This window comes from Streptomyces sp. NPDC051578, from assembly GCF_044454045.1.
Taxonomy (GTDB): Bacteria; Actinomycetota; Actinomycetes; order Streptomycetales; family Streptomycetaceae; genus Streptomyces.
Window position 1 is genome coordinate 423,926 of the sequence record NZ_JBITDH010000002.1, and the last position, 56,355, is coordinate 480,280.

General features: G+C 72.8%; 49 protein-coding genes and 1 pseudogene (1 of these 50 running past the window's edge). 25 read left to right on the forward strand and 25 right to left on the reverse strand.

Annotation, left to right across the window (positions count from 1 at the left end):
* Positions 1-96: 96 nt before the first annotated feature.
* The gene (locus ACIA6C_RS12955; RefSeq protein ID WP_399275151.1) at positions 97-558 is read right to left on the reverse strand and encodes a DUF5954 family protein; all 462 of its coding nucleotides are present in this window, start codon (positions 556-558) and stop codon (positions 97-99) included.
* A 209-nt stretch (positions 559-767) separates the two neighbouring features.
* On the opposite strand from ACIA6C_RS12955, the gene ACIA6C_RS12960 reads away from it, so the two are divergent.
* A complete protein-coding gene (locus tag ACIA6C_RS12960; RefSeq protein WP_399275153.1) occupies positions 768-1,529 on the forward strand; it encodes a metallophosphoesterase family protein in 762 nt (253 codons plus the stop codon).
* Positions 1,530-1,716: 187 nt separating this feature from the next.
* On the opposite strand, the gene ACIA6C_RS12965 is transcribed toward ACIA6C_RS12960, so the two are convergent.
* Together ACIA6C_RS12965 and ACIA6C_RS12970 are read right to left on the reverse strand one after the other, a co-directional pair.
* Positions 1,717-2,535 carry a YceI family protein gene (locus ACIA6C_RS12965; protein WP_399275155.1) on the reverse strand — a complete coding sequence of 273 codons (819 nt, stop codon included), beginning with the start codon at positions 2,533-2,535 and terminating at the stop codon, positions 1,717-1,719.
* Between the two features lie 98 nt (positions 2,536-2,633).
* Positions 2,634-5,153, reverse strand: coding sequence for an MFS transporter (locus tag ACIA6C_RS12970; RefSeq protein WP_399275157.1), 2,520 nt, complete (start codon positions 5,151-5,153; stop codon positions 2,634-2,636).
* Positions 5,154-5,466: 313 nt separating this feature from the next.
* Here ACIA6C_RS12970 and ACIA6C_RS12975 point away from each other — a divergent pair, with 313 nt between their 5' ends.
* A complete protein-coding gene (locus tag ACIA6C_RS12975; RefSeq protein WP_399275159.1) occupies positions 5,467-5,670 on the forward strand; it encodes a hypothetical protein in 204 nt (67 codons plus the stop codon).
* Between the two features lie 74 nt (positions 5,671-5,744).
* On the opposite strand, the gene ACIA6C_RS12980 is transcribed toward ACIA6C_RS12975, so the two are convergent.
* Both ACIA6C_RS12980 and ACIA6C_RS12985 read right to left on the reverse strand, forming a co-directional pair.
* Positions 5,745-6,095: a hypothetical protein gene (locus ACIA6C_RS12980; RefSeq protein ID WP_190183837.1), complete on the reverse strand. Its 351-nt coding sequence runs from the start codon at positions 6,093-6,095 to the stop codon at positions 5,745-5,747.
* A 158-nt stretch (positions 6,096-6,253) separates the two neighbouring features.
* Positions 6,254-10,150, reverse strand: a complete 3,897-nt coding sequence (locus ACIA6C_RS12985; RefSeq protein WP_399275161.1) for a helix-turn-helix domain-containing protein — start codon at positions 10,148-10,150, stop codon at positions 6,254-6,256.
* A 327-nt stretch (positions 10,151-10,477) separates the two neighbouring features.
* On the opposite strand from ACIA6C_RS12985, the gene ACIA6C_RS12990 reads away from it, so the two are divergent.
* Together ACIA6C_RS12990 and ACIA6C_RS12995 are read left to right on the forward strand one after the other, a co-directional pair.
* Positions 10,478-11,125, forward strand: coding sequence for a sortase domain-bontaining protein (locus tag ACIA6C_RS12990; RefSeq protein ID WP_399275163.1), 648 nt, complete (start codon positions 10,478-10,480; stop codon positions 11,123-11,125).
* Positions 11,126-11,316: 191 nt separating this feature from the next.
* Positions 11,317-11,874 carry a hypothetical protein gene (locus ACIA6C_RS12995; protein WP_399275165.1) on the forward strand — a complete coding sequence of 186 codons (558 nt, stop codon included), beginning with the start codon at positions 11,317-11,319 and terminating at the stop codon, positions 11,872-11,874.
* Positions 11,875-11,890: 16 nt separating this feature from the next.
* Here ACIA6C_RS12995 and ACIA6C_RS13000 read toward each other — a convergent pair whose 3' ends face one another.
* The 5 genes from ACIA6C_RS13000 to ACIA6C_RS13020 form a co-directional block, all read right to left on the reverse strand.
* Positions 11,891-12,814: a helix-turn-helix domain-containing protein gene (locus ACIA6C_RS13000; RefSeq protein WP_399275167.1), complete on the reverse strand. Its 924-nt coding sequence runs from the start codon at positions 12,812-12,814 to the stop codon at positions 11,891-11,893.
* Positions 12,815-13,023: 209 nt separating this feature from the next.
* Positions 13,024-14,352: a ricin-type beta-trefoil lectin domain protein gene (locus tag ACIA6C_RS13005; protein ID WP_399275169.1), complete on the reverse strand. Its 1,329-nt coding sequence runs from the start codon at positions 14,350-14,352 to the stop codon at positions 13,024-13,026.
* 173 nt (positions 14,353-14,525) lie between these two features.
* Positions 14,526-15,716, reverse strand: a complete 1,191-nt coding sequence (locus ACIA6C_RS13010) for an NAD(P)/FAD-dependent oxidoreductase (RefSeq protein WP_399275171.1) — start codon at positions 15,714-15,716, stop codon at positions 14,526-14,528.
* Positions 15,713-17,110, reverse strand: coding sequence for an FAD-dependent oxidoreductase (locus ACIA6C_RS13015; protein ID WP_399275173.1), 1,398 nt, complete (start codon positions 17,108-17,110; stop codon positions 15,713-15,715). The genes ACIA6C_RS13010 and ACIA6C_RS13015 overlap by 4 nt, the downstream gene beginning before the upstream one ends.
* Positions 17,107-18,543 carry an FGGY family carbohydrate kinase gene (locus tag ACIA6C_RS13020; RefSeq protein ID WP_399275175.1) on the reverse strand — a complete coding sequence of 479 codons (1,437 nt, stop codon included), beginning with the start codon at positions 18,541-18,543 and terminating at the stop codon, positions 17,107-17,109. Before ACIA6C_RS13020 ends, ACIA6C_RS13015 begins: the two co-directional genes overlap by 4 nt.
* Positions 18,544-18,813: 270 nt before the next feature.
* Here ACIA6C_RS13020 and ACIA6C_RS13025 point away from each other — a divergent pair, with 270 nt between their 5' ends.
* The 5 genes from ACIA6C_RS13025 to ACIA6C_RS13045 all read left to right on the forward strand — a co-directional run bounded on the left by ACIA6C_RS13025 (position 18,814) and on the right by ACIA6C_RS13045 (position 25,655).
* The gene (locus tag ACIA6C_RS13025; protein WP_399275177.1) at positions 18,814-19,794 is read left to right on the forward strand and encodes a hypothetical protein; all 981 of its coding nucleotides are present in this window, start codon (positions 18,814-18,816) and stop codon (positions 19,792-19,794) included.
* A 75-nt stretch (positions 19,795-19,869) separates the two neighbouring features.
* Positions 19,870-21,402 (forward strand): amino acid permease, encoded by a 1,533-nt coding sequence (locus ACIA6C_RS13030; protein WP_399275179.1) that lies wholly within the window; start codon positions 19,870-19,872, stop codon positions 21,400-21,402.
* A gap of 132 nt (positions 21,403-21,534) precedes the next feature.
* Positions 21,535-23,058 (forward strand): hypothetical protein, encoded by a 1,524-nt coding sequence (locus ACIA6C_RS13035; protein WP_399275181.1) that lies wholly within the window; start codon positions 21,535-21,537, stop codon positions 23,056-23,058.
* Between the two features lie 194 nt (positions 23,059-23,252).
* A complete protein-coding gene (locus tag ACIA6C_RS13040) occupies positions 23,253-24,893 on the forward strand; it encodes a serine/threonine-protein kinase (protein ID WP_399276209.1) in 1,641 nt (546 codons plus the stop codon).
* Positions 24,894-24,962: 69 nt separating this feature from the next.
* Entirely contained in the window at positions 24,963-25,655 is a 693-nt protein-coding gene (locus ACIA6C_RS13045) for an SDR family NAD(P)-dependent oxidoreductase (protein WP_366079798.1), read from the forward strand.
* 84 nt (positions 25,656-25,739) lie between these two features.
* Here the strand turns inward: ACIA6C_RS13045 and ACIA6C_RS13050 are convergent, their stop codons facing one another.
* The 3 genes and pseudogenes from ACIA6C_RS13050 to ACIA6C_RS13060 form a co-directional block, all read right to left on the reverse strand.
* Entirely contained in the window at positions 25,740-26,858 is a 1,119-nt protein-coding gene (locus ACIA6C_RS13050) for an alpha/beta hydrolase (protein WP_399275183.1), read from the reverse strand.
* Positions 26,859-27,022: 164 nt separating this feature from the next.
* Complete coding sequence (locus ACIA6C_RS13055) at positions 27,023-27,931, reverse strand: carboxylesterase family protein (protein ID WP_399275185.1); 909 nt, start codon at positions 27,929-27,931, stop codon at positions 27,023-27,025.
* A pseudogene (locus ACIA6C_RS13060) lies at positions 27,864-28,397 on the reverse strand (carboxylesterase family protein); the annotation flags it as partial. The pseudogene ACIA6C_RS13060 and the gene ACIA6C_RS13055, both read right to left, overlap by 68 nt.
* Before the next feature lie 37 nt (positions 28,398-28,434).
* Here ACIA6C_RS13060 and ACIA6C_RS13065 point away from each other — a divergent pair.
* The 3 genes from ACIA6C_RS13065 to ACIA6C_RS13075 all read left to right on the forward strand — a co-directional run bounded on the left by ACIA6C_RS13065 (position 28,435) and on the right by ACIA6C_RS13075 (position 31,636).
* On the forward strand, positions 28,435-28,818 hold the full coding sequence (locus tag ACIA6C_RS13065; RefSeq protein WP_399275187.1) for a phosphatase PAP2 family protein: 384 nt from the start codon (positions 28,435-28,437) through the stop codon (positions 28,816-28,818).
* Positions 28,819-28,937: 119 nt separating this feature from the next.
* Entirely contained in the window at positions 28,938-30,491 is a 1,554-nt protein-coding gene (locus ACIA6C_RS13070; RefSeq protein WP_399275189.1) for a carboxylesterase/lipase family protein, read from the forward strand.
* A 137-nt stretch (positions 30,492-30,628) separates the two neighbouring features.
* Positions 30,629-31,636, forward strand: coding sequence for a LacI family DNA-binding transcriptional regulator (locus tag ACIA6C_RS13075; protein WP_399275191.1), 1,008 nt, complete (start codon positions 30,629-30,631; stop codon positions 31,634-31,636).
* Positions 31,637-31,719: 83 nt separating this feature from the next.
* Here the strand turns inward: ACIA6C_RS13075 and ACIA6C_RS13080 are convergent, their stop codons facing one another.
* On the reverse strand, positions 31,720-32,670 hold the full coding sequence (locus ACIA6C_RS13080; protein ID WP_399275193.1) for an alpha/beta hydrolase fold domain-containing protein: 951 nt from the start codon (positions 32,668-32,670) through the stop codon (positions 31,720-31,722).
* A gap of 386 nt (positions 32,671-33,056) precedes the next feature.
* Here ACIA6C_RS13080 and ACIA6C_RS13085 point away from each other — a divergent pair, with 386 nt between their 5' ends.
* The 4 genes from ACIA6C_RS13085 (at position 33,057) to ACIA6C_RS13100 (ending at position 36,369) form a co-directional block, all read left to right on the forward strand.
* Positions 33,057-33,533: a thioesterase family protein gene (locus tag ACIA6C_RS13085; RefSeq protein ID WP_399275195.1), complete on the forward strand. Its 477-nt coding sequence runs from the start codon at positions 33,057-33,059 to the stop codon at positions 33,531-33,533.
* A 169-nt stretch (positions 33,534-33,702) separates the two neighbouring features.
* The gene (locus tag ACIA6C_RS13090; protein ID WP_399275197.1) at positions 33,703-34,662 is read left to right on the forward strand and encodes a fumarylacetoacetate hydrolase family protein; all 960 of its coding nucleotides are present in this window, start codon (positions 33,703-33,705) and stop codon (positions 34,660-34,662) included.
* Positions 34,663-34,760: 98 nt separating this feature from the next.
* Complete coding sequence (locus tag ACIA6C_RS13095; protein ID WP_399276211.1) at positions 34,761-35,507, forward strand: Asp/Glu racemase; 747 nt, start codon at positions 34,761-34,763, stop codon at positions 35,505-35,507.
* Between the two features lie 28 nt (positions 35,508-35,535).
* Positions 35,536-36,369 carry a PaaX family transcriptional regulator C-terminal domain-containing protein gene (locus ACIA6C_RS13100; protein ID WP_399275199.1) on the forward strand — a complete coding sequence of 278 codons (834 nt, stop codon included), beginning with the start codon at positions 35,536-35,538 and terminating at the stop codon, positions 36,367-36,369.
* An 11-nt stretch (positions 36,370-36,380) separates the two neighbouring features.
* Here ACIA6C_RS13100 and ACIA6C_RS13105 read toward each other — a convergent pair whose 3' ends face one another.
* Positions 36,381-36,803, reverse strand: a complete 423-nt coding sequence (locus tag ACIA6C_RS13105; protein WP_399275201.1) for a hypothetical protein — start codon at positions 36,801-36,803, stop codon at positions 36,381-36,383.
* Positions 36,804-36,863: 60 nt separating this feature from the next.
* Complete coding sequence (locus tag ACIA6C_RS13110) at positions 36,864-37,400, reverse strand: DUF2231 domain-containing protein (protein WP_399275203.1); 537 nt, start codon at positions 37,398-37,400, stop codon at positions 36,864-36,866.
* A gap of 114 nt (positions 37,401-37,514) precedes the next feature.
* On the opposite strand from ACIA6C_RS13110, the gene ACIA6C_RS13115 reads away from it, so the two are divergent.
* Entirely contained in the window at positions 37,515-38,303 is a 789-nt protein-coding gene (locus tag ACIA6C_RS13115; RefSeq protein WP_399275205.1) for a helix-turn-helix transcriptional regulator, read from the forward strand.
* Between the two features lie 21 nt (positions 38,304-38,324).
* Here ACIA6C_RS13115 and ACIA6C_RS13120 read toward each other — a convergent pair whose 3' ends face one another.
* Positions 38,325-38,951, reverse strand: a complete 627-nt coding sequence (locus tag ACIA6C_RS13120) for a TetR/AcrR family transcriptional regulator (protein ID WP_399275207.1) — start codon at positions 38,949-38,951, stop codon at positions 38,325-38,327.
* A 104-nt stretch (positions 38,952-39,055) separates the two neighbouring features.
* Here ACIA6C_RS13120 and ACIA6C_RS13125 point away from each other — a divergent pair, with 104 nt between their 5' ends.
* The gene (locus tag ACIA6C_RS13125) at positions 39,056-39,772 is read left to right on the forward strand and encodes a hypothetical protein (protein ID WP_399275209.1); all 717 of its coding nucleotides are present in this window, start codon (positions 39,056-39,058) and stop codon (positions 39,770-39,772) included.
* On the opposite strand, the gene ACIA6C_RS13130 is transcribed toward ACIA6C_RS13125, so the two are convergent.
* Both ACIA6C_RS13130 and ACIA6C_RS13135 read right to left on the reverse strand, forming a co-directional pair.
* Positions 39,723-40,733, reverse strand: coding sequence for a glutathione S-transferase family protein (locus tag ACIA6C_RS13130; RefSeq protein WP_399275211.1), 1,011 nt, complete (start codon positions 40,731-40,733; stop codon positions 39,723-39,725). The two genes, ACIA6C_RS13125 and ACIA6C_RS13130, sit on opposite strands and share 50 nt — an antisense overlap.
* A 134-nt stretch (positions 40,734-40,867) precedes the next feature.
* On the reverse strand, positions 40,868-41,941 hold the full coding sequence (locus tag ACIA6C_RS13135) for an amidase domain-containing protein (protein ID WP_399275213.1): 1,074 nt from the start codon (positions 41,939-41,941) through the stop codon (positions 40,868-40,870).
* Positions 41,942-42,209: 268 nt separating this feature from the next.
* Here ACIA6C_RS13135 and ACIA6C_RS13140 point away from each other — a divergent pair, with 268 nt between their 5' ends.
* Positions 42,210-44,396, forward strand: coding sequence for a transglycosylase domain-containing protein (locus ACIA6C_RS13140; RefSeq protein ID WP_399275215.1), 2,187 nt, complete (start codon positions 42,210-42,212; stop codon positions 44,394-44,396).
* A gap of 35 nt (positions 44,397-44,431) precedes the next feature.
* Here the strand turns inward: ACIA6C_RS13140 and ACIA6C_RS13145 are convergent, their stop codons facing one another.
* The 3 genes from ACIA6C_RS13145 to ACIA6C_RS13155 form a co-directional block, all read right to left on the reverse strand.
* Positions 44,432-45,754: a hypothetical protein gene (locus ACIA6C_RS13145; RefSeq protein WP_399275217.1), complete on the reverse strand. Its 1,323-nt coding sequence runs from the start codon at positions 45,752-45,754 to the stop codon at positions 44,432-44,434.
* Positions 45,755-46,017: 263 nt separating this feature from the next.
* Positions 46,018-46,509 (reverse strand): pyridoxamine 5'-phosphate oxidase family protein, encoded by a 492-nt coding sequence (locus ACIA6C_RS13150; protein ID WP_399275219.1) that lies wholly within the window; start codon positions 46,507-46,509, stop codon positions 46,018-46,020.
* A 105-nt stretch (positions 46,510-46,614) separates the two neighbouring features.
* The gene (locus ACIA6C_RS13155; protein WP_399275221.1) at positions 46,615-47,670 is read right to left on the reverse strand and encodes a hypothetical protein; all 1,056 of its coding nucleotides are present in this window, start codon (positions 47,668-47,670) and stop codon (positions 46,615-46,617) included.
* A gap of 186 nt (positions 47,671-47,856) precedes the next feature.
* Between ACIA6C_RS13155 and ACIA6C_RS13160 the strand changes: the two genes are divergently transcribed.
* On the forward strand, positions 47,857-48,186 hold the full coding sequence (locus ACIA6C_RS13160) for a YrdB family protein (RefSeq protein WP_399275223.1): 330 nt from the start codon (positions 47,857-47,859) through the stop codon (positions 48,184-48,186).
* 7 nt (positions 48,187-48,193) lie between these two features.
* Here the strand turns inward: ACIA6C_RS13160 and ACIA6C_RS13165 are convergent, their stop codons facing one another.
* The 3 genes from ACIA6C_RS13165 to ACIA6C_RS13175 all read right to left on the reverse strand — a co-directional run bounded on the left by ACIA6C_RS13165 (position 48,194) and on the right by ACIA6C_RS13175 (position 49,540).
* Positions 48,194-48,610 (reverse strand): hypothetical protein, encoded by a 417-nt coding sequence (locus ACIA6C_RS13165; RefSeq protein ID WP_399275225.1) that lies wholly within the window; start codon positions 48,608-48,610, stop codon positions 48,194-48,196.
* A gap of 196 nt (positions 48,611-48,806) precedes the next feature.
* Positions 48,807-49,130: a DUF3618 domain-containing protein gene (locus tag ACIA6C_RS13170; protein ID WP_399275227.1), complete on the reverse strand. Its 324-nt coding sequence runs from the start codon at positions 49,128-49,130 to the stop codon at positions 48,807-48,809.
* Positions 49,127-49,540, reverse strand: coding sequence for a phage holin family protein (locus tag ACIA6C_RS13175; protein ID WP_399275229.1), 414 nt, complete (start codon positions 49,538-49,540; stop codon positions 49,127-49,129). Before ACIA6C_RS13175 ends, ACIA6C_RS13170 begins: the two co-directional genes overlap by 4 nt.
* An 86-nt stretch (positions 49,541-49,626) precedes the next feature.
* Between ACIA6C_RS13175 and ACIA6C_RS13180 the strand changes: the two genes are divergently transcribed.
* From ACIA6C_RS13180 to ACIA6C_RS13200, 5 genes are all read left to right on the forward strand, one after another.
* The gene (locus tag ACIA6C_RS13180; RefSeq protein WP_399275231.1) at positions 49,627-50,064 is read left to right on the forward strand and encodes a hypothetical protein; all 438 of its coding nucleotides are present in this window, start codon (positions 49,627-49,629) and stop codon (positions 50,062-50,064) included.
* Between the two features lie 456 nt (positions 50,065-50,520).
* Positions 50,521-50,739: a hypothetical protein gene (locus tag ACIA6C_RS13185; protein ID WP_361135310.1), complete on the forward strand. Its 219-nt coding sequence runs from the start codon at positions 50,521-50,523 to the stop codon at positions 50,737-50,739.
* Between the two features lie 126 nt (positions 50,740-50,865).
* On the forward strand, positions 50,866-51,672 hold the full coding sequence (locus tag ACIA6C_RS13190) for an HlyD family efflux transporter periplasmic adaptor subunit (RefSeq protein WP_399275233.1): 807 nt from the start codon (positions 50,866-50,868) through the stop codon (positions 51,670-51,672).
* A gap of 104 nt (positions 51,673-51,776) precedes the next feature.
* Positions 51,777-53,894, forward strand: coding sequence for an NHLP family bacteriocin export ABC transporter peptidase/permease/ATPase subunit (locus ACIA6C_RS13195; RefSeq protein WP_399276213.1), 2,118 nt, complete (start codon positions 51,777-51,779; stop codon positions 53,892-53,894).
* Positions 53,895-56,355: the 5' portion of an NHLP bacteriocin export ABC transporter permease/ATPase subunit gene (locus tag ACIA6C_RS13200; RefSeq protein ID WP_399275235.1), read on the forward strand. Its footprint extends 410 nt past the window's final position; the window shows 2,461 of its 2,871 coding nt (coding positions 1-2,461); the start codon lies at positions 53,895-53,897; the stop codon falls past the right edge of the window.

The window sequence follows — 56,355 nt, forward strand, 5'->3', positions numbered from 1 at the left end:
CGCCCCCCGCCCCCCCCCCCCCGGGGGGGGGGGCCCCCCCCCCACCATCGCCCGCTACGAGTCCTCGCGCACCTCGTCGGGGAACCGCTCGCCCGCTTAGCACAGGCCGCGCAGCGCCAGCTGCTCCACCGCCTGCGTCGGGGTGACCGGCGCCTGCGGGTCCACCACCAAGCCGGCGTCCACCGCCGGGCCCTCGGCGGTGCGGTCCCAGTCGGGGACGGGCGGCTCCGGATCGGTCGGGCGCGGCCCTTCCATGCCGTCCGGGCCCGAACCCCCGTACTCCTCCGCCCGCACGACCCGGTACCGGCTCCCGGCCACGTCGAGTCGGTCCCCCCGCTCGGTCTCCAGCCGGGCGACCGCCGCCCGCAGCGCGCGCCGCTCCGCGCGGTCCCCGGCGTCGTCCTTCGCCCGGAACCACAGCTGCGAGTTCAGCGAGTCGCCGATGGCCGCGTCGATGCCGCCGACGACGAGGAGGGCCGTGAGGTCAAGGCGCTGATACGGGACGTGGAGCGTCTGAGTAGGGCCCCTGCACGGCACGGACTTCGAGAAAGACCGCACCCAGGCCTTCCGCCAGCGCGGGCCCCGGCCCCCGTCATCGCCCAAGCACCGGGCCACCACGACAAGAGCACCACCCGCATCGCCACCGCATCCGGAGCCCCTGGAAGAACTACGCACCCGGCGACCACACACGCTGAACGGCCGCCCTTGAACTACGCGCCGGGCGAAAGACCACACGGCTCGGCTCCCTCCACCCCACAGTGGTGACCATGCTGAACCGAGTAGCCGTCCTGTCCGACATTCACGGAGTCCTGCCGGCCCTGGAGGCAGTACTCGCCGAACCAGACGTCAGCACCGCCGATCACATCGTGCTCACCGGCGACATCACCGCCGGCCCGCAACCGGCCCAGGTCCTCGACCTGCTGACCAGCCTCGGTGACCGCGTCATCTGGATCAGTGGCAACGCCGACCGCGAACTCCTCGAATACCGCCGGGGGCAACGCCACACGATCCCCGATCCGATCGCCCCCTGGGCAGCCGAACAACTCCGTGAGGACCATCTCGACCTTCTCGGCTCGCTTCCACGATCACTCTCCCTGTCCGTGAACGGCCTGGGAAAGGTGCTGTTCTGCCACGCCACCCCTCGCGACGACGAGGAGGTCGTCCTGGTCGACTCCCGCCTCGACCGCTGGAAGGAAGTCTTTGACGGACTCGATGCCGACATTCGCACCGTGGTCTGCGGCCACACCCATATGCCGTTCGTCCGCCTCGCCAACGGCCGACTCGTGATCAACCCCGGCAGCATCGGCATGCCCTACGGACGGACCGGAGCACACTGGGCCCTCCTGGGCCCGGGCGTCGAACTCCGCACCACGCCCTTCGACCTCCAAGCCGCAGCGACCCAGCTCGGCCAGGAATCGTCCTACCCCGAAATCACCGAATGGGCCGACTACTTCCTGCACGCCCGCGCCACCGACGCCGACGCCCTCACAGCCTTCGCACCACGGGACGGACGCGACCACGGCCCGTGACACCCGCTCCCGTCCACGACAGCGGGCAGCGGAACACCGACTACACGATCAACGGCGCCTACCAACGCACGGAGGGCGTCGTAGCCGGGGCGCGGCCCGTCGGTCGATGCGCCTGCGCTCCTCGGCTCTCGGTCACGGCGGGGAGCCTGCCAGGGGATCATCCGGGGCTCGACCGGTCTCGCGCGCACTACGCCTGCGGCAGCGATCCGCCCCGCACGGCCTGGATGTCCAGCTCCACCCTCAGCGTCGCGCCGATCGCCGCGATGCCCGCCTGGACGACCTGGTTGTAGTTCATCGCGAAGTCCTCGCGGCGCAGTTCGGCGGTGGCGCGGAACGCGGCGCGCGTGCCGCCCCAGGGGTCGGCTCCCGTGCCCAGGTAGGCCAGGTCCAGGTCGACGGGACGCACGACACCGCGCAGGGTGAGGTCGCCGTGCACCGTCCAGCGGTCCGAGCCGGCCGCGGACAGGCCCGTCGAGCGGTACGTGATCGCCGGGTACGCCTCCACGTCCAGGAAGTCCGGCGACTTGAGGTGCCCGTCGCGCATTCCGTTGCCCGTGTCGATGGAGGCCGCCTCGATCACCGCTTCCACCCGTGACGCGGACACCTCCGGGGCGATCTCGATCCGGCCCGCGAACTCCGTGAACCGGCCGTGCACGCTGGAGATGCCCAGGTGCTGCGCGACGGCGGCCACCGACGAGTGCGCCGGGTCGATCGTCCACGGCCCGGGCGGCGGCAGCTCGGCGCCGCCCTGCCGGGCGAGGACCACGCTGCCGACGTCGGCGCGCCCGCCCGCCGTCACGATGGCGCTCGACGCCGTGGGCGCGTAGCCGACCGCGGTGACTATGACGGTGTACGCCCCCGGCGCGAGCGCGGTCGCGTCGTGCACGGCGCCCTCCCCGTCGGCCTCGGCCCGCACCACCTGCGTGCCCGTCATGTCCGTCACCGTGACGACCGCGTGCGACACGGCCCATCCGTCGCGCGTGCGGATCCGTGCGCTGAGTCCCATCCCGTTTCTCCCTGCCGAAGCATCTCAAGCCAGCCGAAAAGAGGACCGGCCCGTGGGACGCCCCCGCCTCGCGGCGCGCCCCACGGGCCGGTGCCCGTCTACTCGCCGGGGTGGGCGAGCTCGATGTCGTGACCGTCCACGCCGCTGCCGCTCACGGTCAGCGCCGTGGCCACCGGCGGGTATCCCGTCGCGATGACGGTGTACTCGCCGCCGTCCAGGTCGGTGAAGGCGTACGCGCCGTCCGCGCCGGTCCGCGCGGTACCGACCACGTTTCCCGCGGCGTCGACCAGCGTGACCCGGGCGTCGCCGAGCGGTCCGCCCGGCGCCCGTACGACGCCCTGGACCCGTGCGCCCGAGCTCAGCTCGACCTCGACCCGGGTGACTCCCGCTCCGCCGACCTCGACGTGCAGGGCCCTCGGGCGGCGGCCGGCGGCGTTCACGGCGATGGTCACGGGGCCCGGCACCAGCTCGGCGAAGCCGAACGCGCCCTGCGCGCCGGTGGTTCCGGTGGCCAGGACGTCCCCGCGGACGTCGGTGACGATGACCATGGCGCCCTCGACGGGGGCCCCGGTCTCGGCGGCCCGTACGACGCCGCTCAGGCCGCTCGTGCCACTCAGCAGGATGTCGTAGGAGACCGGCTCGCCGTTCACGACGACCGTCGAGGCTTGCGGCTGGTACCCGTCGGCGGCCGCGATCAGTACGTACGAGCCGCTGCCCGGCGCGTCGACCGCGTACGAGCCGTCCGCCCGGGCGACCGACCGGTCCAGCTGGCGCCCGGCGAGCGAGATCAGCGTGACCGCCGCCCGCGGCACGGGCGTGCTCTCGGCGCCGCGCACGTAACCGCGGACCGCGACACCGTCCGCCGGGGGAGCGGACACGGCGTCCCCCGCGGGGGACGCCGTCGCCGACTGGCGCGGCACGTGCGGAGCGGCGGGCCCGGGCGCCGGGCTCTCGGCGCCGGCTTCCGCCCTGTCCGCGGCGCCGGCCTCCGCGATCTGGGCGTCCTGGGATTCCTGGGCACCCCGGGAGGCCTGTGCCAGGCCGCCCGACGTCCGCAGCGGGACCTCCTTGATGAAGATCGTGACGAGGAAGGCGACCAGGGCCAGCGGCGCGGCGATCAGGAACACGTCCGCGATGCCGTGGCCGTACGCGCTCTCCATCACGGTGCGCAGCGGGCCGGGCAGGCTGTCCATGTCCGGGATGCTGCTGCCGGAGCCCGACTGAGCCGCGGCGGCCGCGTACTTCGGGCCGAGGCCGGCGAGGCCGTCCTTGGCGTAGTGGGTGATCCGGTTGGCCATGATCGCGCCGAGCGCGGAGACACCGATCGCACCGCCGAGGGAACGGAAGAACGTCACCGTGGAGCTGGCCGATCCGAGGTCGGACGGCGCCACCTGGTTCTGCGTGCACAGCACCAGGTTCTGCATCATCATGCCGATGCCGAGGCCCAGCAGCGCCATGAAGATCGCGATGTGCCAGTACGTCGTGTCGTAGCGGATCGTGCCGAGCAGTCCGAGGCCGGCCGTCACCAGCACGCCACCGCACAGCAGCCACGCCTTCCACCGGCCCGTCTTGGTGATGACCTGCCCCGAGACGGTGGAGGAGACGAACAGACCGGCGATCATCGGGATGGTCATCACGCCCGACATGGTCGGGGACTTGTCGCGGGCCAGCTGGAAGTACTGGCTGAAGAACACGGTGCCGGTGAACATGGCGACGCCGACGAAGAGCGAGGCGATGGACGACAGCGCGATGGTGCGGTTGCGGAACAGCCGCAGCGGGATGATCGGTTCGCTCGCCTTGGACTCGACGAGGACGAAAAGGGCGCCGAGGACGATCGAGCCCCCGACCATCGCGTACGTCTGCCACGACAGCCAGTCGTACTTGTCACCGGCGAAGGTGACCCAGAGCAGGAGCAGCGAGACGGCGGCGGAGATGAAGAACGCGCCGCCCCAGTCGACCTTGACCTCCCGCTTGACCACGGGGAGGTGGAGGGTCTTCTGGAGCACGATCAGCGCGATGACGGCGAACGGGACGCCGACGTAGAAGCACCAGCGCCAGCCGAGCCAGTCGGTGTCGGTGATGACGCCGCCGAGCAGCGGTCCGCCGACGGTGGCGACTGCAAAGGTGGCGCCGAGGTAGCCGCTGTAGCGGCCCCGCTCGCGTGGGGAGATCATCGCGGCCATCACGATCTGGGCCAAGGCGGACAGGCCGCCGACGCCGATCCCCTGGACCACGCGGCAGGCGATCAGCATGCCGGCGTTCTGCGACATGCCGGCGACGGCCGATCCCAGTACGTAGATGACCAGGGCTATCTGGACCAGGGCCTTCTTGCTGTAGAGGTCGGACAGCTTGCCCCACAGGGGGGTAGCCGCCGTCATGGACAGCAGGGCTGCGGTGACGACCCAGGTGTAGGCGGACTGGCCGCCGCCGAGGTCGCCGATGATGTGGGGGAGGGCGTTGGAGACGATCGTGGACGACAGGATCGCGACGAACATGCCGAGCAGCAGCCCGGAGAGCGCCTCCATGATCTGCCGGTGCGTCATCGGCGCGTCGTCGTGGCCGCCGCCTCCGTGCTTGGCGTGAGAGGCCCGCACACCGGTTGGTGTGGTCGTTGCCATGGGCTTCCTTACGTTCTGTACGGGTGTACGGGTGGTCGGTATCGGCATTTCGTTGCTCTAGGCAACCGTAGAAGTAGGTGGTTGCTCCACGCAAATCCGAGCGGCGGTATCACCCTAAAGTCTTCGCAAAGGCAAGTGCCGGAGACCGTAAATCCGCAGTTGAGCGCTGTCCACCGGCCCGTCGGCTTGTCCGGTCCGGTGCGGCGTGACACCGTCGGTGGCCCAAGCCCAAGCCCAAGCCCAAGCCCAAGCCCAAGCCCAAGCCCAAGCCCAAGCCCAAGCCACTCGGCCCGACGACGGAGGAGGCCGCACGATGCCGGACGACCTGGCCGCGGACACCATCATGAAACTGGAAGACGCCGTGGCGTCCGGCTCCCTGCCGGAACACACCGCCGAACTGCTCCGCGTCTCCCTGAGTCAGGCCCGGGCGGCGAAGGCGGCGGGCCACGACCAGGAAGCGATCACGATCGCCGCCCAGGCCCTCGAGACGGCGCAGAACCCCTCCGCGGACCAGTAGGCGCGCACGCCTGGGCCCCCGGCCCCCGGCGACAGCCGGGAACCGGGGGCCGGGGGCCGGGGGCCGGGGGCCCGTCAGCAGTGGCCGACGCTGGTCTGGCCGGCCACCAGCGACGAGTGGACGTAGCCGGTCCCCACGTAGCTGGAGACGCGGAACCACCGGTTGGAGGCGTAGTTGGAGCTCGGCGGGTACACCCACTGGCTGTCGGTCCAGCACAGCATCGTGACGCCCGTCCCGTTGGACAGGTAGCCGAGCGAGCCGCACCCGGTGTTGGCGCAGGTGCGCTCGTTCGCCCCGCCGCTGTTGGACGAGATGTAGCTGCCGGCCGCGTCGGCGCCGCCGGCGCCGGCGATCAGACCGGTCAGGGCGACGGCGGCCGCGGCGGCGGCCAGTCCGGCCCGGGACCGCAGGGTGGTGGTCGTCATGCGCATCGTCGTTCTCCTCGGAAGACTCGCGGTGGTGTGCGGCGCCCCGGCTGGTCCGGCGGCGCTCCACCAGAGAGCCATCCCGACCGCGGCGGGTGGAAGGAAGGAACCGCAGGTCGACCAGGCCCGTACGGCGGTCCGTACAACTCCGTACGGGGTCACCGGCACGGCGGCGCGTACGGCAGACCGGGGACCAGCTGGGACCACTCCTGGGCGGTGATGGCCGTCCCCGCCCGCTCGCACAGCCTCCGGGCGATCTCCTCCTCGTCGCGGGACCACACCAGGGCGGCCGGGCCGGCGCCGCCGGCCGCCAGGGTGCGGCCGTCCGGGCTGTACGCGACGGCGTACACCTTGCCGCCGAGACCGCTCAGCACGGTGCGGGGCCGCGGCCGCCGAGGGTCACCGGTGTCCCACAGCCATACGGTGCCGTCCGTACTGGCGGCGGCGAGCGTGTGGCCCTGCGGGCTGAACGACAGGGCGTACACGTAGCTGCTCGGCCCCGTCAGCGTCGGCCCGGCGGTGCGCGGCCGGTCCCCGCTCACGTCCCACAGCCACACGTCCCGGTCCGCGGTACCGGCCGCCAGGAGCCGGCCGTCGGGGCTGAACGCGACGGACATGACGTAGCTGCCCGGCCCGCGCAGGGTGGATTCGAGCACCGGCCGGCCACCGCCCGGCGGCATCCGCCACAGCAGCACCTGCTTGTCGACCGTACCGGCCGCGAGCCGCCGCCCGTCCGGACTGAACGCCACCGAGTAGACGTAGTTCGTCGGCTCCGGCAGTTCGGCCGAGAGCTCCGGGTGGGCCGGGTCCGCCGTGTCCCAGACGCGTACGGTCCGCCCCTCGCTGCCCACGGCCAGTACGCGGCCCGTCCGGTCGAAAGCGGCGGACTGGATGGTTCCGGCGCCCCCGGTCAGCGGTTCCCCGTACGGCACGGCCCTGTCGGGGCGGGAGAGGTCCCACAGCCACAGCTTGCCCTCCCGGCCGCCCACCGCGAGGGTGCGGCCGTCCGGGGTGAAGGAGACCGTCGCCGAGTACCCCGTGGGATTCGTCAGGGGCGGCCCGACCGGGCGCGGGGTCCAGGGATCGGCGACGTCCCACAGCTGTACGTCGCGCCCGGCGACGGCGAGCAGCTTCCCGTCCGGCGCATAGCCGATCGCGTTGACCGTTCCCTGGAAGCCGCGCAGCGGGCGGGGAGGCAGCTGCCAAAGGCGTACGGTGCCGTCCGCGGCGCCCGTCACCAGCTGTCGTCCGCCGGGGTGGAACGAGAGCGAGGTGACCGGCCCCGGGTGCGGGAAGACCCCGGCGAGGACGCGCGTCCGCGCGTCGTACAGGCGCACCTGGTTGTCCGCGCTGCCGGTCGCCAGCCACTGCCCGTCCGGGCTGTAGGCGACCGCGTTGACGTAGCTGGCCGGGCCGTCGGGAGCGGCCGGAGCCCCGCCTACCACCGCGGGTGAGCCGGGGTCGGAGTTCGGCGCGGGCACGTCCCACACCCGGGTGGACCGGTCCTGGCTCCCCGCGGCGAGCCGGGCGCCGTCGGCCGTGAAGGCCAGCCCGAACACGGGGCCCGCCGCACCGGTCAGCGGCCGGCCGTAGGCGAGCGGCCGCCCGGGGTCGGCGAGGTCCCACAGGCGTACGGCGCCGTCCGCGCCGCCCGCGGCCAGCAGGGCCGGATCGGGCCCGGGCCGGAACGTGACCGTGTGCACCGCCCCGGTGAAGCCGGTGAGCCGCAGACCGGGCACGGCGGCGGGGGCGGAACCGCCGTCCGTACGCGCAGCGGCCACCGCCGGGTCCGGCCACAGGTAGACGCCGCCGTCGGCGCCCGCCGCGGCCAGCGTCCTGCCGTCCGGGGCGAAGGCCACCCCGTAGACGGCCGACTCCGGACCCTTGAACGAGCGGACCCCGGCCGCCGCCGGATCGGGGCCGGACGGCTCCCACACCCGTACGGTCCCGTCCCCCGACCCGGCCGCGAGCCGTCGGCCGTCCGGGCTGAAAGCGAGCGCGTACACGGTGTCGGCGAACGAGACCGGCGCCGCGCCCAGTGCTCGCGGCCGCTCGGGATCGCGCAGGTCCCAGAGCGCGACCTGGTGGTCCAGGCCGCCCGCGGCGAGGGTGTGCCCGTCCGGGCTGAGGGCCACCGCCTGGACGACGCCGCGGAACGCGAGGATCCGGGTCACGGCCGGTAACGCCGAGGCGTCCATCAGCGCCTCCCGCGCCTCGGCCGTGGGGGCCGTACGGTAGGCCACGAGCCCGAGTTGCGCCGACAGGGCGAGGTCGCTGCCCCGCAGCCGTTCGGCGCGCGCCGCCACCAGCCGGGACAGCGCGACGGCCTGCTGTCTCTCCGCGTCACGGCGCTGGACCACGGCGACTGCGGTGAGCAGGCCCGACAGGACGACCATCAGCGAGAGCAGGACGAGCAGCCGGCGCAGCCGCCGGGCCCCGCGCCGTTCGCGCCGGACGCGGTCGTCCTGCGCCAGCCGGCTCGCGTCGAGGAACTCGCCTTCCCGGGAGTCGAGTTCGGGAGCGTGTCCGCCGGCCGGGGCCCAATCGGAGGCTACGGCCAGCCGGGTGCCCCGGTAGAGCAGTGAGGGATCGCGGCCGTGCGCGAGCCAGCGGTCCGCGTCCCGGGTCAGGTCCTGCCGGACGATCTGCCCGGCCCGGTCGGTGTCGATCCAGCCGCGCAGCCTCGGCCAGGCGGTGAGCAGCGCCTCGTGGGTGATCCTCGCGCCGTCGCCGTCGAGCGTGACCAGACGCCGGTCGACGAAGCGCTCCAGCACCGCGTACACCTGTCCGGCCCGGTCGAGGCGGCCGGTGGGCGGCGGCAGCGGCAGCAGCCGGCGCGCGTCGGGCACGCCGTCCCCCACCGCGACCATCCGCAGGAACAGCTGCCGCGCGAGGGCGCACTCGTCCCGCGACAGGGCCGCGTAGACCTCTTCCGCCGTCTCGGAGACCGCGGCGGACATCCCGCCGCCCGCCCGGTAGTCGGCGATGGTCAAGGCGGTGCCGCGACCGCGTTCCCAGGTCGACAGCAACGCGTGCGACAGCAGGGGGAGGGCCCCCGGTCCGGAGTCCCTCAGGTCGGCGAGGAGTACGTCGACGAACCCTTCGTCCAGGACGAGACCGGCCTTGGCGGCCGGCCCGCCGATCACGGCGCGAATCTCGTCCTCGCTGAGCGCTCCCACGACGGTCTGGCCCTTCTGCAGGGCCGCCGCGAGGGGGCGCCGGGCGAGGGCCTGGCTGTAGAAGTCGGCACGCAGGCATCCGGTGACGCGCACGCCGGGGGAGGGGAGGGCCGCCAGGCAGCGCAGGAACAGCTCCCGTCCGGCCGGGTCGGGGCATGCGGTGAACACCTCCTCCAGCTGGTCGACGGCCACCACCAGGCGTACGCCCCTGCGCTCGGCCGACGTCCGTGTGCGAGACGCCAGTTCGAGAGGATCGGGCGCCCCGTCCTGCCGTTGCGGGCCCCCGTCGCCCTCCCACTGCGTGGACAGGGCCGCCAGCAACGCGCGCACCGGATCGCGGCCGGGGGCCAGGAGCAGCGGCGTGAAACCGTGCCCGCCCCGCAGGACGGGCAGCACCCCCGCCCGCAGCAGGGAGGACTTCCCCGACCCGGAAGCCCCGACGAGCAGTTGGGGTACGTCATCACCTTCGGAAAGGATCCGGTCCACGACGACCGCCCGCAGGCTCTCCCGGCCGAAGAACCAGTCGGCGTGGCGTTCCTCGAAACCCGCGAGCCCCCGGTAGGGCGACGCGCCACCCGCGACGCGCAGGACCCGGGACCGCCGCAGCTCGGCGAGCCGTTCCAGCCAGCGCTCGATCTCGGCCGCGTCGGTCACCCCGCACACGTGCAGCACCCGGCGGAACAGGGGCAGGGAGCTGATCGACGGCAGGTTCTGGCCGGCGAACCAGCCGCCGATGGTGCTGTGGGCGCCCGGTGCGCCGACGCGCGCGGCGACGGCGCGGACGGTGAGGTCGGCCTTCTCCCGCAGGCGTGTCAGCTCGGCCGCGAACTCCTCCCGGGATAAAGGAGGTCGGGGGACGAGCGGGGTGGGGTCCATGGGGCCTCCGTGGTCCGGTTCCGCTACGGGCGGTGATGCGGTGGACCACCCTCCCCCCGCCCCTGCGACCGCGTGGCCGGAACACCTCGATCCGGTCTGTTTATACGCCCTCCCACCGGCGGGTTCCGGCCAGTCACCGCCGTCTCCACACCCTCACCCGCCCCGGCCCTCCCGGGTCTCCCGGCCGGTACGAAGTACCGCTCACGGCGCTGCCCGAGGCGATGCGGGCGCCGGGGCGCCGGGCTGCCGCACGTCCTGGCCTGTGTCAGGCTGGAAGAGCCGACCGGCGGCTGGACCGAACGACTCCGGCAGACTTTGGACAACGCCATGTCTCCACGCCTCCTCCGCTCTTCGCGCAGCGTGCCAGCGGCGCTCGCCAGTGTGTCCCTCGCCGTCCTGCTGACGGCTGTTCCCGGCGCCCTCGCCCAGCAGCCCGCCCCGCATGCGCCCTCCGCGGCCGTGACCAGCATCCAGGCCGCCACGCTGTCGATTCCGGCCATCGGCCTTTCCGGCCTGCCCGTCGTCCCGTACCAGGGCAGCCCCGACGACGCGCCGGGTACGGCGATCCAGGACCGGGGCCTGGCCGCGAGCCCCTACGGCCCCGGCGGCGGCGTAGGCCCCGGCGACATCGGCAACTACATCGTCACGGGCCACCGCGTCGCCGGCGGCGGGCCGCTGAACGCCCTGCCGTCGCTGCCCCAGGGGGCATCCGTCTTCGTCACCGCGGGCGGTGTGACGTACGAATACGTCATCGGCACCACCCGGACGACCTCCTTCCGCTCGCCCTCCTCCATGGCGGAGCAGCGCGCCGCGGTTCCCGGCTCCAGTGGAACGTCCCCGAGCCGCGCGATGATCACCGTGTCCACCTGCCTCACGCCGGAGGACGACGCCGCGGGCAACACCTGGCGTGACGCGCAGAACAACCCCGAGCACCGCATCGACAAGGTCGGGGTGCTCGTCGGGACCAGCTCCTGACGTCCGTTCGCCCGTCCTGTCACATTCTCGTTCCACGGTTCGTCGGTCAAGCGATGAAACGGTACGGCCCCGGCCGGAGCGGCGACCGGGGGCCGCCCGTGCGCGTTTCTTCTAGAACGGGAAACCAGCGCAGTTCCAGGATGAAGGGGTCCCGGCGCGTGCCGGGTGACCCGTTCGAAAGGACCCACTTCATGTTCGTCAAGCGCAGCGCGGCGGTCGCTCTCGCCGCCGCGGCCGTATGCGGTTCCACCGTCCTCGCCGCACCCGCGCAGGCCGCCGCCTCCCCCGTCCCCGACACCGCGGCCCGGTACGCCCGGTTCGAGGGCCGCACCGTGGACCTGTCCGGTGACTGGGGAGACGCCAGGGTCTGCATGGTGTGGCAGACGCGCGGCGCGGTGGAGTGCTTCCGCACGGTCGCGCAGCAGGAGGCACGGGAGAAGCAGTTACGGACCACCGCCTCCACCCGGCAGGTCAAGGCCGCCTGTGCCACGGCGCTCGACCTCTACCAGTACACGAGCAAGGGCGGCCGGGACCTCAAGTTCTACGACCGCGGCTACTGGCAGAACCTCTCCGCCTACAACTTCGACAACTCGACCTCCTCCTACTGGACCGGCGCGTGCACGGCGCACCTGGCCGAGAACGCGAACGGAGGCGGCTACTGGTACCCGGGCAACACCGGCCCCAACCACCAGGAGGACTCGATGCGCAGCGGCTGGGACAACCGGGTCAGCTCCATCAAGATCGACTGAACCCTCAGGGAGTCCGTCACCGCCCGGGCAGCACGACGCTGGTCACCTGACCGGTCACGCGGTCGGGCCCCGGGGGACCCGGCAGCGCGGTGCGGCGCTCGGCCACGAACCGGCGCGGTGAACGCCCGCTCATCGCCTTGAACTCGCGGTTCATGTGCGACTGGTCGCTGAACCCGCAGGCGGCGGCGACCTCCGCGAGCGGGCGTCCACCGCCGTTGACGAGCCGCAGCGCGTGCTGGAAGCGCAGCACGCGGGCGGCCGTCTTCGGCGTGAGACCCACCTGTTCCCGGAACAGGTACTCCACACGCCGCACGCTCCAACCGGTGCGCCGGGCAAGGGCGCCCACGGTCAGCGAGCCGCGGCTGCGGACCAGCTCCCGCCAGGCCTCGCGGAGCGCCTGCGACGAGCCGGTTCCGGCCCCCGAGGCCCACCCGAGCAGGGCGGCGTCCAGCAGCGCGAACCGGTCGGCCCAGCCGGAGCCGGCGCGCAGCGCCTCGGCGAGCAGATCGGCCCGGCGCCCGAGTACGTCGGCCGGCTCGGCCATCGTGTCGGCGAGGTCGCTCATCGGGACCCCGAACAGCCCGAAGGCGGCCCACGGAGCGAGCAGCACCTCCACTCCCTCCACGCGGCCCGCGTGTTCACCGACGGTCGGTCGGGTCTGCAGACCGGACAGCAGCGCCGTGTACGGGCGGGAGTCCGCGTCCCGTGCGGTGCCGAGGGTCACCCACACGGGTCCGGCCAGGTTGAACACCAGCGAGGCGCAGGCGTCCGGTACCTCCAGCCTCCTGCGGCTGTGCTCCAGGTCCATCCGGTAGCCCCGGTACCCCCGCACCCCCGGCCGCAGCAGGGGATGGGGCAGGGCCCGCAGGACGTCCCAGGTGCCGTGCGGACAGGAGGTGCGCCGGACGGGCCGGGGCGGGGCGGGCAGGTGGTGCGGCATGTCACGCTTCCTTCTGGGCTCGCACCCGGCGGTCTGCCGCGGGTGGGGAAAGGTGCGGTACGCGCGCTGGCGACCACCGTGTCACCCGCCCGCGACGTGCGGCAAGGCCACCTCCGGCCATCCACTGGCCCTGCCGCCCGACGCGTGAGCCCCGGCCTCCGCGGTGCGCGGTGACCGGGGCTCGCGGCTGTCCGAGCGGGCCGGAAGGGCTACTTCGGAGTGACCCAGACCTGGCGCTTGTTGGTGTTCGCCGTGTAGAGCTGGACGGCGGTCCCGTTGGCGGTGGACCCGCCGGTCACGTCGAGCACCTTGCCCGACGCCACGTGCACGATCTGCCCCTTGGCGTTGACGGACCAGCGCTGGGCCGGCGTGCCGTTGCAGTCGTAGAGGCTGATCTTGTCGCCGTTGGCCCCGGCGTTGCGCGCGTCGTCCAGGCACTTGCCGAGCGCGCGAAGGGTGCCGTCCTTGCCGAGGATCCACGACTGCGCCGCGGAACCGTTGCAGGTGTAGAGCTGGATCGGGGTGCCGTTGACCGCCTTGCCGCCCTTGACGTCCAGGCACTTGGAGCCGATGCCGGTCACCTTGCCCTGCGGTGACAGCACGGCGCCCGCTCCGGAGGCGAGCAGGCGCAGGCCCTGGAGGTCGAACTGCTGGACGTAGGTGCCGGCGCGCTTGTCCTGGTACGCGTAGGCCGGCGAGCACATCACCGGGAACTCGCCGGAGTCGCTCCCCTTGACGCAGTCGCTCTTGTTCATGCTGCGGTTGGCGTGCGTCAGACCGAGCGTGTGTCCGATCTCGTGGCTGACGTGGTTGCGCATGTACGTCTCGCCCATGGCGGCGGTGGGCTTGCCGGCCGGGGTGAAGAACTCGTCGTCGATGTAGGCGTGCCCGCTGGTCACCGTCTCGGGCAGGGAGGAACTGGTGAAGCCGCAGCTGAGGTTCGCCATGCCGGAGCCGTCACGGACCACCTTCCAGCCGGTGCTCCCCATGCTGTCGCCGTCCGGGGGCAGGCACGGCCGGTGGGCGACTCCGATGACCACTTCGCCCCGGGGCCGGGAGTAGTCCCAGCCGACGGGCTTGGTGTCGACGGTGACGGGCAGGTTGGTGATGCGGCGCAGGTCGGCGGCGGTGGCCTGCACGTACGGGGCCAGCCAGTCCGCGGACTTCTGGTCGTAGAACTTGATGGTGTAGCCGGTCTGCAGCCACTTGGTCGCGCCGCTCAGCTTCCACCCCTCGCCCTGAGGCGGTGCGGGCGCGGCGGCCACGCCCGACTTCGACGCGGAGCGGGACGCCGGCGCGCCGAGCGACATGACGCCGCCCTTGAAGGCCGTGGCGTCGCTGCCGTAGACGGCGGAATCCTCCGCGTGGGAGTCGACGTCCTCCACGGCCGGCAGGGCCGCCGGGGAACTCGCCGCCTCCGGCGCGGGGTCCTCGTCGGTCTCCGTGCCGAACGCGCTGGACGTGAGCTGCAGACTTCCCGCGATCGCGGCGGTGGCCGCCACCGCCGCGAGGATGGATATCCGGTGCTTGCCTGTCAATCGCAAGTGTTCGATGCCTCTCGTCAAGAGTCGCCACCCGCCCCTCTGCGACGGCACGGGTGGCGAGAATCGAACAGATGATAGGCCAACCCGGCGAGGCCACATGCCTCGGGGCCTTTGGTCACCGGCCGTCAAAACAGGCTCCATTCAAAGCAATTGACTCCGGCCACGGGTCAGCCGACCCGCACCACGACCGGTCCGCCCGCAGGGTCGACCCGGGCCGTCCAGTCCGGCGGCAGCCTCATCGACCGCGACGGTGACACCCGGCCCGGGAACCGGCGGCGCCACAGCAGCCGCCCGTCCTGCCCGACCGTCACCACGGGTCCCGTCAGCGCTTCCCCCGACCGCAGGAGCAGCGGCCGCCCGGCCGGCCCCGTGACCCGGTTCGGTGTCACCCACGACAGCGGCGCCCGTACGACCACCGGCGGTCCGGCATCCGGCCACGCCGCGCCCGACAGGCGGGCCAGCACCGGGGCCGCCGCGGCGGCGCCCTCCGCGGCGGCGGTGGCCGCGCTCTCGACGCCGTGCAGGGCGTTGCCCACCGCGAAGACCCCCGGCGCCGATGTACGGAACGACGCGTCCACGCCGGGGCCACGGGTCCCCGCATCCAGGATGACGCCGCCGCGGCGGGCCAGTTCGTGGTCCGGGATCCAGTCGCCGGTGAACACCACCGTGTCGCAGGCGAGCACCCCCGACCTGCCGTCGGCGTGGTGCAGGGCCACGCCCGACAGACGGCCGCGGCCGCGCAGTTCGGCCACCGTGGTCGAGGTGAGCAGCGGGACTCCCGGCAGGGAGGTGCCGCGCGGGCGGTCGGTGACCACCGCCACCACCTTCGCACCGGCCCGGCGCAGCGTACGTACCGCGTGCCGCACCACCGGATCGGCCCCCACCACCACGGCCCGCCGGCCGACCGACTGTCCGTACAGGTGGACCGACTGCTGCAGTTCCCCGGTGGTCAGTACCCCCGCCGGACGGGAGCCCGGCACCAGCCGGGCGCTGCGCGGCCGCTCCCGGGCACCCGTGGCGAGGACGACGGCCCGCGCCGTGATCCGCTCCACGCCCGCCGGGCTCGTCGTGTCCAAGGACAGGGGTCCGGCCCAGCCGGTGGCGGTGACACCCGTACGGACCGAGGCCCCCGCCCCGACCGCGGCCTCCGTGGCCCTCAGGGCGTACGCCGGCCCCCGCAGCCACGGGCGCGACGGCCCGCCGAAACCGCCGTGGGCGCAGTGGCGCGGCACCCCTCCCGCGTCCTGCTCGCGCTCCACCACCTCCACCCGCCCGGCGCCCGCGCCCGCCAGGCGGGCGGCGAGGGCGAGACCGGCGGGTCCGGCGCCGACGACGAGCACGTCGACCGTGCGGTTCACCGGCGGCCTTCCTCGAACAGGGCGCGGACGGCGGCGCCGCAGTGGAAGCCCTGGCAGCGGCCGCCCCGCGCGCGCGTGCGGCGCCGCAGGCCGTCCAGCGAGCCGGGCGGGACGGTCGCCGCGAGCGCGTCGCGGATCTCCCCACGGGTCACCCGCTCGCAGTGGCAGACGATCCGGCCGTACTCCGGGTCCGCCGCGATCATCCGCGCATCGCGGTACGGCCGGGGGAACGCCTCACCCAGGTTCGGCATCCGCACCGGCTCCAGCTCGCGTGCGCCCGTGACCGGCAGACCGCCCTCGCCGAGCAGCGCCACCACGTGGGCGGCGATCGCCATCGAGGCGGTCAGGCCCGTCGACCGGATCCCGCCGACGCTCACGTACCGCTGCGCGGGGTGGGCCCGGATCGCGTAGTCCTCGGACCCGGTCGCGGCCCGCAGCCCCGCGTACACGGCGGTGACCTCCTCCTCCAGGAGCGCGGGCAGGATCCGCCGGCCCTTCTCCCGCAGCAGCGCGAGGCCTTCGGCGGTCGATCCGGTCGCGGTCTTGTCGTCCAGGTCCTCGGCGGTCGGCCCGAGCATCACGTTCCCGTACACCGTCGGGGTCACCAGCACCCCCTTGCCGAGCGCACCGGGCACGGGCAGCAGGATGTGCCGCACCAGGCCGCGGGCGAGTTCGTCGAAGACGATCAGCTGGCCGCGCCGGGGCGTCACGGTGAAGTCCGCGTGACCGAGGAGCCGGTCGATCTCGTCGGCGTACAGGCCGGCGGCGTTGACGAGGTGGCGGGTGCGCAGCGGCCCCCGACTGGTACCGAGGAGGTGCGGTTCGCCCGGAGTCACGGACGACACACGGCAGTTGAGGTGGAGGTCGGTGCCGGCGCGGACGGCCTGCGTGGCGTACGCGAGGGTGGTCGTCCAGGGGCAGACGATGGACTCGCCCGGCACGTCGAGTGCCCCCAGCACCCCGGGGCCGAGCTCCGGTTCACGGGCCCGCACCTCCTCGGCCGGGATGATCCGGGTCGAGTGGCAGCCGTTGCGCACGGCCTTGTCGGCGAGGCCCGGGAGCGCCGCCAGCTGTTCCTCGTCCCAGGCCACGAGGAGCGCCCCGAGCGGCTCCACCGGGATGCCGGTCTCGGCGGCGTACGCGGCGAGGCGGCGCCGCCCCTCCCGGACGAGCCGGGACTCCAGGGTGCCGGGCACCGCGTCGAAGCCGGTGTGCAGGATGGCGGTGTTGGCCTTGGAGGTGCCGTCGCCGACGTCGTCGGAGGCCTCGACCAGGGCGGTCCGCAAGGGGAGCCGGGCCAGTTCGCGGGCGATGGCCGAGCCCACCACCCCGGCCCCGACGACCGTCACGTCGTACTCCCCGCCGGGCAGGGCGCCGCCGGTGGTGACGCTCATGCCGGACCGTCGAGCAGGCCCGAGACCGCCGCGCGGAAGCGGGCGCGCCGCTCCTCGGCCCGATCGGCGTCCGCCCTCGGCTCGTACACCGCGGACGGTTTCCACTCCGGGACCGCCTCCCGGACGCCGAGCGCGGGATCGAGACCCAGCCGGGCGACCGCGCCGACGCCCAGTGCGGTGGCGTCCGGCAGCGCCGACACCTCCACCGGGATCCCGAGGAGGTCCGCCTGGGCCTGCATGAGGAGCGCGGACCGGGTCAGGCCCCCGTCCACGCGCAGGGTGGTCAGCGGCGCGCCCAGATCGCCGGCGACCGCGTCCGCGAGCTCCGCCACCTGTGCGGCGATCCCGTCGCACAGGGCCCGCACGAGGTGCCCGGCCGTGGTGTCGAGGCCGAGTCCGGTGACCGAGCCCCGCAGGTCGCCCCGCCACCACGGGGCGGCGAGTCCGGCGAGCGCGGGGACGAAGGTGACGCCGCCCGCGTCCTGGACGCTGCCGCCCACGGCGTCGATGTCGGCGGCGCCGGAGATCACGCCGAGATCGGTCAGCCAGCGCACCGCGGAGGCGGCCGTGTACACCTGCCCGTCCAGGCAGTAGCTGGTCCGTCCGGCCAGCCGCCAGGCCACGCAGCCCACCAGCCCGGAGGCGCTGCGGCGGGGGAGCGGGCCGGTCTGCGCGAGCAGGAACGCCCCCGTGCCGTAGGTGCACTTGGCGGCGCCGGGCTCGGTGGCGCTCTGGGCGAGCAGCGCCGCCTGCTGGTCCACGAGCAGCCCGGTCAGTGGCAGCGCGGGCCCGAAGGCGGTGGTGGTGCCGACGGGGGTGTCCGAGTCGACGATCTCGGGGAGCCGCTCGTCCGCGAGAGCGAACACGTCGAGCGCAGCCCGGGACCAGCCCACGGTGTCGAGGTCGAGCAACTGGGTGCGGCCGGCCGTCGCCGCGTCGGTCACGAAAGCACCGGTGAGGCGGTGCACCAGCCACACGTCGCTGGTGGTCACGACGCCGTCCCGGGTCAGGTGGCGGCGTATCCACGCCATCTTGGGAGCGGCGAAGTACGGATCGAGCGGCAGGCCCGTCGTCTGCCGCAACGAGGCCGCCTGCGGCGTGAGTTCCTCGCAGAGCGGTTCGGCCCGCCGGTCCTGCCAGACGATCGCGTCGGTCAGTGGCTCACCGCTCGCCGGATCCCAGGCGAGAACGGTCTCGCCCTGGTTGGCCAGGCCCACGGCGACGACCGGCTCACCGGCCGCGGCGAGCGCCGCCCGCCCCGCCCCGACGACCGAGTCCAGCAGCTCGCGCGGGTCGACCTCCACCCGGCCGCCCGGCAGGTACCGGGGCCGTACCGCCGCCGATCCGGAGCCGATGACCCCACGTACGGGACAGACGACGAGGGCCTTGGTTCCCGAGGTGCCCTGGTCGACAGCGAGCACCGGGCCCGTCATCACCACTCCGTCCCTGGTGTCGGCTTGTCTGACCGTCGGAAGACTCCACCAGCGGACGCCGTGCGTCAAGATCCTCCCCGCGCTCCTGGCGCGGCCACTGACGCAAAGTCATATGCCCGACATGGCCGGTTACTTGCGTTCGAACAGGAATCTGGTTACGCGAGGGGTCGGTCGCCCTATAGTGATCGCCGATCAACCGAGCCGAGGACTGATGACCACGACAACCGCAAGACGCGACCGCCCCGGCCGCCCGTCGACCGGGACGAGGTGATGGCGGGCAGCGACTACCGGCCCGTCTACCACCCCGCCGGCCACGACAACGACCTGCGCGTGGCCGTCCAGGACCTGCGCACCGGTCGGTGGGTGTCGATGGCGCGCCTGCTCGAACGGACCGAGGACTGGGGACTGTGGACCCAGCGCACCCAGGTCCTCGCCGCCGTCGCCGCCGGATCCGACGTGGTCCAGGCCTGGCGCGCCGAAGAACCGCACAGTGTCGCCGCCACAGTGATGCACACCCGCGTCACCGTCGAACGGGCCGTCCGCGCCCACCGGGCCGGGCACCCCCGCACGCCCGAGCTGTGGCGGGAAGCCTGGACGGCCTGCCGCGACACCGCCGCCGCCAGCCCCGCCGATCCCGTGCCGTGGGTCTGCCTGCTCGCCCTCGCGCCCCTCGACGAACACCGCCGGATGGACGAGCACCGGCTCACACCCCCCGGCCCGATGCTGCCGGCCGGCCCCTGGGGCATCCTCGCGGAGGCCGACGAGCGGGACCCGCACAACCGCGAGGCCTACCACCGGATGCTCCAGTTCGTGTACGCGAACTCCCCCGGACCGCTCTCGGAGGCCGCCAACTTCGTGCACTGGGCGGCGGGTTCCGCCCCGCCCGGCTCCGCCGCCCACGCCCTGCCGCTGTACGTACGCGTCGAACGTTACCGCCGCGAAGGCGGCCAGGAGAGGGCGCTGGACCTGCACTGGATCGCCGAGGAGGCCATCCGCGACGCCGGCCACGCCCTGGACCGATGGTTCCTGTCCGCCGACCCGCGCCGCGCCTCCCCGCTCGACCTGAACCATCTGGCCCACGCCCTGTGGGGAGCCCACCGGTTCGAGGAGGCGGCCCGCGTCTTCGACGCGATCGGCCCCTACTGGACCCCCCTGCCGTGGGCCTACCGGACCCGCGCCCCGGCCGACCAGGCACTGGCCGAGGAGGTGTTCCTCCAGGCCAGGTCCCGCAGCCTGGCCGGCCGGGGCTGACCTCCGGCCCACCGTCGCACCCCGCGCCACCCGCTCACCGTCCCCGTGCCCCACCACCCACCCGGAGGAACCCGCATGTCCCGCACCGCATGGGCAGCCCGCAAGGGCGCCGGCGCCCCACGCCCCCAGGACGAGGAGGAACGGCTGAGGGAGCTCGGCTACCAGCCCGTCCTCGCCCGGCGGATGGGCGGCTTCGGCAACTTCGCCATCAGCTTCTCCGTCATATCCGTCCTCTCCGGGTGCATGACCCTGTACGGCTTCGGACTCGGCACCGGCGGACCGGCCGTGATGCTGTGGGGCTGGGCCGGGGTCGGCCTCTTCGTGCTCTGCGTGGGCCTCGCCCTGGCCGAGGTGACCAGCGCCTACCCCACCTCCGGGGCGCTGTACTACATGGCCGACCGGCTCGGGGGACGCCGCTGGGGCTGGTACACGGGCTGGCTGAACCTCCTCGGGCTGCTCGGCGCCATCGCCGGCATCGACTACGGCGCCGCCCTGTTCACCGGCGCGTTCCTGAACCTCCAGTTCGGCTTCGTACCCACCTCCGGATCGACGTTCCTGATCTTCCTGGGCATCCTGCTGTTGCACGCCGCGCTGAACCTCTTCGGCGTCCGCCTCGTCAGCGTGCTCAACTCCGTCAGCGTCTGGTGGCACCTGGGCGGTGTCGCCCTGATCGTCGGCGCCCTCGCGCTCGTCCCCGACCACCACCAGTCGCCGTCGTTCGTCTTCACCCACTTCGCCAACGACACCGGCTGGGCCAACCCGTTCTACGTGGCCGCGGTCGGCCTGCTGCTCGCCCAGTACACCTTCTCCGGGTACGACGCCTCCGCCCACCTCTCGGAGGAGACCGCGAACGCCTCCGTCTCCGCCGCCAGGGGCATCGTGCGGTCCATCTGGGTCTCCTGGATCGCCGGGTTCGCCCTGCTCGCGGGGCTCACCTTCGCCATCCAGGACTACGCCGCCGTCCAGGGCAGCGCCACCGGCGTCCCGCCCGCCCAGATCTTCCTCGACGCCCTGGGGTCCGGCGGGGCCACCGCCCTGCTCCTCGTCGTCATCGTCGCCCAGCTCTTCTGCGGCAACGCGGAGGTGGCCGCCGCGAGCCGGATGGTCTTCGCGTTCAGCCGGGACAACGCGCTCCCCGGCTCCGCCCTGTGGCGCACGGTCAGCGGCCGCACCCAGACGCCGGTCCCGGCGGTCTGGCTGTCGGTCGTCGTCGCCGGCGTGCTCGCGCTGCCGTCGCTGTACTCCGCCACCGCCTACGGGGCCGTGACCGCCATCAACGTCATCGGCATCACGCCCGCCTACGCCATCCCGATCTACCTGCGGCTGCGTGCCGGAGACCGGTTCGTGCCCGGCCCGTGGAGCCTGGGCCGCTGGAGCAAGCCGGTCGGCTGGATCGCCGTCGTCTGGGTGGCGGTCGTCACCGTCCTGTTCTGCCTGCCGCAGAAGTCCCCGGTCACCATCGACTCGATGAACTACGCGGTGATCGCCCTGGCGGTCGTCCTGGTCCTCGCGAGCGTGTGGTGGTCCGTAGCCCGGCGCTCCTACGGCACCCCTTCCGCCTACGGCACCACCCGCGAACAGGCGGAGATCGCCGAGGGCATCGTCTGATCCCCTCCCGACGCGCCCGCCCCGCCGGGCGGGCGCTGCCGGACCGGGACTACTGACACGTGCCGGTACGGCGTGGACAATCGAGGCAACTGACGTCGGGGGGCGCTGATGGGCCGGGCATTGCGGTGGGGGATGGCGGCAGTCCTGGCGGGCCTGGCCCTCTGGTACGCCTCGTACTACACCACGGTCGTGGTGTGGGAGCTGCGCAAGCTCTTCGCCTGGCTGGCCGTCCCGCTGCTGGCCGGCGCCACCGCCGGGGCGCTGTGGCAGGCGGTGAGGCTGCTCCGCAGGAAGCGGGACGGCGGGAGCCGGGCCCGCGGCCGCGGCAATGCGGCAGTGGCCCTCGCCTGGCTGGGCGGCCTCCTGGGGCTGGGCCTCACCGTCTGGTGGCTGGTGTACGGCGCGTACCTCCAGGACCGCGCCTACATGCAGGACGTCCGGATCGTCTCCGAGCCGGTACCCGAACTGGCGCCCCGCGCGCCCTACCTGGTCGGAAAGGCGCAGGCCGGCCCCCACCTGGGGGATGTGACCGGCGAGATCTCCGACGTCACCTACCTGCCCGATGCGGACCGGTTCGCGACCCTGGTCGAGCGCCGCGGCTGGCTGGCCGGGTACGAGGTCGGCCTGGTCCAGGAGATCCCCCTCGGCGGCAACAGCCGCAACCAGCAACGCTGCTCGTTCGACATGGAGCGGGCCGACGCACGGATCAGCGGCTGGTTCGGCCACAACCTCGGGCGCAAGATCTCGGCCCGCGAACGCTGGGTGCGCTTCGAGGCGTCGGACGCGTACGTGACCTGCTCGGGCGACACCCCGATCGTGGTCGTCCCCCTCAAGCGCCAGACCGGCATCCTCGTGGTCACCGAACGCCCGGCCGGAGTGGCGCTCTACGACGGACGAACCGGGAAACTGACGATCACCGACGACACGGCCTCGGTGCCCGGCCCCTCCTACCCGCTGAGCCTCGCCTCCCGGCAGCGGGAGGGGACCGCCGCGGTCGGCGGTTTCACCGACTGGTGGTTCGAGCGCAGCGGCTGGGACGCCTCCGAGGACGGCGCCAACGAGGGCAACGACTCGGAGTTCACCCTGCGCTACCGCGATGCCGGCGGGAACAGCGCGTACGTCACCCCCCTCACACCGCAGGGGGAGGCCACCTCGGTCGTGGCCGTATCGACGGTCCCCACCCGCCACCAGGGCCGCGGTCTCGCCCCGATGACCGTCCACCGGCTCACGCCGACGTGGCCGTCCCCGAAGGCACTCGTCGAGCTGGTGAAAGCCGAGTACCGGGACGTCTGCTGCTACAACGAGGACAGGGTGTTCGAGGTGGTCCCCACCGGCGGCAGCACCTGGACCGCCACGATCGGCAGCGAACAGAACATCCGCTACCGCGTCGAGGGCCGGGGCCAGGTGGCCGGCCGCGAGGCGACCTGCCTCAAAACCGCCGACGGGACGCTCATCCGGTGCGCGTTCGCGGCGCCCGGATCCCCTGAGGAAGAGGAACTCAAACGCCGGGAGCAGGAGAAACAGAAACCGAAGGACGACGGCGCCCCCGCCCCCGGCCGGGTCGACCTCAACGCGTACACCCCGGAGCAACTCGCGGAGCTGCAAAAACGCCTGTCGGACGAGTTCCTCCGCCGCCTCAAGGACGGCGGCACCTGACGCCGCCGCACCCGCCCCGCTCGACCGGGACCGGCCGCCCGTACCCGGCGACGGCCGGTCGTCGACCGCGGCCGCGGGGCGGTCGCCGTGATCAAGCATCTACGCTTGTGCCGCCAGACGGGTGCCTGACGAGCGGTTGTGAAACGGAGTGTGCGGTGCCGACGGGGGAGACGAACGATGAACTGGTCGGCAGGATGCTCGGGGGACGCTACCGGGTGACCTCGATGATCGGCCGCGGCGGGATGGGAGTGGTCGCCCGGGCCGAGGACACCCTGCTCAGCCGTGAGGTCGCGGTCAAGGTACTGCGCGCCTACACCGACGCCGGCGCCCCCGAACTCGCCGATCTGCGCGCCCGGATGCAGCGGGAGGCACAAGCAGCGGCCCGGATCCGGCACAACGGCGTGGTCACCGTGCACGACGTGACCGAGGAGCGGGGCCTGCCCGTCATCGTGATGGAGCTCGTCGACGGGCCTTCCCTCGACGACGTCCTCACCGAACGCGGCACGATGGACCCCTACGAGGCGGCGGCGATCGGCGTCAAGCTGACCGACGCCCTGGGCGCCGCGCACCGCGCGGGCGTCCTGCACCGGGACGTGAAGCCCGGCAACGTGCTGCTGGAGCACGGCGGCCGGGTCGTGCTGACCGACTTCGGCATCGCCACCATGGACGGCCCGGGCGACGAGGCCCTCGCCAAGCTGACGCGCAGCGGTGAACTCGTCGGCTCCCTGGACTACATGCCGCCCGAGCGGGCGCAGGGGCAGGAGCCCGGACCGGCCTCCGACATCTGGTCGCTCGGCATGACGCTGTACGCGGCGGTGGAAGGCACTTCGCCGTTCCGCCGCACCTCCGTGTGGTCCACCCTGTCGGCGATCGTCACCGACCCGCTGCCCGAGCCCCGCCGGGCGGGACCGCTCGGCCCCGTGCTCCGGGCGCTCATGGCGAAGGACCCCGCCCACCGGCCCACGGCCGACCGGGCCCGCGCGATGCTGGCGGAGCTGGCCGCGAGCCGCACGACGCCGCCCGCGCCCGCGGCGATGCCCGTGCCGATGCCCGCGCCGGCGTATGTGCCGTCGCCCGCGCCGCAGCCGGCACCGACGCAACCGCCCGTCCTGGCACCGGCCCCCGCCGCTGCCGGCTTCGGGCCGCCCCCGACGGCCGGCAGCGGTCCCCTACCGCTCCACCAGCCCTACCCGCAGTCCGCGCACCACGTGTACCCGCCCTCCGCGCCCACGTCGCAGGTGCCACCGGCGGCAAGCCCCGCCCGGGGGCGGCGCCGTACCGCCATCGCCGTGGGCGCGGCCCTCGCCGTGGTCGGCGCGGCCGGCATCACGTACGCCGTCACCGGAGACGGCGGGGGCAAGGGCGGCGGCCGTGCACCGGCGGCGGCGCCCGCGATCACCGCCCCGGCGAGCGGTGCCCGGCCGACGAAGAAGGCATCGAGTTCATCCCCCTCCCGCGGCTCGGGCAGGACCCCGTCGGCCATGCCCTCGCCATCGGGCCCGGCCGGCGCCCACGGGGCGACCCCGAGCGCGCCGGGGAAGACCGCCGTCCGGCCCAGCCCCGTATCCACGGGCTGCGGGGGCTGGAGCCACAACGACCCCGCTCCCGGCAGCTACGGGTACATGGCCGGTGACTACCACCTGGAGGCCGGGCCCTACCAGACGTGCCCCGCCGTCACCCTGGCCAAGTCGGGCACGAAGCTCTGGTACCACTGCTCCGTAGTCAACGCGTACGGCCACACATGGACGTACGTCCGCATCGACGGCACGAACACCGCCGGCTGGATGTCCAACGACAACATCACCCGGCAGAAGGGCCCCTCCCATCCCTGCTGACCGCTTACGGCCCGGGCGCGTCTCGTAAACCACTGGCCGTTCGCGTCGTCCCGGAGGGAAGCTGGGCCCATGACGACCACCTTGATCACCGGGGCCAACAAGGGCCTCGGATACGAGACGGCCCGCCGCCTGACCGCCGCGGGCCACACCGTCTACCTGGGGGCGCGCGACATCGAGCGGGGCACGGCGGCCGCGGCCGGGCTCGGCGCCCGGTTCGTGCACCTCGATGTCACAGACGACGCGTCGGTCGCCGCGGCCGCGGCCACCATCGAGGCCGACGGCGGACTCGACGTCCTGGTCAACAACGCCGGCATCGAGGTGCGTTCCCCGGAGGGCGCCGTCATCGGCGCCGCGGAGCTGACGGCCGACGTGATGCGGGAGGTGTTCGAGACCAACGTCTTCGGCCTGGTCCGGGTGACCCACGCCTTCCTCCCCCTGCTGGAACGCTCCGCGGCCCCGGTCGTGGTCAACGTCAGCAGCAGCCTGGCCTCGCTGGCCCGGGCCGGCGCCAAGGGCTACCCCGGGGTCGCCTACCCGACCTCCAAGACCGCGGTCAACATGCTCACCGTGAAGTTCGCGGGGGCGTTCCCGCGGATGCGGATCAACGCGGTGGAGCCCGGCTACACCGCGACGGACCTGAACCGGCACGAGGGCACGCAGACCGTCGAGCAGGGCGCCGAGATCATCGTCCGGATGGCTCGACTCGGGCCGGACGGCCCGACCGGCGGCTACTTCGACGAGGCGGGCCCCCTGCCCTGGTAGGCGACGGGGCCGACCTATGAGAGCCCCGGGCCGGGACCCGATCCGGGGGCCGGACCGCGCCGGGCCCCCGTCATCGCGGACGGGTCACTCGCCGGTGACGCGGCCGCTGATCCATTCCAGCGCGGGCGGGATCTCCCGGCGCCAGGTGGCGAAGTTGTGTCCGCCGTGGTCGAGGGTGATCGACGAGACGCGGGCCGGGTTCTTGACCTTGGAGATGAACTTCTGCGTGGGCCCGTGGTTCGCCTCACCCTGCATCGATGTCGTCACGAGGAAGGAGGTCTTGCCCTGAGGCAGGTGGTCCAGGCTCCACAGCAGGTCCGAACGGCGCTCCTCGGCGCCGTTGCCGTGGAAGAGGTCACCGGAGTCGCCGTCCACCTCGGGCTTGTAGTCCGCGGACAGGCCCACCCCGGCCGAGTAGCTCTCGGGGTGCTGCAGCGCGAGCTTCAAGGCGCAGTAGCCTCCCGTCGAATCGCCCATGACGGCCCAGCCGCGGGCGCCGGTCCGCGGGCCGGCGGTGCGGTAGGTGGCGGACACCGCCTTCGGGAGGTCGGTTGCGAAGAACGTCTCGCTCTGCGGGCCGCCCGCCACGTCGATGCACTGGGTGTTGCGTGCCGACTCGGTGGTGGGCCGCATCAACACCAGGATCATCGGCTGCGTCTTCTTCTCCTTGACCAGGGCCCACGCCTTCTTCGGGTAGTCCAGACCCTTGATCAGGTTCTCCGCCATGCCGGGGAACCCGGTGAGGACGACGGCCGTCGGGAACCTCCTGTGCTCGTTGCCCTTCTGGAAGTACTCCGGCGGCAGGTACACGTACGCGGGGACGTCCGCCTTGGAGCGCGCACCGCGCACCGTGACCTTCTCGATCACGCCGGCCACCTGGGGCGGTCCGCCGCCGGGCGTGCCGGTCTCCTGCCGGCCGAGGACGCGTACGGGCGCGTCCCCGGCGGCACGCCCGAGCGCGGGCGCGGGCTGCGACCGGCCCGCCAGTTCGGCCCACGACCCGTAGAGCAGGAAGCTGCGGTTCGCGGCGAGCCCGACGGTGGCGAGGAGCAGCACCTGTATGAGGCACAGCAGCCCCGCCCGCGCGGCCACCCGTCTCCAGCCCTGCCGCGCGAGCCGCGGCCACCACCTGATCGCGGCGGCGAAGGCCAGGGCGAGGATCAGCACGGCGATGAACAAGGGGGTGGTACTCGTCAGACTCACGGGTCGGGAAAGCCTCTGCGTCGTATCGGAACGGACCGGCACGGGCGGTCCGGACGCACCCGTGGCGGTGCGCGTCAGGGAAGACGGGCTTACACGCCGATCCGTTCCCACCGGGTCGGCGACCGGACGGCCGATCCCGTCGCCGACCGGTGGGGCGTCACCGGCTACAGCGGCGGACGGGTGGGCCGGGTACGCCAGAACGCGCACTGGTGCTCCGCCGCGAACGACGAACTGGTGCGTGTCGCGACGGGGTTGAGCGTCAGCACCGCACCGGTGCCCGTCGCCGGCCAGGCCGGCTGCCCCGGCACGGCCGGCGAGCCGGAGCGGGCGAAAGCGCCCCAGTAGCGCTTCATCTCCGTCGCGAGGGCCACCTGGACCGCGGTCAGCGGCCGGTCGCCCATCGTGAAGTCGTCCAGGTACGCCATCTCGGCGCTGTGCGCGTTCGACTCGTCCAGGCCCGGGACCTGCGCGCCCGCCAGGGTCGGCGAGTCAGGGTCGTCGAACTCGTAGGCACAGGTCGCGACTTGCCTCGCGAAGAGCTGAGCCGTCCACGCGGTGTGACAGGCGAAGGAGGAGTCCGTCATGACCGCCGACAGCGCCAGGTATGGCGAGCCGTACGCCGAGACCGGATAGCGGGCGAGTACCTCGGGGCCCGCGGCCCCGTACCCGGCCAGGACCTGCGCCGTGTACTCCTGCTCCGTCAGCCGCGGCCGCGACAGCGCCACGAACAGCCGTGACTCGGAGCGGGTGCTCCCGATCAGCACCGGCACCTTGTTCCAGTTCCCGCTCCCGATCGCGGCGGCCGGATCCAGCGGCAGCAACCCGTCACCCGAGGCAGGCCCCGAGGTCGGCAGCGGCCGGGCCGCCTCGACCAGCGCCGCCGCCGGGGCCGCCCGCAGGCACGTGGCGACCTCCGCCGGACCGGCGCAGCCGGCGCGCTCGGCGAACGCCCGAGCCTGCGACCCGGCCTGCGTCGCCCGGCGTACGGAGCAACGTGCACGGCCCGCTCTGCAACACGGCCCGGTGGAACAGGCCGGCCGCGGAGGGCGCCGCCAGCAGCGCACAGACCGCACCGCTGCCCGCCGACTGCCCCGAGACCGTCACGCTGCCCGGGTTCCCGCCGAACGCCGCGATGTTTTCCCGCGTCCAGCGCAGTGCCCGGACCTGGTCCATCAGGCCGAACGAGCCGGACCGCGGAGCGTTCTCCCGCTCCAGCTCGGGCAGGTGCAGATAACCCAGTCGGCCCAAGCGGTAGTTGATGCTGACCACGACACTGTTCGTGAGGTCGGCCATCGTCCGCCGCCGAACTGGGTACCCGTGCCCTGGCTGCACCCGCCCCCGTGCAGCCACAGGATGACCGGAAAGCGCCCGGGACCCCGCCCGGGCACCCTTGGGGCGGTACACGTCCAGGTAGAGGCAGTCCTCGCCCGCGGCCTGCGGGTCCGCGAGCCCGAACGGCGAGAACTGCACACAGGCCGGCGCCTGCCGGTCCGCCTCGCGCACCCCGCTCCAGCGCCGCGGCTCCCGGGGCGCCCGCAACCGGGCCTTCTACGGCCGTTGGCGTTCCGCGCTGTACGTGTTCGCGGCCGCCGTCCTCGCAGACATGCTCGTGGTGCTGCCCTTGAAGCAGCTCGTCGGCCGCCCCCGTCCGCCCTACCCGTCGGCCTTGGTGGACGACGGCTCGTACCCCTCCGGCCAGGTGTTCAGCGCCGTCGCCCTGGTGGTCGCGGCCGCCGTGGTGCTGTTCCCGCCACGTCCCCGACGCTGGTGGTGGCTGTTCGGCGCCGCGTACACCGGCGCCATGATGTGGAGCCGCACCCGGCTGCACGCACAGTGGCTCAGCGACACGCTGGCCGGGGCGCTGGCCGGTGCGGGCGTCTGCCTGCTGCTGTGGCGGGCGTTCGCCCCGCTGTTGGAGGAGGAGGCGGAGCGGGTGGCGGCCGACGGCCTGTGGCGGTGAACCTCTCCGTGATCTCTCCCCCAGCCCTCTATTGCGAATCATTGACGATCGATAGAGCACCGCGCCATAACGTCAGGGGCCGGCGCGCGCCCTGCGCGCCGCCCAGGAAGGATCGGCTCATGGCTCTCACCCCAGGCCGGGACCACCCGCGGGTGGACCTCCCCCCAGGCCGCCTGCGCGGCGCGATCGAAGGAGGGCTAGCCGTCTTTCGCGCCGTCCCCTACGCCGCGCCACCGGTCGGCGACCTGCGCTGGCGCCCCGCGCGGCCCCACCCGGGCTGGAGCGGCACCCGGGAAGCCACCGCCGACGGCCCCAGCGTCCCGCAGCCGTACATGAAGGGCGGGGATCCGGTCCTCGGCGGCCACGGGTCGCCGCCGTTCGACGAGGACAGCCTGACCCTGAACATCTGGACCCCGGCGGCCGACGAGGGCCGGCGCCCGGTGCTGGTCTGGATCCACGGAGGCGGCTTCGTCTCCGGCTCTGGATCGATGCCCAACTACTCCGGCGACACCTTCGCCCGCGACGGCGACCTCGTCGTCGTGACCATCAACTACCGCATCGGCCCGTTGGGTTACCTCTACACCGGCCCGGAGGAGGGCAACGCCGAAGGCGCCGGGAACTTCTGGCTCACCGACCAGCTCGCCGCCCTGCGCTGGATCCGGGCCCACATCGCCTCCTTCGGCGGTGACCCCGAGAACATCACGGTCGCCGGCCAGTCGGGCGGCGCGCTGTCCACCGCCGCCCTCGCCGGGCACCCCGGGACCCAGGGGCTGATCAGGCGCGTCATCCTGCAGAGCCCGCCCTTCGGCCTCGACCTCCCCGGCCCCGAGGCGTACATGGAGCGCACGACCGCGTACCTGGAGCTGGCCGGGGTCAAGACCGTGGCCGAACTGCGCGAGCTGCCGTGGCCGGCCCTGATCGGCGCGGCCGGCGGCTTGTTCGCCCGCACGGCGCGCTGGGGGTACTGGCCGACCCCGTTCCTGCCGGTGATCGACGGGGTCACCCTCGACCGCCACCCCGTCGAGGCCCTGCTGCACGGCGCCGCGAGCGGTATCGACGTGATGATCGGCTGGACCCGCGAGGAAGCCAACTTCGGCTTCGCCCTCGACCCGGCGTACGCCGCCGCCGACCGGGAGCGGGTGACCGCCCGGATCGCCGACACCTTCGGGGCCCGGGCCGCGCCCGAGGTGTACGCCGCGTACGAGCGGGCCCGCCCCGGCTCCCGTCCCGCCGACGTCCTGATGGACCTGATCACGGACGAGCTCTTCCGTGCCCCGGCCCTGCGGCTGGCCGAGGCCAGGGCCCGGACGCGGCGGCCCGTGTGGGCCTACCAGTTCGACCTGCCCACGCCCGCGCACGAGGGCCGCCTCGGCGCCGCGCACTGCCTCGAACTCCCCTTCGTCTTCGCCAACTTCGACCAGTGGGCGCACGCGCCGTTCCTGGCGGGGCTCGACCCCGCCGTGCGCGACGGCCTGGCCCGCACCATGCACCGGGCCTGGATCGCCTTCGCCCGCACCGGCGATCCGGGCCACCCGGCGATGCCGGCGTGGAACCCGTACGACGCGGACACGCGCACCACGATGCGCTTCGACGCGGTGGTGACCGCTCTCGCGGACCTCGCCGGGGACTCGCGCCGCCTGCACGCGACGTCCGGGTCCGGACCTTCCGCGTAGCCCGGTGGCCCGCAGTGGCGGCGGGGCGCCACTGCCCCGCGGCCTCCGCCGGCGCGATGTGACTCGTGTAACCTCGAAGGAGCAGGAAGACTCGACAGGCGGATACGAACCCACAGCAAGGAGCGCCGAGGGACGTCATGGCCGAAGAAACCCCCGTCCCCGCCTCGATCACCAGCGCCGACGTGGCCCGCCTCGCCGGGGTGTCACGCGCCACCGTCTCCTTCGTCCTCAACGACACCCAGGGCCACCGGGTCAGCGAGACCACCCGCGCCCGCGTCCTCGACGCGGCCCGCCGGCTCGGCTACGTCCCCCACGCCGCCGCCCGGTCCCTGCGCGCCGGACGCAGCAATCTCGTCCTGATGCCCGCGTCGGTCTCCGCGATAGGCCGGCTCGTCAGCGACTGGGTCGACGACCTGCACAGCGAACTCGACCGCCACGGCTACACGGCGGTCCTGCACGCCGGCCGCTTCGCCGACCCCGTCGACGCCGCCCGGGCCTGGGCGGAACTGCGCCCGGCCGCGGTCGTCGCCCTCGACGGCGACCGCCTCACCGCACGGGCGGCAGAGCTGCTGCGCCGTGCCGGCGTGCGCGGGCTGCTCGCCTTCGCCGCCCGACCCGTGCCCGGCGTCCACACCGTCGGCTTCGACCACGCCCGCATCGGCGCCACCGCCGTCGAGCACCTGATCGCCCGCGGCCGGTCCCGGATCGGCGTCGTCATGCCCCGCGAGCGCGGCCTCGCCACCCTCGCCCAGCCGCGCCTCGCGGGGGCCGAGTCGGTCGCCGCCCGGCACATGGCCACCGTGACGCCGCTGGAACTGGCCTACACCCGGCAGTCCGCGACCGCGCTCGCCCGGCGGTGGAGGGACCTCGACCTGGACTCCGTCTTCGCCTACAACGACGAGTACGCCGCGCTGCTCCTGCACGCGCTCCAGGCAGAGGGCATCGTGGTGCCGGACGAGGTCGCGGTCGTCGGCTCGGACGACCTCGTCCTCTCCGGGTTCCAGCAGCCGCCGCTCACCACCATCCGCCTGAACCTGGCGTCCCCCGCGCAGATCGCGGACGCCGTGCACGAGCTGATCGAGACGGGCTCGACCCCACCGGTCCCCGCTGTGGAGGCCGTCCTCGTCCCCCGCGGGACCAGCTGAGCCACCGGCCGCGCCCGCGGTGCGCGACCGCCCCCCGACGGCCGCGTCCGAGGCCCCGGCCGAGCGCACGCGGCCCGGGCGGTTCAGGCGTCCCGTAGGTGCCGGACGAGGAACGCGACGCTCTCCTTGACGATCCCCGGGATGTCGGGGGCACCGAGGAAGATGTGGTCGGCGTCCTCGACGGGCCGCAGGGTCACCTCGCCGCCCGCCCCGGCCAGGGCCCCGGCGAGCGCCTCGCTCTGGCTGTACGGAACCAGGCCGTCCCGCGTGCCGTGGACCAGCAGGAACGGCGGCGGGGTCGCGTCCGCCGCGTACGTCACCGGGCTGGCCGCCCGGGCGAGGTCCGGGCGCCGGGCCACGGTGGCGCCGAGCAGCGCCTCGTAGGGGTCGGGGAACTCGACGCCCGAGGGCATCGCCGGCACGGGGTGCCCGGCCAGGGCGACGAGGTCGGAGACCCCGTACCAGTCGACCACGGCCCGGACGGCGGTGTCCCCGGCGCCCACCCCGTGCGCACCCTCCAGGGCCTCGGCGTCCGCACAGGCCGGGCCGACGAGGCCGGCCAGCGCGGCGAGGTGGCCGCCTGCCGACTCTCCCCACACGGCCACCCGGTCCGCGTCGATGCCGAGCACCGGGGCGAAGTGGCGGACGTAGCGGATCGCGGCCTTCACGTCGTGCAGCTGCGCCGGGAAGGGCGCTTCGAGGCTGTGCCGGTAGTCGACGCAGACGAGCGCGAGCCCGGCGGCCAGTACCGAACCGTGCAGCAGGGCGGCGGGCACGGTCGGCGGCGGGTACCGGCGGTCGCCGTCCAGCCAGCCGCCGCCGTGGATCCAGACGACCGCCGGGAACGGCCCGTCGCCGGCCGGGACCCGGACGTCGAGGAGGCGGGGCCGGTAGCCGGGAGTGGTGGCGTACGTGACGCCGTCGAAGTGGCGGACCCCGTCCTCGTCCGTGACGGGAGGGACGGGGGAGCGGTAGGGCGGGGGCGGCCATGTCATGTCGGCCAGGTCGAGCCCGGCCGGGTGGGATTGCGTCATTGCTGCCCTTCTGTCGGCCCCGGACTTCGTATCGCTTTGTCCGAAATGGTTGCGCGTAACAGGCCGGGGAGCGAGCGTGTTACACGTGTAATCACGACTCTAGCGACGCTGTTCCGCTGACGACAAGCCCACCGCCTGTTTGGTTGCCGAACCAGTTACACGAGCCACCTCGGCGGTGTCGACGCTCGTTCCTCCCGGGAGCACGCCATGCCGCACCTCATGCCCCACTCCGCCCCCCGCGCCGGCGCCTGCCCCGCCCCCGTGCCTGCCCTCCGGCCCACGACGCCCGGCGCGCCGCGCTCACCGACGCCCGGCCCGCTACCCCCGCTCCCGCGCGGGCCTTCGTCCACCGGGTCGCCGCGCCCACCGCCGCGAGCGTTCCGCTGGTGCGCGCCCGTGTCCGCGCCGTGCTCGAAGGCTGGCGGACGGCCGCCGAACTCACCGGCACCCTGCTGCTCGCCGTCAGCGAACTGGTCGGCAACGTCGTGCGGCACGCCCCCGGTGCGCCCGGCCGGATGCGCGTCGCCAATCTCCTGAGCCGCCTCGGGCTGTCCCACCTCTTCGGCAGTACGCCCCGCGTCCACTTCGAGGCCGACTACCGCGCCCGGCTCTGGTTCGGCGAGGCCGTCCGTACCGAGCTGCGGGTCACCCGGGTCGGCGCGAGTTCCCTGCACTACGCCTTCACGGTCCTCGGCGAGGAGGGAACACCGGCCGCCACCGGCCGCATGGTCATCGCCCACTCGGCGGCCCGCGCCACCGGAGCCACCCCCTGGCCCGCCGACGTCCGTGACGTCCTCACCAAGGCGGGCCCGCGGGCCCCCGAGCTGATCACCGGAACCCCCGGAGGCACCCCGTGCGCGTAGCAGTCATCGGCGCAGGTCCCGGCGGCCTCTACTTCGCCGCCCTGGCAAACAGCTCTCCCCGGACTGGGAGATCACCGTCTGGGAACGCAACGCGCCCGACGACACCTTCGGCTTCGGGGTCGTCTTCTCGGACGAGACACTCGACGGCATCGCGACCGCGGACCCCGTCGTGCACGCCGCCATGTCGGCGGAGTTCGCCCGCTGGAGCGACAGCGACGTCCGCTACCGGGGCCGTACCCTTACCTGCGGTGGCCACGGCTTTGCGGCGCTGGGCCGCCGCAGTTTGCTGCGGATCGACCTCGCCGCCCTCGCCGCCCTCGCCGTCCACGCCGGCGTCCCGCTCCCGCACGACCTGCTCGGCATCGTCCAGGCCGGCCCCGCCGCCCTGGACACCGTCCGCCGGCTCCTCGACGGCGAGCGGCCGGCCCACGCCGTCCACCGCGCCGCAGACGTCCGGCTGAGCGCGCCCGTGCGTCCCGGCAAGATCATCGGCGTCGGACTCAACTACGTGGAACACGTGGAGGAGTCCAGCCGCGGCCTCGACACCGACAGGGACCTCCCGCCGCGCCCGGTGCTGTTCGGCAAGCCCGCCACCGCCGTCACCGGGCCCGGCGCGCCCATCCTGCACAACGCCGACCTCATCACCCAGCTGGACTGGGAGTGCGAACTCGCCGTCGTCATCGGCCGCACCGCCCACCGGGTGAGGGAGGAGGACGCGTACGAGCACGTCTTCGGGTTCAGCATCGTCAACGACATCAGCGCCCGCGACCAGCGCCGCTCCGGCCAGTGGTTCTTCTCCAAGGGGCAGGACTCGTACGCGCCCTTCGGCCCGGTCGTCGTCACCGCGGACGAGACCCCCGACCCCATGGACCTCGACCTCTCGCTGCACGTCAACGGAATCACCAAGCAGAAGTCGAACACCCGGCACATGCTCTTCCCCATCGCCCGCCTGACCGCCGACATCAGCTCCGGCGTGACGCTGGAGCCCGGCGACGTCATCGCGACGGGATCGCCCTCCGGGGTCGGGGCGGGCATGGTCCCGCCCGAGTTCCTCGTGCCCGGCGACACCGTGGAGGCCACGGTCGAGCTGATCGGCACCCTCGCCAACCCCGTCGTCGACGCCCGCTGAGACGCCCGCTGAGACTGCGCCCCGACCGAGAACGAGGAGTACCCGTGCCACCCCGCACCTACCGCATCGGCCAGATCGTGCCGAGCTCCAACGTCACCATGGAAACCGAGGTCCCCGCGATCCTGCGCTCGCGCGCCGCCGTCGCGCCCGACGAACGCTTCACCTTCCACTCCAGCCGGATGCGCATGACCCGGGTGACTCCGGAGCAGCTCAAGGCCATGGACGCCGACTCCGACCGCTGCGCGGTGGAACTCTCCGACGCGCGGGTCGACGTACTCGGCTACGCCTGCCTCGTCGCCATCATGAGCATGGGACCCGGGTACCACCGCGTCTCCGAGGAGCGGCTGCACCGGCGCACGGTGGAGAACGGCGGCCCGGCCCCGGTCGTCACCAGCGCGGGCGCACTCGTCCACGGACTGCGGACCATCGGCGCGAAGAAGATCGCCCTGCTGGCCCCCTACATGCGTCCCCTCGCGCGGACCGTCGTGGACTACCTCACCCACGAGGGCATCGAAGTACTCGACTACCAGGCCCTGGAGATCCCGGACAACCTGGACGTCGCCGCCCACGACCCGGCGAGGCTGCCGGGCCTCGCCCGCGCGCTGGAGTACTCGGGGGCCGACGCGGTCGTCCTGTCCGCCTGCGTCCAGATGCCCTCGCTCGGTGTCATCGAGGAGGCGGAACAGCTCCTGGGCAAGCCGGTCGTGTCGGCGGCCGTGTGCACCGCACACCGGATGCTGCGCGCCCTGGGTCTGCCGGCCGTCGCCCCCGGCGCCGGGCACCTGCTCTCGGGGCCCATGCCTGACCGGCCGGTCCCCCCAGCGGCCGAGGAGGCCCCGATATGATCGCGACCGCGTACAACGGAAGGCGATCATGTCCGACAGCCCCCTCAGGCCCAGCTCGTTGATCAACACGGTCTACGGGGCGTTCCTGCGCCGCCTCGGCGGCTGGACGTCCATCGCGGATCTGATCACGCTGATGGGGGAGCTGGACGTCGACGGTCCGGCCGTGCGCTCGGCGATCTCCCGGCTGAAGAAGCGCGGAGTGCTCGAACCCGAGCGCCGCGGTGCCACCGGCTACCGGCTGAGCCCCGCGGTCCTGCCCGTCTTCGACGAGGGCGACCGCCGGATCTTCGCCAGCCTGGAACCCGCCGACCTCGCGGACGGCTGGGCCATGGCGGTGTTCTCGGTACCCGAGTCGGAACGCTCCCACCGCTACCAGCTGCGCACCCGGCTGAGCTGGCTGGGCTTCGGCAACATCGCCCCGGGCGTGTGGCTGGCGCCCGGCCGGCTGCTGGAGGACGCGCGGAGCATGCTCGCACGGCTCGGCCTCAGCGACTACGTCCACCTGTTCGCCGCCGAGTACGCGGCGTTCAGCGACCTGCCGGGCACGGTCAGCTCATGGTGGGACTTCCAGGCGATCCAGTCGCAGTACGCACGGTTCACCGACACCTATGCTCCTCTGGCCGCCCGGCTGGCCCAGGCCCGGGCCCAGCCAGGCCCCGACGAGGCGTTCCGCCACTACGTGCCCCTGCTCACCCAGTGGCGGCGCCTGCCCTACCTGGACCCGGGCCTGCCGACCGAGCTGCTGCCGGCGGACTGGAACGCCGTGACGGCCCGCCAGGTCTTCCAGCAGCTGCACGGGGTCCTGCTCGAACCGAGCCTGCGCCACGTCGGCGAGGTCACGGGACTGCGCGCCGATGCCTGAACGCTCCCCGGTCAGTCCCCGACCCCGAGGGCGGTGAGCAGGACCAGGACCACCGTCACTACGGCGAACACGCCGTGGGCGGCGACCACCGGGACCGGGAAGTACCGCTCGGCCGGGGCGTCCTGACGGTCGCCGCCCGCGGCGGTCGTGTGCGCGCGGTACACGGGGATCCAGCGGGCCAGCATCGCGAACCCGAGCAGGGCCACGGGTACGAGGAGAGCGAACGCGGTCCATGCCAGCGCGTCCTTGTCGGTGATCACGTAGATGATCCACACGACGAGGCCGGCGGCGGCGAGCGCGAAGTGGCCGAAGACGACCGGGACCGGCAGGCGGCTGCCGCCCCCGCGGGCGCCGCCCCGCTTGATCCAGGTGGCGAGCATGTAGAAGCCGCCCAGAGCGGTGACCACCCAGGTGATCAGTGCGGCGATGTCCATGGGGAACTCCTCTGTCGGTAGGTCTTGCGGGGCGGCGCCGGCGTCCGCGCCCGGCGGTGGTCAGCCGGTGCGCCGCCCGGCGGCGGGGGTGAAGCCCTCCGCCTGGGTGGCCTCGTCCGCGACGCGGACGCCGTAGCGGTACGCGAGCATGCCGCCCAGGTACCCCGAGGCGCCGAGCGCGGCCAGGGTCACCGCACTCAGCACGAGCTGCCCCCAGCCGACGCTGCCGACGGGCCCGCCCCCGGCGCGGCGCCACAGGAAGTTGCCGACGTAGGAGGCGGTGACCAGCAGGTTCAAGCTCATGTGGACGAGGGCGACGCGGAACGCCCGCGTCCCGTTGGGGATGGCCAGCAGGTCCAGGAAGCCGACCAGCGCCGCCAGCAGGGCGCCGATCACCCCCACGGCCATCAGCCACATGGAACCCCGGGCCAGGAAGTCCGGATCGTCCACCACGTGCGAGGCGATGTCGAAGACGATGCTGCCCACCCACGCCCCGATGGGCACGGTCACCAAAATCGGATGGAACGGGTGCCCGTAAGGACCCGCGAGCGCGGCGCTGACCGGCTGTTTCGCATGCTGCTGCGATTCGCTCGACATGCTCGTCCTCCCACCTAGGGTTTCACCAACAAGTATTGGACTTATTCGGCGGGAGGGCAACCAGCCTGGCCGCATGGGACTTATGGCCATCGGAGTTCGCTTTATGCTCGTGGTATGACCTCCGATCCGGCCCCGAACCCGCCCCCCGCCTCGGCCCCGCCCGCCGCCGCGGCCCCGGCATCGCCCCGGCCGCCCGCCGCGACGGGCATCGAAGCGGTCTCGGTCCTCGCGGACGACCTGCGCCGCCGGATGTACGGCTTCATACGGCGCGCCCAGCGGCCGGTCACGCGCGAAGAGGCGGCCGGCGACGCCGGGATCTCGGCCAAACTGGCCGCCTTCCACCTGGACAAGCTGGTGACGGCCGGACTGCTGCGCTCCCGCTTCGACAGCCCCGCCGGCGTCCGCCGGGTCGGACGCCGGCCCAGGGTCTACGAGCCGGCCGACACGGACATCCGCGTCAGCATTCCCGAGCGCCGTCCCGACGTACTCGCCCAGATCCTCCTCGACTCGGTCCTCGGCCAGGAGCCGGGGGAGGACCCGCAGGGCGCCGCACTGCGCACCGCCCGCAGGCGAGGTGAGGAACTCGGGGCCGCGGAACGTGACCGCAGCCGCCCGGGACGTCTGGGCCCCGAGCGCTCCCTCACCCTCTGCGAGGCCATGCTCGAACAGCACGGATTCGAGCCGCACCGCGAGACCCCCACCCGGCTCAGCCTGCTGAACTGCCCCTTCCATCCCCTGGCGGCCCGCTCTCCCGAGCTGGTCTGCGGGATCAACCACGCCTTCCTCGACGGCTACCTCACCGGACTGCGAGCCGGCGCCACCGAGGCGGTCCTGGCCCCCCGCCCCGGCCGCTGCTGCGTCGAACTCCGCGCCACGTCCACCGATACCGGCGACACGGCGTAGCAGGACGGCGGCCCCGCCCCGTCACGAACGCCGGAGCGCTTCGAGGCCCGCGCACAGCAGCCGCACGCTGCGGACGTACTTCTCGTCCTCCCCGAAGGCCGAGGCGGCGGCGACGGTCTTCGGGAACCGCTCCCGCAGCGCGGCGGCCTCTTCGGCGCCGACGGCCACGGCGGGCGATTCGCTCTGCTCCTGCAGGACGAACCCGGTGACCTGGCTGAGCAGCGCGTCCGCACCCACGGCGCGGTCCGCAGCGGGTACGCCGGCCTCGGCCAGGGTCTCCAGCAGCCGCTCCATCAGGGCCAGCGCCCCCGTGCTCAGCACCTTGGGGCTGTCGGCGAACATCACCGCCCCGCCGGGGTGGCGCCGCAGGGCGCCGCGCAGCGCGACGAGTTGGGCCTCCACGCGTTCCTGCCAGCGCGCCGCGGGTCCCAGTTCCGCCAGGGCGGCCGTCCCCGCCTCGTACGCCTGCCGGGCGACCCGGTCCGCCATCAGCTGGACCAGGGCGCTCTTGTTGGGCACGTGGTAGTAGAGGCTCCCGGCGTGGACGTCGAGCCGCTGGGCCACTCTGCGCATGGACAGGCCGTGGTACCCCGACTCGGCGAAGACCGCCATGCCCGCATCGACGATCCGCTCCGCTGTCAGCTTCATGGAGGGAGCCTACCCCGCACTTTCAAACACTGTTTGAATTCGACTCGTCCTGGGCTAGTGTCGTCCCCGGAACGACCAACGGGGATGGAAGGGGGGTGGTGACGATGGACGCGATCGTGTTCAACGTGACCACGGCGGCACTGATGGTTCTGATGTTCAAGGGCGGGCTGGCCCTGCTCGGCGAGGACACCCTGCGCAGGCGTCCCGTGCCCTGGGCGGCGATAGCCCTGACCGCCCTCGTCGTCGCCGGACTGGTGACGCAGCTCTGCTGGTCGGGTGCGATGGACGCCTTGGACAGCGACCCGTCCAAGACCGGCTGGTGGCGCCCCGTCACCTCCGTGTTCATGCAGAACGGCGGCCTGTTCGGCGACGCGTGGAACCTCGCCACCCTCGCCGTCATCGCCGCCCTCGCCGACTGGTTCTGGGGCGGCCCCCTGACGCTCGGCCTCTTCGCAGCGGGAATCCTGCTGCCCACCTACATCGACACCCTGTTCGGCGAGAGCGCCCACAGCACCGATCCGCGCAACTTCGCGGGGAGTTCCGGGGCCACCTACTTCCTCGGCGCGACCCTCGCCGCGCCCCTGCTCCTGCGCGCCCTGCGCGCCGTGCGCAGCCGTGCGCGCACGCAGGAGGCCCTGCTGGCCCTCGGTGTGCCCGTCCTGGGCCTGGTCATGTGGTTCACCCAGGCCAACGGCCACGGCCTGGTCGCCGTGTACGGGTCCCTCCTCGGCGCCCTGGCCTGCCTCCTGCCCCGCCGCTCCGCGACTCCCCTCAGCGGGCCGGTGGAGCGTGGTGCGGCGGAACGGTCTCCGCAGGGCTGAGGGGCCCGGGCGGCGTGCCGTCCCCGAACGGACGGCCGCCCAGCGCCGTCCGTTCGTGCGGTACCAGCCAGCCCGACAGGTCCGGGCCGACGGGCACGATCCCGGTCGGGTTGATGTCGGTGTGCACGAGGTAGTAGTGCCTCTTGATGTGGTCGAAGTCGACCGTGTCGCCGAAGCCGGGCGTCTGGAAAAGGTCCCGGGCGTAGGCCCAGAGCACCGGCATCTCCGAGAGCTTGTGCCGGTTGCACTTGAAGTGGCCGTGGTAGACGGCGTCGAAGCGCACGAGGGTGGTGAAGAGCCGCACGTCCGCTTCGGTGATCGTGTCGCCGACGAGGTAGCGGGAGCGTTCCAGCCGCTCGGAGAGCCAGTCGAGGCGGGTGAAGAGGCGCTCGTACGCCTCGGCGTACGCCTCCTGCGACCCTGCGAAGCCGGCCCGGTAGACGCCGTTGTTCACATCCTTGTAGACCACCTCGTTCACGGCGTCGATCTCCGCTCGCAGGCCGGGCGGGTACAGCGCCGGAGCCCCGTCGCGGTGGTACGCGGTCCACTCCAGCGACATGTCCAGGGTGATCTGCGGGAAGTCGTTGGTCACCACCTCACCGCTCGGCACGTCCACGATCGCCGGCACCGTGATCCCGCGGTCGTAGCCGGGGTCGCGGGCGAAGTAGGCCTCCTGGAGCCGCTCGATCCCCAGTACGGGGTCGCGGCCTCCCGGATCGAGGTCGAAGGTCCAGCTGCGGTCGTCGTGCGTCGGCCCGGCGATGGCCATCGACATGGCGCGCTCCAGTCCGAGGAGCCGCCGTACGATCACCGCGCGGCCGGCCCAGGGACACGCCCGGCTCACCACGAGGCGGTAGCGGCCGGACTCCACCGGGAATCCGTCGCGCCCGTCAGCGGTGATCCGGGTGGTGAGGTACCGGCTGTCGCGCGAGTACTCCTTGCCCGGGTGTACGTAGCTCATCTTGAGGCCCTACCCAGGAACCCGGCCGACGAACGCCTCGAACCGACCGAAATCGGGGTATGAGCCGCTCAGGCCGGACAAACCGGCTCCTCCTGCCGCGGCAATCCGCGGCAGGAGGAGCCGAAGGGCACCCGTCAGGTGCGGTACGCGTAGTACACCGCGTTCGGGTACGACGCGATGATGCTCGCGAGGGACTTCCGGTAGGTATTGGTGGAGTGGTAGGTGAGGTACGGCATTCCCGCGCTGCTGCGGTACGTCACCATCATGGAGTGGTCCTTGGACCCGTCCCTGTTGAAGTCCACCTGCACGATGTCACCGACGTCCGTCTGGTAGACGTTGGCCAGGTTCGCGGCCCGCTGGTTGGACAGCGTGAACCACGCCCACTCGTTCGCGCCGACCCACGAGTCGGACTGGCGGGTGCCGTCGTACCACCAGTTGCGGTAGTCCGAGGTGGAGCCCGGAACGGCCTTCCAGCCACCCGCCTTGAGCGCCTGGCTGATGAAGTTGGTGCAGTCGCCCCCGGCGCCCGTGAACTTGCGGTACGAGGGGTTGTAGTTGCTCCAGTACTTCTCCGCGTAGCTCGCCATGGCCGCGTAGTCGTAGGTGCCGCCGGTCTTCGCCTTCGGCTTGGCCGGCGCCGGGTACTTGGTGGACGCGGGCGTGCCGTCCGGGTACTGGTTGCCGTCGTCCTTGACGACGTTCGCCGTGGCCGCGACCGGCTCGTTGACCGCCACGGGGCCGTTCTCCTGGGACTTGATCGAGGTCAGCTCCCAGGCACCGCCCTTCTTGCTGCTGAGCGTGAGCTCGTAGCGCGTCCGGAAGTCGGTGGTGGCCGGCTCGTCCCCGCGCACCTTCTTGTAGGTGAGCGTGGTCTGCTCGGTGACCTGGACGGTCGCCTTGCCGCCGGTGACCGTGGCGCGGTCGACGGCCACCCGGGTGTCGGCGCCCGTGTAGGCCTCGCCGAGCTCCGCGAGCCGCGTCTTGCGGGACCGGAGCGACGCGACCGCCGCGTCCTCGTCCTTCTTCAACTGGGCGGACAGCCGCGTCTTCGCGGGGGTGTGCCCGGAATTGTGGTGACCTGACTGGTCTTCGACCAGCGCCTGGGTGCGCTGCGAGAGCACGTCGTCGGCTATGCGGGCGAAGGTGTCCGAAGTGGCACGATCGGCAGCCTCGGGGCCGGTACCCGCGTTCGCGGAGTAGGCGAGCATGCTCCCGGACGCCAGGGCTACGGTCAGGGCCGCAATGGCGGCGGGCCTGAACCTCTTAGGTATCACTGTGTTTCCCCTTGTCACCCGGTACGCACGAACCGGGGGAGGGCATCTTCGCACAACTGGGCGACTCTTTCGTCGCGTTCCGTTTCACCTCCGCCAGCCAGTCCCGAACGCCCTGTTTGCGGGGTAGTCCGACTCCGCTTGCCGGTCTCACAGCAAGTGCATCTAGGGTGTCCGGGAGGGCACGGCACAGGGAGCATTCCGAGTGGACAGGCAGGATCCGGCCGGTAACGGGCGATCGCGGAACAGGCGGGCGGCCGCGCGGGACACGGGCGGCGCCACGTCCGGCCGTGGGGGTGCCACGTCCGGCCGCCGGGGCGCCGCGTCCGGGGCGCGGCGCCGCCCGAAGGCGGGCGCCGGGCGCCTGGCCGCCCTCAAGCGGGCAGGGGCCGGCCGGCTCGCCGCCCTGGCACCGGCCGCCGCCGTGGCGCGTGCGCTGCTGCGGCGCCTGCGACCCGCCTACCCCAGGCCCGGCCGCAGCGGCTGGCGGCGGTGGATACCCTCCTGGCGCCAATGGCTGGGTGCTTGCCTGTACCTGTTCACAGGGCTCACCGCCTTCGTCGGCCTCGCGTACGCCACCACGGACATACCCGACGACCTCAACTCCTTCGCCCGGCAGCAGGACAACGTCTTCTACTGGGCCGACGGCTCCACGATGGCCCGCACCGGCTGGGTCAGCCGCCAGGAGATGCCGCTGGACAAGGTGCCCCCCAAGGTCCAGGGAGCCGTGCTCGCCGCGGAGAACGCCAGCTTCTACTCGGATCCCGGAGTCTCCCCGTCCGGGGTCCTGCGCGCCCTGCGCGCCGCCGTGACGGGCGGCGAGACCCAGGGTGGGTCCACCATCACCCAGCAGTACGTGAAGAACGCCTACCTCAGCCAGGACCGGACCCTGTCCCGCAAGTTCACCGAGATCCTGCTCGCCGTGAAGCTGGACAACCAGACGAGCAAGAAGCAGATCCTGCAGGACTACCTCAACACCAGCTGGTTCGGGCGCGGCACCTACGGCATCCAGCGCGCGGCCCAGGCCTACTACGGCAAGGACGTCTCGCAGCTCAACGCCAGCGAGGGCGCCTTCCTGGCCTCCCTCCTCAAGGGCGCCGGCCTGTACGACCCGGCGCTCGGCAAGGAGAACCACGCGCGGGCCGTCGAACGCTGGTCGTGGATCCTGGACCGCATGGTCGACACCGGTCAGCTCTCGCCCACCGAGCGGGCCGGCTACACGAAGTTCCCCGAGCCCACGGGCGCCTCCCTGCCCGGCACGCCAGGCGCCCAGACCGGGTACCTGGTCGAGCTCGCCAAGGCGTACGCGGTCAAAACCGGCCATATCCCGGACGCCGAATTCGACCTCGGCGGCTACCAGATCTACACGACCTTCGACAAGGCCCGTATGACGGCCCTGACCGCCGCCGTCCACGACGCGCAGAAGGACTTCGACGCCGAACGGCGGCCCGACACCGACAAGAACGCCAAGATCGGCGCGGCGACCGTCGCCCCCGACGGCAGACTGCTCGCCGTGTACGGCGGCCCCGACTACCTCAAGCAGGGCTTCAACGAGTCGAACGCGACGACGATCCCGGCCGGCACGGCGTTCACCCCGTTCGTCTACGCCGCCGCGCTGGAGGATGGGGTGCTGCGCGCGCGGGGCAAGCCCCGTACTCCGGTTTCGCCTTCCACCACGTACGACGGCAACGACCAGGTGACCGTCCAGACGCCCGAAGGCCCGTACTGGGACCGCAGCGGCAAGGTGGTGAAGGGACGCAACGACGGCGGGCGCAGCTGGGGCCCGGTGACCTTGCGCCAGGCCGTCGCCGACTCCGTGAACACCCCGATGCTGCAGCTCGGCCTCGACGTCGGCCTCGACCGGGTGGACTCGCTCGCCGAGCGCTCGGGCCTGCTCGGATCGAGCCTCGGGCCGCGGATCCCCGCGTTCGCCCTCGGTGAGAACTCCACCCCCAGCGCGATCCGGATGGCCGGCGCCTACGAGACCTTCGCCGCCGGCGGCATGCACACCGACCCCTACTCGGTGCGCTCTGTCACCCGCAACGGCTCCGCACTGCCGCTGGACGGGCCGAAGCCCACCCGGGCCGTGAAGGCGTCGACGGCCCGCGCGGTGACGGACGCCCTGCGGTCCGCCGTCACCGAGGGATCGGCGAAGGCGGCGGCCAAGGCGCACCCCGGCACGGCGGGCAAGACGGGAACGACCGCCGCGAACACGGCGGGCTGGTTCGTGGGCAGCACCGAGAGCGAGACCACCGCCGTGGTGGTCTACCGGATGGCGCTGACCGATCTGGTGCCGCTGCCGCTGACGGGACTGGGCGGCGACACGCCGAACACGCCCGGCAGCGACCGGGCGCTGCACCTGTGGGCCGACTACGTCAAGGCGGTGACGTAGGGGCCGCCGGGACCCGGCGGCTCGCCGAGGCACGGCTACTTGATCAGCGCGGTCCAGTCCGGGGCCTGCGCCGGGTCGAGCATCCGCAGCTGGGCCAGGACCTTCGGGTCCTGGGCGTCGAGCCAGTCCGCCAGCTCCTTGAACGAGACGCAGCGCACCTCCTGGCGCGGGCAGACGTCCCTCATCACGTCCTCGACGGCCTTCATGTAGATGCCGCCGTTCCAGTCCTCGAAGTGGTTGCCGATGAACATAGGCGCCCGGCTGCCGTTGTAGACGCGGTTGAAGCCGTTGAGGTAGGAGGCGCGGGTCTGCGCCTGCCACGCGGCGAACTTCGCCGGGTCCCCCTGGGTGCTGTCGCCCGACTGGTTGTAGAGGAAGTTGAAGTCCATCGACAGGACCTGCACCTCCTTGCCCTGGAGGGGCACGAGCTGGAGGGGGAAATTCCATATGCCGTCCGGCTTGGACGGCCACAGCTGGAAGTCACCCGCGGAGCTCGCGTCGTAGCGCCACCCGTACGGCTTGATGGCGGTCAGCAGGTTCTTCTGGCCCTCCAGGCAGGGCGCACGGCCGCCGACCACTTCCCGGTCCGGGTCGAAGGGCAGCGGCGCCTCCTTGGTGAACCCCGTGTTGGTCTTCCAGTTCTTGACGAAGGAATACGTCTGGTCTATCTCGCTCTTCCATTCGGCGGGGCTCCAGTCCCCGCCGCCCTTGGGCCCGCAGAAGTGGCCGTTGAAGTGCGACCCGATCTCGTCGCCGTCGGCCCAGGCGCCGCGCAGCTGCGTGAGCGTGGACTTCACGTGCGGGACGGTCGGGTACGAGATGGCGGCCGCGCCGGCGTTGTGCTGCGGCGGGTGGTAGAGCGTCTTCTTGCTGTCCGGCAGCAGGTATATGCCGGTGAGGAAGAAGGTCATGTGGGCCTTGCTCTCCTGCGCCACCTGGCGGAAGTGGGAGAAGAGGTGGTCGTCGCCCTCCAGGGCGCCGTCCCAGGAGAAGACCACGAACTGCGGCGGCTTCTCGCCCGGCTTGAGCCGCTCCGGCTTGAGCTGTCCCGGCTGCGGCCCGGTGTACGAGGTGGAGCCGTCCCCGAGCACCTTGACCTTGCCGTCCCAGGGCTGCTCCGGGCCCTTGGCGGCCGCGGCCTTGTCAGCGGCCGACCCCGGACCGGCGAGCTTGGCGTCGCTCCGGGCGGAGCCCGCGGCACCCCCGAGGGTGACGGCGTACGCGGTGGCGGCGGCCCCGCCCAGGGCGACCACGGCCGCGGCTATGCCCAGGCGCCTGCGGTTCTGGGCCTTGCGGCGCACCTTGCGGCTGCTCCGGGATTCCGCCCGGGTGCCCGCGCCGGCCTCGGTTTCGGCCATCGCTATCGTCCCCCCTGCTCACCGCAGCAGGGCCGCGCGTGGATGGTTCGTACGAATATAGAACTTGTCGGCACTCCTCCCGCACCCAAGCCCCCTCCCGTGCGTCGCTTCACAGCCAACCCACAGCCCGGGGAGGTGGCGCAAAGGCGACGCCCCCCTTCCGTGCGGCAGGGGGGCGTCGCGCTCCGTCGCCGTCAGCTGTTCGCGCCGGCCGCGCTGTCATGGCCGGTGTTGAACACGTCCTCGGCCTGGAGTCGGTTCTCTCATGCCCGCTCGTCGCGCCGGCGGACCAGTTCCTCGACCGCGCTCGGGAGGGTGGTCTCGAAGTCGATCAGCTTCGCCCACGTCGGCGTGACCACGACCCGGACCATGCCGTCGTAGAGCGAGCGGACGTTCGCCTCCCACTCGGCGCGCTGCTCGGGCGTCATCGTGGAGGTGCCGTTCGCCTGGAGGTACTCGTCCGGGATGCCCTCGACGACGTCCAGCTCGGCGCGGCCGCGGATGAGGAGGATCTTGGGCGGGTGGACCTCGGTGTCGATCGTCAGGGCGACCGCCGGGTTGTGGCGCAGCGCCGGTAGTTTCGGGGCGTTTTTGGTTGTGCACATGACGACTTCCGAGCCGTTCCAGACGAAGGCGATCGGAACGACCCGGGGCGTGCCGTCCTTGGCGACGTAGGCCAGGCGGGTCAGGTTGCGTGCCAGGAGTTCCCGGCTCATCGGACGGTTCAGGACTTCCATGATCTCGTTCGGCTCCACGGCCGGACCTGCCTTCCCACAGTCTTCCAGGGCGTGCCGGACAGGACTTCCACCTTGCCGGTGCCGAGCGGGCAACGGGCACCGGCCACGCCGAGGACCGACCGGTCAGGGGGTGGCCCGGGGCGGGACGGTGAAGGCCAGCTGGGTGGCCACGGCCAGGAAGGCCCGGCTGAACTCCGCCATCGAGACGACCGCCTTCGCGAGCACCGCGGGTGCCGCCGCCAGGGCGGACAGCCCCTCCTGGCCGGCGGCGGCCAGTCCCGCGATCACCCCCGCCTCGACGGCCACCCAGACGAAGAGCGCCAGCAGGGCCGTCGCGCCGAGGCCGGCGAGGAACAGCTCGCCGTCCTTGGGGAAGAGCCGCCGGTCCGCCTGCATCACCGTGACCAGTTCCGGCACCAGGGTGGGACCCGGCGCCCGCTGCTTGCGCGCCCACTCCCGTACCGCCTGGTTCATCCGCTCCCTGACGCTCTTCGGGATCAAGGAGCTGTCGAACGCCGCCCGGTGCACGTGGTAGAGGACCAGGCCGTCATAGCCCGGGCGGCCGGTCTCCGGCCGCGGGTACTCGTTGAAGCGGGCCCGACTGGTCGGCCAGAAGCAGAGCCGGTCGGACACCACGCCCTTCCGGCTCGTGGTGTCGATGTGCAGGGGCAGCGGCAGCAGCATCAGCGCGGGATGCAGCCGCCATGTGCTGGCCCGGACGCCGACCTGGAAGGAGCGCTGCATCCGAGCCAGTTCCAGGCGCATCCGGACGGCGCAGGGGTCCTCCAGGATGGACAGTTTGATCTGGAGTTCCTTGTACGTGGCGAGTCCGCCCTTGCGGGTGCCGACCTCCACCTCCTCCATGGCGAGCTCACCGTATGACTGGAGCCCGAGCATGTCCGGTTTGAGCAGACCGCCCGGCGTGAGCTTGCGCAGGGCTTCGATCAGGACGCCCGCCGGGGTCTTGGCCGCGGGGTCGAACAGCTTCTGGAACTCCAGCACCTTCCCGGGCGAGAGGGGGTAGCGGAAGTCCTCACTCAGCACCTGCAGGGCCATCCGCAGCACCGGGTCACTGGGCTGCACGGAAAACCTCTTGTAGCGCGCACCCTCTCCGCCGGACATCGGGGGCCGGCCGCCCTGACCCTTCTCCTGGCCGGCGATGAGGTCGAAGACCAGCATCTCCCTGGTGGAGCTGGTCAGTACAGGTGGCGGGGTGGTGGGCGGAAAGGGAGGGTACGCCGCCTCGGCGGCGGACGGTTCGCCGGTGCCGGTATCCTCCGGCTTCGAGGAGCCGGCGGGGGAGTGAGGGTGCACATGGCCGAGCGGAAACCGGGTCTTCCCGGAGGTGATGGTCGGCCCTGGTTCATGGCCAACGAAGCGCTCGCGTTCCTGGTCGAGTTGGCGGCCCTGGCGATCCTCGCATGGTGGGGCTACCGGGCGGGCGGTGGCGGTGTGGCCGGCGTGCTGCTCGGCGCGGGATGTCTGGCCTTCGCCGTGGCGCTCTGGGGCCTGTTCGCCGCGCCGAAGGCCCGGTTCTCTTTGCCGCCGGCCGGAGTTCTGGCGGTCAAAGCCCTGGTGCTGGGCGGCAGCGCCGCCGCCTTGTACGCCCTCGGCCATCACGCCGCCGCGGGCGCGTGGGCCGCGGTCGTGACGGCCAACACCGCGGCGGCCGAGACCTTCCGCCGCCGCGCCTGACCTCGCGTCAGGACGTCGCGGCGGCGTGGAAGTGGAGGCAGGGCACCTCCGCGGAGGCGACCGGGATGCGCATCCGGCGCAGAAGGTCGCTCGTGCCCCGCAGGCGCGGGGTGCTGCGCCAAGTCGTTCCCGGGTGGCGGGAGCGGAGGTGGCACAGCGCCCTGATGCCGAGTCCGGCGGCGCGGAAGTGCTCCTCGATATCGAGACTGGTGATCACCGATTCGGCGCAGGTGGAGCAGATCCGGTAGTGGATCTCGCCCACGACCTTGCGGACATGGACCAGAAGCAGGCACTCCTCGCCGGTGCCGGGGTTCCCGGGGCCGCCGGAGGACAGGAACTCGATCTCACGGTAGGCGCGCAGTTTGCGGCGCAGCCGGGCGGCGAACGTCTCGCGGCGGGAGTGCCTGCCTCCGGGCGTCGGCAAGGCGGCGTGGGAGGCGGGGGCTGAACGGAGCAGGGTGCTCGTAGGACGTGCGTGTTCTCCGGGCATGCCTCTCGTGTGCCCCGGCGACGGCCATTGACCCTCCCCGTCCGGGTGATTCCCCCACTCCGTGAGCCCGCCGGGCCTCACTCCGGGCCTCACTCACGGAGCCGGGGGCATCAGGCCGCCCCGGACCCGTTCACCTGCGCCGCCGGATGCGACGCACCAGCAGGAAGACCACCAGAGCCGCACCGGCCGCCAGTGCGGCCTTGCCCGCCTTGTCCTGAACGGGGACGGGCGTCTTGTCCTTCACCAGCTGTGCGGCCCGTCCGGCCTTCGCCCGCACCTGCTCGCGGACCACGGCTGCCTTCTCCGCGGCCTGTTCCTTCACTTGTGCTTTGACGTCGGCCTTGGCCGCCAACGCCTCGATCGTCTGTCCGAGCTCGTCGCGGGTGTGCTCGATCTGGTCGCGCAGTTCCTCGGGCGTGGGCGTGCCGATATGGGTACGGGTCTCGTCGGTCATCGGTGTGCCTTCTCCTTGATCTCGGCCACATCGGCCTTGACGCTGTCGATGGTCTGCTCGGGCGCCGGCGTGCCGGCCTTCGCGATCTGCTTCTTCCCCGCCACGGCCATGCATGCGGCGATCGCTCCCAGCACCGCGGTGACGATGAGCGCCGCGGCCCACACGGGCAGCACCAGCGCGAGCGCGGCGATGCACGTGGCCAGCAGGGCCTGGGCGGCCAGCACCCCGACCAGCCCCGCCGCTCCGAAGAGGCCGCCGCCCTTGCCGAAGCGCTTCCCCTTCTGCGTCATCTCCGCCCGGGCCAGCCGCATCTCCTCGCGGACCAGCTCCGAGATCTGCCGGGAAGCGCGCGAGACCAGCACGCCCACCGAGTCGTCGGTGGTGTGGGCCGGCCGCTCTGTCGTGGTCATTGCCGGGTCACCCTGCCTTTCCCCTGGTGTCCGTACGGCGCGGGCCGCCATGACGAAGGTCCCCGTCGGGACGTGCCCGCCGTTTCATGTCGCGGCTACCCCCCGACGGCGCGATCACCCGTGTGCGCCCCGGCCCGCCGCACGCCGCGGTGCCCGGGGCCGGCGGCCACCGGGGGCAGCGTGGGGGCCGTCACCCGGCCGGCGATGACTACGACTACTACAGGGCCTGGGCGATCGACGCGTCGGGCCGGATCGCGAGCAGCTACTGGCCCACCCGGAGCCTGGAGACGGCCGCGCTCGTGTGGAGCGTCCCCTACGGGGACCGTGCGTACGCGCCGGGCCTGCCGGGCACCGACGACCCTGCCGGCGTTCTGGCGCCGAGCGGCTTCACCGCCGCGTACGCCGTCGCAGACGACGGCCGGGTGCGCGGAGCCGCCGTCGACCGCGCGGGTGCGGTCCGTCCGGTCGTGTGGATCTGCGCCGGCAAAGGCCTACGTCCCGAGCGACCCCCGGCGGTCCGGTGACCTGTGTCCGGCCACCCGGGACGTGCGCACTGCGTGACGCACCCGTCGCCCACCGTCGACGCGACGAAATCTTCACACGGTGAGAGTGGAGTGGATGACTCCCTTTACGCTGCCGGGCGATATGCCGGAAATAGGTGAGACGTTTAGTCCCTTGATATCCCATATGTCCTTCGTAAGGAACGCCTCACGCAGATGTGTTACTCGATCTTGTGAAGGGGGTGTGATGATCCGCCGGGTGATTGGAAAAACCTTCCCGCGCGACGCCGGATCCGCCCGCCCGAGTGCGTCAACACGGTTCGCCCCCTCACCCGTTGGCGTGCTTACATCGGCGCACCGCAGCGGTTTCGGAAGCGGCGTCCAACGCCGGCCGAGGCCCTCGCGCAGGTGGTCGGACCGCCTTGTCGCGGTCTGCCCATACCCCCATCAAGAACCAAGACGAACGAAGGGTGCGCCCCTATGCGTAACGACATCGAGACCCGCGAGATCGCCGACGACGAGCTGGACGCCGTTTCCGGCGGTATCGCCCTCGGCGGCGGCCTCCTCGGCGGTGTGACCGGCGACGTCCAGCACGTGCTCGGCGCCGTGACCTCCCTCCAGACCGTCCACGGCGCGCTGGCCCTCCCCGGCCAGGTCGAGGGCATCGTCGGCGTCCGCGCGGGTGTCGCCGGTCTCTGAGCAGTCCGGTCCGGCTGGACCAGTGAACCCCGGAACGCGTCCTGTTCCGGGGTTCACCCCGTGTGACGAACCGTCACGAAGCCGGTCGTAGTGAGCCGAAGGCAGTAGAGGGAAGAGTCCGAGTCCGTGCAGTTCCGTCAAAAGGCGCTGTCCAAGCTGCAGTCGCCCGAAGAGCTCGATCTCCCCGTGCGGTTCGCCCGACCGCAGGGCCGGCTCGTCCTGGCCGTCACGGTCCTCGTCATGGCGGCCGCCGCCATCTGGGGCTTCACCGGATCCGTGTCCTCCAAACTGAGCGCACCCGGCATCCTCACCCGCGCCGAAGGCAGTTACCTGTTGCAGAGCCCCTTCGCCGGGCAGGTCACCGCCGTCCACGCCAAGGAGGGCCAGCTGCTCGCGCCCGGCGCGCCGCTGCTCCAGGTCAGCACCGAGCAGGGCGAGCGGACCGTACGCGCGGTAGCGGGAGGACGCGTCACCGCCCTGGTCGCAAGGGTCGGAGCCGTCGTCACGACCGGCGCCGACGTGGCGACCCTGGAACGCGTCAAGAACCCCGACGACCCTCTGGTCGCGGTGCTGTACGTACCCGCCGCGAGCGGCGCGGCCGTACCCGTCGGCGCCACCGTCGACCTCACCGTCCAGTCGGTGCCGCAGCAGCGCTACGGAGTACTGCGCGGCCGCGTCAAAGAGGTCGGCCGCACGGCCCAGACCCCCGCGCAGGTCGCCGGGTTCCTCGGCGACGGCCGGCTCGCCGAACAGTTCACCGCGCAGGGCAACCCCGTCCAGGTCCTCGTCCAGCTCGAACGCACCGCCCGGACCAGGTCCGGCTACCTGTGGTCCTCCACCGACGGCCCCCCGTACGCCCTCGACTCCACGACACCGGTCACCGGCGCCGTCCACCTCTCCGTACAGCGCCCCGTCGATTGGCTGTTCCCGTGACCACCCCCACGACCACCCCCGGCCACCGCTCCTCCCGCCGCAAACCCGCGCCCGCCCCCAAGGGCCGCACCCCCCGCGCCGTGCGCACCCCCACCGTGCTCCAGATGGAAGCCGTCGAGTGCGGCGCCGCCGCCCTCGCCATGGTGCTCGGCCACCACGGCCGCTTCGTCCCCCTGGAGGAACTGCGCATCGCCTGCGGCGTCTCCCGCGACGGATCCCGCGCCGCCAACCTCCTACGGGCCGCCCGCGGTTACGGCCTCCAGGCCAAGGGCATGCAGATGGACCTCGCCGCGCTCGCCGGGGTGCGGCCCGCGGCCATCCTCTTCTGGGAGTTCAACCACTACGTCGTCTACGACGGCATGGGCCGCCGCTTCGGACGCAGGGGCGTGTACGTCAACGACCCCGCCAAGGGGCGCAGGTTCGTACCGATGGACGAGTTCGACACCAGCTTCACCGGCGTCGTGCTCACCTTCGAACCCGGCGCCGGCTTCCGCCGCTCCGGCCGCAAGCCCGGCGTCCTGGGCGCCCTGCCCGCCCGGCTGCGCGGCACGTCCGCCTCGATGCTCGCCGCGGTGGTCTCCAGCCTCCTGCTGGTGGCCGTCGGCGCGACGGTGCCCGCGCTGAGCCGCACGTACATCGACATGTTCCTGATCGGGGAGCAGACCTCCCTGCTCGCAGTGCTGTTCGCGTCCATGGCGGTGGCCCTGGTCCTCACGGCGGTCCTCACCTGGCTCCAGCAGGCCAACCTGCTGCGCGGGCGCATCATCTCCTCCACCCTCGGCAGCGCCCGCTTCCTGCGGCACCTGCTGAGGCTGCCGGTCACGTTCTACTCCCAACGCAACCCCGCCGACCTGGTGCAGCGCCTCCAGTCCAACGACGCCGTCGCCGAAACCCTCGCCCGGGACCTGGCCGCCGCCGGGGTCGACGCCGTGGTGGTCGTCCTCTACGCCGTGCTCCTGTGGACGTACGACCCCGGGCTCACCCTCGTCGGCGTGCTGATGGCGCTGCTGAACCTGGTGGCCCTGCGGATCGTGATCCGGCTGCGGGCCACCGGCACCCAGAAGCTGCGCGCGGAGAACGCCCGTCTCACCAACACCTCGTACAGCGGCCTCCAGCTCATCGAGACGATGAAGGCCACCGGCGGCGAGAACGGCTTCTTCCGCCGCTGGGCCGGCCAGCACGCCGTCACCCTCGACGTGCAGCAGCGGCTCGGGGTGCCGAGCGCGTGGCTGGCGATCGTCGCGCCCACCCTCGCCGCGCTCAACAGCGCCCTGATCCTGATGATCGGCGGCCTGCGGGCGGTGGAAGGGCACCTCTCGGTCGGCCTGCTCGTCGCCTTCCAGGCCCTGGTGACCAGCTTCACCGCCCCCATCACGCGGCTCGGCGGTGTCGCCGGGCGGATCCAGGACTTCGCGGCCGACGTGGCCCGGCTCAAGGACGTCGAGAACTTCCCCGTCGACCCCCTGTACTCGCGCCGTGAACCCCCCGCCGCGACCCGGCGCCTCAAGGGCCACGTGGAACTGGAGCACGTCACCTTCGGCTACAACTCCCTCGACGCCCCGCTGCTCAAGGACTTCTCCCTCACCGTCGGCCCCGGACGGCAGGTCGCGCTCGTCGGCGGCTCCGGCAGCGGCAAGTCCACCGTCTCGCGGCTGATGTCCGGCCTGCACGCCCCCTGGGAGGGCGCCATCCGCATCGACGGGATGCGGCTGGAGGACATCCCGCGCGGAGCCCTCGCGGCCTCCGTCTCCTTCGTCGACCAGGACGTCTTCCTCTTCGAGGGAACCGTCCGCGACAACGTCGCCCTGTGGGACCCCTCCATCCCTGACGAGGCCGTCATCGCGGCGCTGCGGGACGCCGCCGTGTACGACGTGGTCGCCTGCCGCGCCGGCGGCATCCACAGCCGCGTCGAGCAGGACGGCCGCAACTTCTCCGGAGGCCAGCGCCAGCGCCTGGAGATCGCCCGCGCCCTGGTGCGCCGCCCCAGCGTCCTGGTCCTGGACGAGGTGACCAGCGCCCTGGACGCGGCGACCGAACGGACCGTCATGGACAGCCTGCGCCGCCGCGGCTGCGCCTGCGTGGTCATCGCCCACCGGTTGAGCACGGTGCGCGACAGCGACGAGATCGTCGTACTGGACCGGGGAACGGTCGTGGAACGCGGGCGGCACGAGGAGCTGCTCGCCCGGCAGGGCGCGTACGCCGCACTGGTCAAGGAGCACTGAGTGACCACCACTTGGCAGACGCAGGCCGCGCCCGACCCCGTCGTGGCCGCCCTCGCCGCCGTGGGTTCCCCCGTCGACTGCACGGGCCTGCGCAGCCTCTCCCTGGAGGGTCCGCTCGTGCTGTGGCTCGTGGAGGACGGCGCGCTGGACCTGTTCGCCGTCGACGCCGCGCTGGAGGGGCACTGGCACTTCCTGGGCCGGCTGGGGGAGGGGTCCCTGCTGCTGGGCCCGGCCGACGGCTGCGTGCACACCCTGGTCGGCAGGCCCGTGCACGGCTGCCGGCTCCGCCGCATCGAGCTGCGCGAACTCCTGCGTCCCGAACACGCGGGCGCGGGCCCGCAGGACGGGTCCTGGGGGTGGTACGCCGACCAGGGCGGGTACGGGTACGGCCTGGCCGGCGGGACCCTGAGCCCCCTCGAAGAGGCGTTCGCGCTCGGTGTCGGCCGCGGCCTGCGCGTGCTGTACCAGGCACCGCTGGAGAGCCGGACCAGCACCGGCCCGGGCCGTGACGACGACGTCCTGTGGATGCAGATCACCCCGGGCAGCGTGCAGTACGGGGCGGCGTACGAGGGCCACGGCATGGCCGGCGCCCTCCTCGTCGACGGGACGATGTGGCAGGGCATGGTCGACCAGCAGTACCGGCTGCTGTACGCCCTGGACCGGTGGATCGAGCAACTGGAGCAGGCCCACGAGGACCGCACGGCCGCCGGCATCGAGGCCGGCGAGGCGGCCCGCACACAGGCGGACCGGGCACTGCTCGCCTCCATCGGCCGCACCGGCAGGGGCGCCCGCCCCCACCGGCCCGCGAGCGACGACGCGACTCTCGCCGTGTGCCGTCTGGTCGCCCGGGACGCAGGCATCACGCTGACCGAACCGGGCGCGGCGGCCCCCGCCTCCGAGGGGACGGACCCCCTCGAACGCATCGCCCTCGCCTCCCGGATCCGTATCCGGCCCGTCAAGCTCGCCGGCCGCTGGTGGCGCGAGAACAGCGGGCCCCTGGTGGGCCGCCGCGCCGAGGACCGGGCGCCGGTCGCGCTGCTGTGGCGGCGCGGCGGATACACGGCCGTCGACCCCGCCACCGGCACCCGCGAACGCGTCGGCAAGGCGCACGCCGCCGCCTTCGAACCCGGCGCCGTGATGCTGTGCCGGCCGCTGCCCGACGGCAAGCCGAGCCTGACCGCGCTGGTCCGCTTCGCCGTCCGCGGTACGGGGCGCGACCTGCGCAGCCTGGTCCTCGGCGGCCTCGTCGCGGTGGTGCTGGGGGCTCTCGTGCCCCTGACCACCGGCCGGGTGCTCGGCACGTACGTCCCCCAGGGCGAAGGCGGCCTCATCGTGCAGAGCGCCATGGCGCTCATCGCGACGAGCACCGTGTCGGCCGCGTTCATGCTGCTCCAGAACATCAGCGTGCTGCGCATCGAGGGCCGCATCGAAGCCACCTTGCAGCCCGCCGTGTGGGACCGGCTGCTGCGGCTGCCGGTGACCTTCTTCGCGGGCCGCTCCACCGGCGAACTGGCCGGCGCCGCCCTCGGGATCAGTGCCATCCGCCGCGCGGTGTCCGGCATCGGCGCGGTGTCCGTGCAGGCGTCCGCGGTCGCCGTGATGAACCTCGTCCTGCTGCTCGTCTACAGCGTGCCGCTGGCGCTGGCGGCGCTCGCCATGCTGCTCGTGATCGCCGCCGTGTTCCTGGGCCTGGGGCTGTGGCAACTGCGCTACCAGCGACGGCTGGTCAAACTCGGCAACAAACTGGGCAACCAGGCGTTCCAGACCCTTCGCGGCCTGCCGAAACTGCGCGTGGCCGCCGCCGAGAGCTTCGCCTACGCCGCCTGGGCGCGAGAGTTCGCCCGAACCCGCGAGCTACAGCAGCGCATCGGCCGGATCAAGAACGCCGTCACCGTCCTCAACGCGGTCTGCCTGCCGATCTGTTCGCTCGTGATGTTCATGCTGCTGGCCGGCCCGGCCCGGGGCAGCATGTCCGCGAGCGGGTTCCTCACCTTCAGCACCGCCGTGACGATGATGCTCTCCGCGGTGACGCAGCTGACCGGCGCGCTCCTGTCGGCCGCCGCCGTGCAGCCGATGTTCGAAGAGGTCAAGCCGCTCCTGGAGGCGAGCCCCGAGGTGCGCAGCTCCGGCATCCGGCCGGGGACGCTCGGCGGAGCCATCGAGGTGAAGAACCTTTCCTACCGGTACGCCGACGACGGCCCTCTCGTCCTGGACGACGTGTCGCTCCAAGTGCGGCCCGGGGAGTTCGTGGCGGTCGTCGGGGCCAGCGGCTGCGGCAAGTCGACCCTGCTGCGGCTGCTCATCGGCTTCGACGCGCCCGCCTCCGGCAGCGTGCTCTACGACGGCCAGGACCTGGCGGCGCTCGACCGGGCGGCCGTACGCCGCCAGTGCGGAGTCGTCCTGCAGAACGCCCAGCCGCTGTCCGGCTCGATCCTCGACTGCATCGGCGGCGCCGAGACGT

Bases quoted from the DNA above. Each gene is read 5' to 3' on its own strand.
- ACIA6C_RS12960 (WP_399275153.1), top strand. From the start codon at position 768: ATGCTGAACCGAGTAGCCGTCCTGTCCGACATTCACGGAGTCCTGCCG.
- ACIA6C_RS12965 (WP_399275155.1), bottom strand. From the start codon at position 2,535: ATGGGACTCAGCGCACGGATCCGCACGCGCGACGGATGGGCCGTGTCG.
- ACIA6C_RS12970 (WP_399275157.1), bottom strand. From the start codon at position 5,153: ATGGCAACGACCACACCAACCGGTGTGCGGGCCTCTCACGCCAAGCAC.
- ACIA6C_RS12975 (WP_399275159.1), top strand. From the start codon at position 5,467: ATGCCGGACGACCTGGCCGCGGACACCATCATGAAACTGGAAGACGCC.
- ACIA6C_RS12980 (WP_190183837.1), bottom strand. From the start codon at position 6,095: ATGACGACCACCACCCTGCGGTCCCGGGCCGGACTGGCCGCCGCCGCG.
- ACIA6C_RS12985 (WP_399275161.1), bottom strand. From the start codon at position 10,150: ATGGACCCCACCCCGCTCGTCCCCCGACCTCCTTTATCCCGGGAGGAG.
- ACIA6C_RS12990 (WP_399275163.1), top strand. From the start codon at position 10,478: ATGTCTCCACGCCTCCTCCGCTCTTCGCGCAGCGTGCCAGCGGCGCTC.
- ACIA6C_RS12995 (WP_399275165.1), top strand. From the start codon at position 11,317: ATGTTCGTCAAGCGCAGCGCGGCGGTCGCTCTCGCCGCCGCGGCCGTA.
- ACIA6C_RS13000 (WP_399275167.1), bottom strand. From the start codon at position 12,814: ATGCCGCACCACCTGCCCGCCCCGCCCCGGCCCGTCCGGCGCACCTCC.
- ACIA6C_RS13015 (WP_399275173.1), bottom strand. From the start codon at position 17,110: ATGAGCGTCACCACCGGCGGCGCCCTGCCCGGCGGGGAGTACGACGTG.
- ACIA6C_RS13020 (WP_399275175.1), bottom strand. From the start codon at position 18,543: ATGACGGGCCCGGTGCTCGCTGTCGACCAGGGCACCTCGGGAACCAAG.
- ACIA6C_RS13025 (WP_399275177.1), top strand. From the start codon at position 18,814: ATGGCGGGCAGCGACTACCGGCCCGTCTACCACCCCGCCGGCCACGAC.
- ACIA6C_RS13030 (WP_399275179.1), top strand. From the start codon at position 19,870: ATGTCCCGCACCGCATGGGCAGCCCGCAAGGGCGCCGGCGCCCCACGC.
- ACIA6C_RS13035 (WP_399275181.1), top strand. From the start codon at position 21,535: ATGGCGGCAGTCCTGGCGGGCCTGGCCCTCTGGTACGCCTCGTACTAC.
- ACIA6C_RS13040 (WP_399276209.1), top strand. From the start codon at position 23,253: ATGCTCGGGGGACGCTACCGGGTGACCTCGATGATCGGCCGCGGCGGG.
- ACIA6C_RS13045 (WP_366079798.1), top strand. From the start codon at position 24,963: ATGACGACCACCTTGATCACCGGGGCCAACAAGGGCCTCGGATACGAG.
- ACIA6C_RS13070 (WP_399275189.1), top strand. From the start codon at position 28,938: ATGGCTCTCACCCCAGGCCGGGACCACCCGCGGGTGGACCTCCCCCCA.
- ACIA6C_RS13075 (WP_399275191.1), top strand. From the start codon at position 30,629: ATGGCCGAAGAAACCCCCGTCCCCGCCTCGATCACCAGCGCCGACGTG.
- ACIA6C_RS13080 (WP_399275193.1), bottom strand. From the start codon at position 32,670: ATGACGCAATCCCACCCGGCCGGGCTCGACCTGGCCGACATGACATGG.
- ACIA6C_RS13095 (WP_399276211.1), top strand. From the start codon at position 34,761: ATGGAAACCGAGGTCCCCGCGATCCTGCGCTCGCGCGCCGCCGTCGCG.
- ACIA6C_RS13100 (WP_399275199.1), top strand. From the start codon at position 35,536: ATGTCCGACAGCCCCCTCAGGCCCAGCTCGTTGATCAACACGGTCTAC.
- ACIA6C_RS13105 (WP_399275201.1), bottom strand. From the start codon at position 36,803: ATGGACATCGCCGCACTGATCACCTGGGTGGTCACCGCTCTGGGCGGC.
- ACIA6C_RS13110 (WP_399275203.1), bottom strand. From the start codon at position 37,400: ATGTCGAGCGAATCGCAGCAGCATGCGAAACAGCCGGTCAGCGCCGCG.
- ACIA6C_RS13115 (WP_399275205.1), top strand. From the start codon at position 37,515: ATGACCTCCGATCCGGCCCCGAACCCGCCCCCCGCCTCGGCCCCGCCC.
- ACIA6C_RS13120 (WP_399275207.1), bottom strand. From the start codon at position 38,951: ATGAAGCTGACAGCGGAGCGGATCGTCGATGCGGGCATGGCGGTCTTC.
- ACIA6C_RS13125 (WP_399275209.1), top strand. From the start codon at position 39,056: ATGGACGCGATCGTGTTCAACGTGACCACGGCGGCACTGATGGTTCTG.
- ACIA6C_RS13130 (WP_399275211.1), bottom strand. From the start codon at position 40,733: ATGAGCTACGTACACCCGGGCAAGGAGTACTCGCGCGACAGCCGGTAC.
- ACIA6C_RS13135 (WP_399275213.1), bottom strand. From the start codon at position 41,941: ATGCTCGCCTACTCCGCGAACGCGGGTACCGGCCCCGAGGCTGCCGAT.
- ACIA6C_RS13145 (WP_399275217.1), bottom strand. From the start codon at position 45,754: ATGGCCGAAACCGAGGCCGGCGCGGGCACCCGGGCGGAATCCCGGAGC.
- ACIA6C_RS13155 (WP_399275221.1), bottom strand. From the start codon at position 47,670: ATGCTGGTCTTCGACCTCATCGCCGGCCAGGAGAAGGGTCAGGGCGGC.
- ACIA6C_RS13160 (WP_399275223.1), top strand. From the start codon at position 47,857: ATGGCCAACGAAGCGCTCGCGTTCCTGGTCGAGTTGGCGGCCCTGGCG.
- ACIA6C_RS13170 (WP_399275227.1), bottom strand. From the start codon at position 49,130: ATGACCGACGAGACCCGTACCCATATCGGCACGCCCACGCCCGAGGAA.
- ACIA6C_RS13175 (WP_399275229.1), bottom strand. From the start codon at position 49,540: ATGACCACGACAGAGCGGCCGGCCCACACCACCGACGACTCGGTGGGC.
- ACIA6C_RS13180 (WP_399275231.1), top strand. From the start codon at position 49,627: ATGTCGCGGCTACCCCCCGACGGCGCGATCACCCGTGTGCGCCCCGGC.
- ACIA6C_RS13185 (WP_361135310.1), top strand. From the start codon at position 50,521: ATGCGTAACGACATCGAGACCCGCGAGATCGCCGACGACGAGCTGGAC.
- ACIA6C_RS13195 (WP_399276213.1), top strand. From the start codon at position 51,777: ATGGAAGCCGTCGAGTGCGGCGCCGCCGCCCTCGCCATGGTGCTCGGC.